Raw genomic sequence first — 41,713 nt, forward strand, 5'->3', positions numbered from 1 at the left:
CGCCCTGTCCGTCGACGAGGGCGTCGCGCGCGGCCTTGTCGCCCAGGGCTGCCGCTTCGTGGCCGTTGGCGCGGATGTGCAGCTCCTCGCCCGGGGCGCGGACCGCCTCGTCCGGGCGTTCCGGCAGGGGGGCGGTGGCCAGCCTTAAGCCGTCAAAGGCGTTCTAAAACATACGCATAAGTATGGTCTGAAAACGCAGACTTACGACAGCCAACGGCGAGATTGCAAAATACGACGGCGTATGTTGTATTCCGCCTCAACCACGCAGAGCCGGCATAAGCCGCAAGACAACCTCCAGGGGGGACTCATGAGATTCCGACGGCAAGCCCATCTTTCGAGCGCGGCGCTCTGCGCCACCCTGATGGCGAGCTTGGGGACTGGGGCGACGGCGCAGACGGTCGCCGCGGCCGGCGCCGGCGGCGACAGCGTGGCGCTCGAGGAACTGGTGGTCACCGCCCGCAAGCGGGTGGAGACCCTGCAGGACGTGCCCGTGTCGGTGGCGGCCGTGAGCGGCGAGGCCCTGCGCGACGAAAAGATCGTCAACCAGGTGGACCTGGCCATGCGCGTTCCTGCGTTCAAGCAGACGACGGCGGGCGTCAACACCTACACCTTCATCCGCGGCGTCGGCTCAGGCGGCAACCCGTCCTTCGAGCAGTCGGTGGCGAGCTTCGTGGACGGCGTCTACGCCGGCCGCGGCCAGCAATCGCGGATCCCGTACTACGACCTGGAGCGCGTTGAAGTCCTGCGCGGCCCGCAGGTGGCGCTCTACGGCAACAGCGCCATCGCCGGCGCCATCAGCGTGGTCAGCCGCAAGCCGGGCGACGTCTTCGAGGGCGACCTGACGGTCAGCTACGAGACCCAGCACCAGGAGACTGTGCTGCAGGGCGGGGTCACCATCCCGATCAGCGAACGCTTCCGGATCCGCGCCGCGGGCTACTACGCCGACCTCAACAAGGGCTGGCTGAAGACCATCCGGCCCACCGGCGTCACTCACGATCCGCGCCGGCGCGACCGGGCGGGCCGCATCATCGCGGAGTTCGACGCCACCGACGACCTGACCGTTGAGCTGAAGTACGACTCCTATTCGCTCCTCGGTCTCGGCGGCTCCAACCAGGCCACCGCCAACATCGGCAACGGCTCTGTGACCGAGTTCCGGTTCGACCGGGTCCGCTATTTCGGCAACGGTCCGCCGCAGAACGGCAAGACCGAGGACACCTCCCGGATGAACAACCAGGCCGTCCAGGCCACGGTGAACTACGAGATGGGCCTGGGCACCATCACCTCGGTCACCGCCTACACCTGGTACGGCTTCTCCCAGGACACCGAGGGCGACATGAGCCCTCTGCCGATCTTCGACTATGACCACCACGAGCACTACAATCAGTTCAGCCAGGAGATCCGGCTGACCTCGGCTGGCGACCAGCGCTTCAACTACATCGTCGGCGCATACTTCCAGCAGGACGACCTCAATCCGTCCGCCCTCAACAAGCTGAACTTGGCCGCTCAACCGGCCCCGTTCGGCGCGCCGCTGCCGCCCATCTCGCGGCTGAGCTACCTCGACCAGCGCACGAAGAACTACTCGGTGTTCTTCGACACCAACTACCGGATCACTGACGCCCTGAAGCTCAACGTGGCGGCGCGGTACATGCACGTGGAGAAGGACGCCGAACAGGGCTCCTACTCGGTCCGGATCAACACGACGATCCCGGATCCCAGCATCGAGCAGTCGCCGGCGCCGGGCGTGCCGTCCATCTACTCGCGGGTCTATGGCGTGCCGCACATCTTCCGCGACCTTGAGATGTCGGAGTCGCACTTCATGCCGGAAATCGGCCTGCAGTACGACGTCGGCAACGGCATGTTCTACGCCAAGGTCGTCCGCGGGGCGAAGGCCGGCGGCTTCGACTGGGTCTATGCCGGCGCCGACCGCAACGCGCTGAAGTTCCTGCCGGAGAAGGCGACGTCCTACGAAGCCGGCTACCGCGGCACGCTCTTCGACGGGCGGCTGTTCTTCGGAGCGACCATCTATCGGATGGACATCGAGGACCTGCAGGTCAGCGTCTTCGACGGCCGCACGGCCTATGTGGTGGGCAACGCCGCAGAGCAGCGCGCCCAGGGCTTCGAGACCGACTTCAGCTGGCGGCCGATCTCGTCGCTGCGGATCAACGGCGCCCTGGCCTACAGCGACTCCTATTGGGAGAAGTACGAGGACGCCGCCTGCTACGTGGAGCAGCGACTGGCCACGCCGGCCGGCACCGTGTGCCGGCAGGACCTGACGGGCAAGCCCGCGCCGGTGAACGCGAAGTGGTCAGCCGCGCTGGGCGTGACCCACACGGCCGACCTCGGCCCCTACGTGCTCACCAGCCAGGCCAACTACAACTACCGCACGAAGTCCAACCTCGGGCTCTCCAACGACCCGATGCAGGTCCAGAAGGCCTTCGGGATCCTCGACGCCCGGGTGGCGCTCTCGACCCCGGACAAGCGCTGGACCCTGGCGATCTTCGGCAAGAACCTGACCGACGAGCTCTACAGCGACTACGGCACCGACGCACCGAGCGTCACCGGCGTCCGCTTCCGCGCCACCCAGCGCACCCGACAAGTGGGCGTGGAGCTCTCGACGCGCTTCTAGCGTACCGACTTCGGCTCCACCTTCTCCCCGATAAGGAGCTGACCTGGCCCCGGGCTCACGCCCGGGGTCTTTCCGCGTCAGCGTCGCGGACGCCGCCGGCGTCGCGGGCGCACGAGGGTCCGGACTTATTCCGGGCGAAGGCGGACGGCCAACCCGCGCGGTCACCGCTGCGAGCTCCCGCCTCCAGCCCGTAACGTTCCCGCCCCCCAAGCTGCCGACATCGCGCCCCGCCAACACCGAGAGGGGGAGGCTTCTGTCGCAACTCCGGGACTTAGGGCGTCGCCGGAAGCTGCGGCGGGCGGGGCGACATCTCGGACTGGAAGCGCAGGAGGTGGTCTTTCAGCGTTCAGAGCAGGCGTCCGTCGCCGCGCCCCGCAGCGCCAGGGCGTAGCCGTAGCAAACCGCCACATCGAGGTCCTCGATGGCGAGCTCGCCCAGGAGCCAGTGCAGCATCCCCGACGGGAAGGTGAAATCCAGTTCCTGCAGCAGCAGTTCGAGATTCACCGCCCTTTGGCTACGCGGGGCGGCCGGGGCTGGGTCCGAGCCCCTTCGTCGTGGCAGGGCACTGCCGGCTTCGCCCTCCCCAGGGCTTCCATCCGGAAGCCCTGGATCGGCAAGCCCGCTGCACTGGGAGACCCGATCGGGGGCGAACGCCCAGATCGGGTGCGAACGCCTGGCCTACTCGGCGGCGATGGTGTGGGGCGAGGTGAGGTTCGCCAGCAGGTCGGCGCGCAGCCGTTCCGCTTCCGCCACCCGGGCGTCCTTGATGTAACCGAATCCGTAGATCTCAGCAGGCAGCTCGGCCAGCTTCACCACGATGGCGATGTTGCCGGCGTCCAGCACTTCCAGGGCCCGTTCCATGTCGGCGCGATAGGTGCGGATCAGCTGCCGCTCCATCCGGCGCTCGGCTGTGCGGCCGAACGGATCGAGCGGCGTGCCGCGCAGCCCTTTCAGGGCGGCCAGGACCTTGAAGCCGGTGAGCATCCACGGGCCGAAGGTCATCTTCCGGGGCCGACCGTTGTCCGGGTCCTTCGGCGCGATCATCGGCGGCGAGAGGTGGAAGGTGAGTTTCAGGTCACCCTCGAACTGCGCCTTCAGCTTCTCGGCGAACTCGCCGTTGGTGTAGAGCCGCGCGACCTCGTACTCGTCCTTGTAGGCCATCAGCTTGAAGAGGTTGCGCGCTACGGCGCCGGTGAGGGCCTCGCTGTCCGGGGAGACGGCCTGTTCGGCCTTGCGGACGGCCTCGACGAAGGTTCGGTAGCTCTCGGCGTAGGCCTGGTTCTGGTAGCCGACCAGGAATTCGACGCGCCGGGCGATCAACTGGTCCAGGCCGCCGGAGAGCGCCAGGGAGCCGCTGGCCGCAGCGCCCGGCGCAGGGGCGGCGAGCGCCGCCACCGCCTGCGGGTCGATCGCCGCCCAGCGACCCAGGGCGAACGCCAGCAGGTTCTGCTCCACCGACACCCCATTGAGCCGCACCGCCTCCTCGATCGAAGCGCGGCTCAAGGGCAGGAGGCCCAGTTGGCAGGCGGCGCCCACGATCATCATGTTGGCGGCGATGGAGTCGCCCATCAGCCGTTCGGCCAGCGCCGTGGCGGGGACGAAGGCGGTTCCTGCGGGATCGAGGACGTCCTGCAGCTTCCGCGCGGTCTGCGCCTCGTTGAAGTTGATCGTGCGCTGGACGGTGAAGGCTGCGGTCGGCGTGACGTTGCTGTTCACGATGCCTGCGGTCACGCCGGGACGCAGCATCTGCGCGGCTTCACCGCCGCCGGCTGTGATCATGTCACAGGCCAACAGCACGTCGGCGGAGGCGGTGTCGACCCGGGCGGCGTAGACCGTATCCACGCTCGGCGCGATCTTCAGATGGCTGAGCACGGCCCCGTTTTTCTGCGACAGCCCAGTCATGTCGACGATCGAACAGCCCTTGCCCTCCAGGTGGGCGGCCATGCCGAGCACGGCGCCCACGGTGATCACCCCGGTGCCGCCGATGCCGGTGATCAGGATCGACTTGGCGCCGGTCGCTTCGACGGGTTCGGGCAGGGCCGGCACGGCGACCCCGCCGGAGACCGGCGCGCGCGCCCGCGGCTTGCCGCCCTCGACGGTCACGAACGAGGGGCAGAACCCGTTCACGCAGCTGAAGTCCTTGTTGCAGGAGGACTGGTCGATGCGGCGCTTGCGGCCGAACTCGGTTTCCAGCGGCTGCACGCTGACGCAGTTCGATTTCACTCCGCAGTCGCCGCAGCCCTCGCACACCAGGTCGTTGATGAAGACCCGCTGCGGCGGATCCGGGAACTCGCCGCGCTTGCGTCGGCGGCGCTTCTCGGCGGCGCAGACCTGGTCGTAGATGATCACCGTCACGCCGGGGACCTCGCGCAGCTCCTTCTGGATGCCGTCGAGCCGCTCGCGGCCGTACAGGGCCACATCGCCCAGCTGCGCCTTGACCTCGTCATAGCGGCCGAGATCGTCGGCCACGATCAGCACCCTGGCCGCGCCTTCGGCCTTCAGCTCGTGGGCGATCTGCAGGGTGGTGAGCGTGCCTTCCACCGGCTGGCCGCCGGTCATCGCCACCGCGTCGTTGTAGAGCAGCTTGTAGGTGATGTTCACGCCGGCGGCGATCGCGGCGCGGATGGCCAGCACGCCCGAGTGGAAATAGGTCCCATCGCCCAGGTTCTGGAAGACGTGCGGGGTCTCCGTGAATGGGGCGGCCCCGATCCAGTTGGCGCCTTCGCCGCCCATCTGCACCGGCCAGGCATGCTTGCGGTGGGGCATCAGCGCCGCCATCACGTGGCAGCCGATCCCTGACAGGCCGACGCTGCCCTCCGGCACCACGGTCGAGGTGTTGTGGGGGCAGCCGGAACAGAAGAAGGGCGCCCGGGCGTGCTCGGTCAGCGGCGCGGCCACCACCCCGGCGCGGCGCGACCTCGCCTCGGCGATCTGGGCGCGGGCCGGGTCGTCGAGCAGGTCGTGGGCTTCCAGGCGATCGGCGATGGCGGCGAGGATCGATCCGGGGGAGAGCTCCCCGAAGCCCGGCAGGAGCGGGGCGCCCTCGGGCGTGGTCTTGCCCGAGACCGTCGGTCGGCGGTCTGCCCGGAGGTGGAAGAGCGCGTCCTTGACCTGCGTCTCGATGAACGCGCGCTTCTCCTCGACCACGAGGACCTCGCGGCAGCCGTCAGCGACGGCGCGAACCGTCTCGCCGTCCAGCGGCCAGGTGAGGCCCAGCTTGAGCAGGCGGATGCCCAGCTTCCGGGCCCGTGTCTCGTCGATCTGCGCTGCGGCCAGGGCCTCGCGGACGTCGAGATAGGCCTTGCCCGCCGTGATGATGGCCAGGCCACCGGCGGGGGCGTCGAAGATCACCCTGTTGAAGCCATTGGTTCGGGCGAAGGCCTGCGCCGCCGGCAGCCGGAAGTCGACGGTGCGGCGTTCCATGCCAAGCTGAGACTCGCCCACCAGGATGTTCAGGCCCTCGGGCGGGATGACCACGTCGTTGGGGATGCGGAAGTTGCGCGGCACCGTCTCCAGCCGGGCGCTCATGGTGGCGTCGGCGGTGTCGTTCACGCACTTGAAGCCGGCCCAAAGCCCGGTAAAGCGGGACAGCGCAAAGCCGAACGCGCCGAACGCCAGGAACTCCTCGACGTTGGCGGGATAGAGGACCGGGATCAGGGCGGCGGCCAGCGCCTGCTCGGACTGGTGGGCGGTAGTGGAGGACTTGGCGCCGTGATCGTCGCCCGCGAAAACCAGGACGCCGCCGTGGCGAGAGGCGCCGGCGAGGTTGCCATGCTTCAGCGCATCGCCCGCCCGATCGACCCCCGGGCCCTTGCCGTACCAGGCGCCAAAGACGCCGTCGTACTTGGGCCCCTGGAAGAACTCGAGCTGCTGGGAGCCGTACACCGCCGTGGCGGCGAGCTCCTCGTTCACCCCGGGCTGGAAGACGATGTCATGGGCCTTCAGCTGCTTGCGCGCGCGCCACAGGGCCATGTCGAACCCGCCGAGCGGCGACCCCCGGTACCCGGAGATGAACCCCGCCGTCTTCAGGCCGGCGGCCGCGTCCGCGCGCTTCTGGCTCAGCAACAGGCGGGTGAGGGCCTGGGTGCCGGACACGAAGACGCGGCCCTCGTCGAGTTCATACTTGTCTTCGAGGGTGACGTTCTGCAGCATCGACAAGCCTTTGCAATTCGCTCTTGGGAGCCACAACATTCGGACCCGTATGTTTCCGCGTCGGGCGCGGGCATTCGGTTGAGAATGGGGGGTTCCAGGTCCTCGGAGATTGAACTTGAGATTTTCGCTATTGAAGGAGCCGGCGCGCGGCACCGTTCAGCCTTCGGTTCAGCCTAGGCGCCGGGGCTGGTTCGGTCAATACGGTGCCGTATGAACATTGGACTTGAGTCGCGGAAGCGGCTGGATCGGGAGGATTGGATCCGGGCGGCCCTTGAGGTGCTGGTCGACCAGAGCGTGGAGTCGGTGGCGGTGGAGCCGCTCGCTCGGGCGCTGAAGGTCAGCAAGGGCAGCTTCTACTGGCACTTCAAGGATCGCGAGGATCTTCTGGAGGCCGTGATCGAGTACTGGCGCGACAACTCCACCCGCAACATCATCCGCTATGTGGAGACAAAGGGGGACAGTCCCGCCGAGAAGCTGCACCTCCTGTCGAAGATCGCCATCGACATGTCGCCGGGCAATCCTCTGGCGAGGATGGAGGTGGCGATCCGCGCCTGGGCCCGCCGCGACCCGCGGGTGCGCGCGGTGCTCACGGAATGCGACCGGGAGCGGATCTCGTACCTGGCGCAGCTCTTCCGGGAGTGCGGTCTCGAGGCGGACGAGGCCGAGGCCCGGGGCGCGCTGCTGTTCGGCTTCGCGGTCGGCGAGCGGAACATCTTCCGCGAGGAGGCCAGGCGCGCGCAGCGCGGCCGGCTCGACCGGCTGCTGGAGTTGCTGATCGACGAACCGGTGGGGCAAGCCGCGCCGAAGGCCGGCGCGCGCAAGCCGGCGCCGCCCGAGACGGCGAAGGCGCCCAAGGCCGCGAAGGCGGCCGAGACCGCGAAGGCGGCCAAGGCGCCGCCGCCGCGTGCGCGCGCCCCGCGGCGGGCCCCCTCCAGGAAGCTGCCTTCGGCCGAAGACTAGCGACGTCCGTCCCGCGGGACTGCGGTGGCCGGCCCGGGGCAGGCGCAGCCTTGGCTCAAACAATACGCCGGCGTATTGTCTGGGCCGGGGCGCTGAGCTAGCCTCGGCGCTGGTCGCACCTGACGCGGGAGCGCTCGGCCCGATGCCGAGGCGCCGAGGCGCCGGGCGACGGCGGAGGAGCGTACATGTCTCAGGTCATCGATCAGCCCAGCCCACCCGTGACGAGCCCGGCCGCGGACTACGCGGCCGAGCCCTGGCGGGTCCATTACGGCAAGGCGGCGATGCGCGCGGACAGGCTGCGCCCGTTCCCGCTGTTCGACATGCTGCTCTGGGCCGAGCGGCACTTTCCCGACCGGCCCTATGTGACCTTCCAGGATCACACCATCACCTATGCGGATGCGCTGGCGATGGTCGATCGTCTGGCCGCGGGGCTCGCCGACCTCGGGGTGGGGAGGGGCGATCGCGTGGGCTACTGCATGGCCAACCATTCCGCCTTCGCGGTGCTCCACTTCGCGCTCTGGAAGATCGGCGCCGTCGTCGTCAGCATGAACCCGCTGTACCCGGTGAGCCGGCTCGCGGACCAGGCGGCCGACGCCGGGGTCAAGGCGATCCTGACGACGGACGAACCCGAAGTCAGCGACCGCTTCCTGGCTCTGGCGAAGGTCGAGCCGCAGCGGCCCCGGATCATCCTGGCGCGGCATGACGCCGGCGACCTGGAGGCGGCCCCCCGGCTTTCGGAGCAGGCCCGCGCGACCGGCGCGGTGCGGCTCTCCGACCTGCTCACCGTGGGGAGCGACGTTCCGACGGCTCGGGTCGATACCGACGACCTCGCAGCCCTGGCCTACACCGGCGGCACGACCGGTGCGCCCAAGGGGGTGATGCTGACCCACGCCAACCTCTCGATGAACTGTCAGCAGATGAGGAGTTGGTACCCGCAGCTGAGCGCGGGCGTGGAGGCGACCTGCGTCGGCGCGCCCATGACCCACATCGCCGGGATCAGTCCGATCCTCAACTTCATGACCCTGCTGGGCGGCGAGATCATCATCCAGCCGCGCTTCGATCCGGCGGGCCTGCTGCAGGCGGTGGACGAGGGGCGGGTCACCCTGCTGCTGCTCACCCCCACCATGCTGGTGGGAATGCGAGATCTGATGGAGAGCCGCCCGATCGACTGGTCGCGGGTGAAGCTGATCCAGTGCGGCGCCGCGCCCCTGACGCCGGAGCTGACGCGGGTCTTCCGGGCCATCACCGGGCAGCCCATCGTCAACCTATTCGGCATGACCGAGACCTCGCCCGCAGTGGTCTACGGAATGCCCGCCGCGCCGGGAGGCGAGCTGGCCACGGGATGCCCGCTGCCGCTCACCCGGGTGCAGGTGCGGGCCAAGGACGACCCCAGCCGCTGCGTGCCGCTGGGCGAGGCGGGCGAGCTGTGCTTCGCCGGCCCGCAGGTGACCCGGGGCTACTGGAACCGGGAGGACGAGAACGCCACCTTCTTCGTCGACGGCTTCTTCCGCACCGGCGATGTGGGCTACGTCACCGCCGATGGCTTCGTGCACGTCGTCGACCGCCTGAAGGACGTGATCATCGCCGGCGGCAACAACGTCTATCCCACCCAGGTCGAGAGCGTGCTCGCCGAGCACCCCGCGATCGCCGAGGCGGCGGTGATCGGCACGCCGCATCCCTACCGCGGGGAGACAGTGAAGGCCGTCGTGCGTCTCCGCCCAGGGGCCGAGCTCACCCTCGACGAGCTGCAGCAGGATCTGGCCGGCAGGCTGTCTCCCGTGGAGATGCCGAAGGTGCTCGAGATCCTCGAGGACCTTCCGCGGACGCCGAACATGAAGGTCTCCCGCCAGGCGCTGCGCGAGCGCGAGCGCCAGCTGACGGGCGTCGACGGGCCGGGCGCAGCCGGCTGACCGGCCGACCCGCGACTGCCGCGAGATCTGGCTTGACATCTGTCAAGGCGCGGCTGCAATCAAACCATACGGTTGCGAATGTTTTCATTCGCCAGTTCGAAGCGAGGGAACGAGGATGGCCAGCCCGCAGGGATCGTTCGTCACGGTCGGCGATGTCCGGACGCATTATCACGACGTGGGCGCAGGCCCCCCGGTGGTCCTGCTGCACGGCTCCGGCCCCGGCGTCAGCGCCTGGGAGAACTGGGGCAGGGTGATCCCGCGCCTGGCCGACACGCACCGAGTGATCGCGCCCGACATGGCCGGGTTCGGCCTCACCGAAGGGCCGGCCGGCCAGCCGCTCGATATCAAGCTCTGGGTGGCCCAGCTCACCGAGCTCCTGGACGCGCTCGATGTCGGCCCGGCGGTGCTCGTCGGCAACTCGTTCGGCGGCGGGCTGTCGCTTGCCACCACCTTCAGGGATCCGTCGCGAGTCCGCGGTCTTGTGCTGATGGGGACGCCGTTCGGCCGTTTCGAGCAGACCGCGGCCCTGCACCAGGGGACCGAATACACGCCCTCGCTCGAGAACATGCGCGCGATCCTAGGCCGCTTCCCGCACGACCCCGCGATCGTCACCGACGAGATGGTGCGCACGCGCTACGAGATGAGCCTGCGCCACCCCGACAACGCCGCGCTGCGGGCGCTGATGCCCGAAAAGCCGACCGACGGGCAGCCGGTGATCGTGCGCGGCGCGCCGTTCGAGCGGCTGGCGACGCTCACCCAGCCGACCCTGGTGCTGCACGGGCGTGAGGACATCGTCATCCCGATGGAGGTGGCGGTGGACGCAGCCCGCCACATCCCCGACAGCGAGCTGCACCTGTTCGGCCGCTGCGGACACTGGGTGCAGTTGGAGCGGCCCGAGGCTTTCGTTCTCCTGGTGCGCGACTTCCTCGCCCGTCGGTTCCCCGCAGATGCGCCGGCCTGAGCAAGCCTTGCGCACCCTCTCAACTCGCCAAATCGGTGAAGGACATCCCCATGGCTGACATCCTCCAAGCGAGGGCCCCCTCCGCGGCGGACCTGGACTTTCATCGCCTCGTCGATGCGGAGAACGGCTGGATCGACCGCCGCATCTTCTGGGACGAAGGCATCTACCAGCTGGAGCTTGAGCGCATCTTCGCCCGCTGCTGGGTGTTCGTGGGCCACGAGTCGCAGTTCGCCGAGCCGGGCGACTTCGTCACCACCTACATCGGTCAGGACGCGGTGATCGCCGCCAAGGACCGGAAGGGAGGCGTCAACGTCTTCCTGAACTCCTGCTCCCACCGGGGGAACCGGGTGTGCTTCGCCGAGGCCGGCAACGCGCGCCGGTTCACTTGCAACTTCCACGGCTGGGCCTTCGGCCTCGATGGCGCGCTGCTGGGCGCCCACGAGGAGGAGCACTACGAGCGGTGCAGCACCTTCGACAAGTCCAAGCTGGGCCTACACCGCGCCCGGGTTGGCATCTACAAGGGCCTGGTCTTCGCCACCTTCGATCCCGAGGCGCCCTCGCTCGACGACTACCTGGGCGACTACCGCTACTACCTCGACGTCCTCCTGGACAATGACCCCGGCGGCACGGAATTTATCGAAGGCAACGTCAAGTCGCGGCTGGGCTGCAACTGGAAGTTCGCGGCCGAGAACTTCGTGGGCGACGCCTATCACGCCGGCTGGACCCACGCCTCTGCGGCCCGGGCGATCTTCGGCAAGGACGTGAAGGTCAATGTCGAGCGCTCCTACCAGGCCAACATCAACGGCCACGGCACGGAGTTCGGCCTCGACCTGATCGGCAACGCCATGGGCCTGGCGGAGCCCGAGGTGGTCGAATACCTGAAGGAGAACGAGGCGCGCTTCGCGGAGCGTCTGGGCAAGCTGCGTTCGCGGATGGTCGGCGCGATGAGCTCGTCCAACGTGTTCCCGAACCTCGCCTATCTCACCGGCTTCAACACCTGGCGCACCTGGACGCCGAAGGGGCCGCACGAGATCGAGCTGCACACGTGGGTGCTGGTGAACAAGGACATGCCCCAGCGCCTGAAGGACGCCTACCGGCGCGGCGTGTCGCGCACCTTCTCGCCGACGGGCATGTTCGAGTCCGACGACGGGGAGAACTGGGAGCACTGCACGCGCTCCAACGCCGGCGTGGTGACCCGCCGGCAGAAGCTGCACTACGGCCTGGGCATGGACTCGCGCATGGAGCACGAGGAGTTCCCCGGCGCCGTCTACAAGGTGCAGCTCAACGATGCCAACCAGCGCGCCTTCTACCTGCGCTGGGCCGACCTGATGTCCGCGGCCAGCTGGGCCGAAGTTCCGCAGCGCTGAGGAGCCGTCCATGAGCGTCAACACCCTGGAGCCGGCCGCCGCCGGCGGCCGTCAGGCTTCGCTGGAGCTGTTCCACGATATCGAGCAGCTCCTCTACAAGGACGCCCGTCTGCTCGACGAGCAGCGCTACGACGACTGGTTCGAGCTGATGACCGAGGACTTCACCTACTGGGTCCCGGTTCCGCAGTCCCGCTACCGCCGGGACAGGAAGGGGCTCTACGAGCCGGGGCGCATGGCCCACTTCGACGACAGCCTGGCGGAGCTGAAGCTGCGCGCCTCGCGCTGGAAGGAGACCACCGCCTGGAGCGAGGACCCTCCGACCCGCCACGTCCACTATGTGACCAACATCGAGGTGGAGCCAGCCGAGGCCAGCAGCGAGTGGCTGGTCCGCTCGGTGGTGATCAGCCTGCGCAATCGCAACGAGGACGAGGAGAACTGGCTGGGAGGGCGCCGGGAAGACCTGGTCCGCGAGACCCCGGCCGGGCTGAAGCTGGCCCGACGCAAGGTGTTCATCGCCCAGTCGGTGCTGCTGGCCAAAAACTTCAACACCTTCCTTTGATGACTATTCCTGAAGAGATGCAGGCCTGGGTTCTCTCGGGCTTCGGCGACCGCGCCAATCTCGCCTTCACCACCTGCCCGACGCCGATGCCGGCGCCGGGCGAGGTGCTGGTGGAGGTGTGCGCCGCCGGCATGAACTTCGCGGACGGTCTGATGATCGCCGGCCGCTACCAACTGCGGCCGACGCCGCCGTTCGTGCTTGGTGCCGAGCTCACCGGGCGAGTGGTGGCGGCAGGGCCGGACTCGGCCTTTCGGCCCGGTGACCGAGTGGCCGCCCAGGTATGGAGCGGCGCATACGGCCAATACTGCGCGGTGGAGGAGGGGCGGCTGATCCGGCTGCCGGACGCCATCAGCTTCGCGGAAGGCGCAGCGCTGCCCGTCTCCTACACGACCGCGCACATCGCCCTGTTCCACGAAGGCGGGTTGACGGCGGGCAAGACCGTCCTGATCCACGCCGCGGCCGGGGGGATCGGCGTGGCCGCCACCCAGCTGGCCAAGGCCGCCGGGGCGCGGGTGCTGGCCACCGCCAGCTCGGATGACAAGCTGAAGATCGCCGAAGCCAACGGCGCTGACGTGCTGATCAACTATCGCCGCGAAGGCTGGATGGACGAAATCCGCCGCGTCTGCCCTGACGGCGTCGATCTCGTCGTCGACCCGGTGGGCGGACAGACCACCCTGGACAGCCTGCGCTGCCTGGCCTGGCGCGGCCGCATCCTGCTGATCGGCTTCGCCTCGGGCGGTCCCGCCCAGATCCCGGCCAACCGGCTGCTGGTGAACGCCGCCGCGGCCGTGGGCATCTACTGGAACTACGAGAAGGATGGCCCGCTGGTGACCGCCGTGCAGGCCGAACTGGCCGCGCGCTTGGCCGCCGGCGAGCTCCGCCCGCGGATCGGCGCGCGCTACCCCGTCGCCGACTTCCTCACGGCGCTCGACGCGCTCGAGGGTGGTCGGACGACGGGGAAGGTGGTCCTCGACTTCTAAGCCGCCCCCGCTTAGGCGGGGGCAGGGGCGGCCGTGCTGAACATCGCCCGGATCGCCTGCCGCGACAGCTTGGCGTTCTCCGTCTTGGGGATGGCGTCAAGGATTTCCAGCCGCTTCGGCATCTCGATGGGCGACAGCTTCTCGCGCAGGAAGTCCTGCAGTTCCGGCAGCGAGAGACTGGCGCCGGGACGCAGGGTGACCACGCTGAGAACGGTCTCCCCCCGGTAGTCGTCGGGCGCGCCCACCGCGACGGTCTCGGCCACGGCGGGGTGCTCCAGCACCGCATCTTCGATCGTCCGAGGGTAGACGTTGTAGCCGCTGCAGATGATCACATCCTTCAGCCGGTCCACCACGTAGAGCGCGCCATCCTCGCTGAGGTAGCCCACGTCGCCGCTGCGGAAGAGGCCGTCCGGGGTCAGTTCGTTGTCCGTCAGGGGCCGGTTCCAGTAGCTCGCGATGACGTTCGGCCCACCAAAGCAGACCTCCCCCGGCTCGCCCGGCCCCATCCGGCGGCCCGGATCGTCCACCGACCGGATCTCGATCGGCACGTCGTGCATGGGGAGGCCGGTGGCGCACTCGTGGCCCGGGACGGCGGAGCTGGGCATGGCGACACCGCTGCCCGACGTCTCGGTCATCGCGTAGCCCTGCTGCGGCCACAGGCCCGTCAGATCGTGGAAACGGCGCGCGAGTTCCAGCGGAACCGGAGCTCCCCCCACCAGGACGTGGATCACCCCGCTCCAATCCAGCTCGCCAGCGTCGGGTTCTGCGACGATGGCGCTCAGCATCGTGGGAATGGCGGTCAGGATCGTCAGCCGTCCCTGGCGCACCAGTTCGAGCAGCTCGCGGGGCGAGAAGCGCTCGGTGAGAATGGCTTCCCCGCCGACGATGGCGGGCTCGACGATGTAGTTCACCAAACCCGTGATGTGCGAGAACGGCGCGGCCGCATACCAGGCCTCGCGCCCGTCCCGGATCCGATGCAGCCAATTCCGGATCTGGTGGGCGGCGAACCAGATGTTCCTGTGGCTGAGCATGGCGCCCTTCGGGGCGCCCGTCGTGCCGCCGGTGTACTGGATCATGGCCAGCGCCTCGACCTCGGGTTCTCCCCACCCGCGCGCCGGTGCGGCCTCCAGCAGGTCGCTAAGCGCAACTTCCCCGTCACAGAGGTCCGGCGGCGGACCTCCGGCGAGGTCGGCGGCGTCCGCCCGGCAGACGATCAGTCGACAGCCTACCTGCGCGGCGAGCTCGCGCAGCTTGCCGATCGACGCGGGGTGGTCGGACGTCACCACCCACCGGACGCCGGAATCAACGGCGATCCCGCTCAGCTGGCGGAGCGAGTAGAGCGGGTTCATGCCGACGCCCGCGGCGCCCAGCCCCCAGAGCGCGAAACAGGCGAGGGGATAGTGCGGAAGATTGGCCAGGCAGACGCCGACCCGGTCGTCCGCGCCCACCCCATGCGCCTGAAGGCCTGCGGAGAGGCGACCGGCCAGGTCGTGGGTTTGCTCGAAGGTCCAGGTGCGGTTCAGGAAGGTCAGATGGGGTCGCCTGCCGAACCGCTCGGCGGCCCGCGCGAGAAGCCGGCCGAGGGGCTCGGGAGGGGGAGTCCGCCGCTGGAACTCAGCGAGATTGGCAAACTTGGACGTTTCGCTGTTCGTGGAGTCCATTCCGTCGACCCTCGTTGTCGTTGTCGGTCCGTGCGAGCACGGTAGTGTATGGATTATTTCAAGGGCGCGATGCCGGACTCGAACCCTAAGAAACCAGGGTAATAGATGATCGTCCTGCGGTCGCAAACAGACAGTAGCGTATGCATTTGGGCTCGGCTACAGGAGAGCCCGCGCCAAGTTCCGGCGCAGCAGGGACAAGCCATGCCGCTCGATACAGCCCCGCAAAAGACGTTCCGCTGGGACGACCCGCTGGACCTGTCCTCGCGCCTCTCCGAGGAGGAGCGCATGGTGTGGGAGGCGGCCCGCCAGTACGCCCGCGAGAAGCTGTTGCCGCGGGTGGTTTCGGCCTACGCCGAAGAGCGGTTCGACCGCGAGATCATGACCGAGATGGGCGAGCTGGGCTTCCTGGGCCCGACGCTGCCCGAGGAGTACGGCTGCGCGGGCGTGAACCACGTGGCCTACGGCCTGATCGCCCGCGAGATCGAGGCGATCGATTCCGGCTACCGCTCGGCCATGAGCGTGCAGAGCTCGCTGGTCATGTACCCGATCTACGCCTTCGGCTCGGAAGACCAGAAGCGCAGGTTCCTGCCCGGCATGGCGGCGGGGAAGATCGTCGGCTGCTTCGGCCTGACCGAACCCGACGGCGGCTCCGATCCCGCCTCGATGCGCACCACCGCCCGTAAGGTCGACGGTGGGTATGTGCTGAACGGCGCGAAGATGTGGATCACCAACTCCCCGATCAGCGACGTGGCGCTGGTCTGGGCCAAGCTGGACGGCAAGATCCGCGGCTTCCTGGTCGAGCGGGGGACCGAGGGCTTCGAGACGCCCCAGATCAAGAACAAGCTGTCCCTGCGCGCCTCGGTGACCGGCGAGATCGCCCTCTCCGACGCCTTCGTCCCCGAGGACATGATGCTGCCGGGCGTCGAGGGCCTGCGCGGGCCGTTCTCGTGCCTGAACAAGGCGCGCTACGGCATCGCCTGGGGGGCCATGGGGGCCGCCGAGTTCTGCCTGCACGCCAGCCGCGACTACGTCTCCAGCCGCAGCCTGTTCGGCCGCACCCTGGCCTCGCGCCAGCTGGTGCAGAAGAAGCTGGCCGACATGCAGACCGAGATCGCCCTGGGCTTCGAGGGCGCCCTGGCGCTGGGCCGGCTGATCGACGAAGGCGCCTGGGTGCCCGAGGCCATCTCGATGCTGAAGCGCAACAACTGCGGCAAGGCGCTCGACATCGCCCGCGTCGCCCGCGACATGCACGGCGGCAACGGCATCTCCGGCGAGTACCACGTGATGCGCCACGCCTCGAACCTCGAGACGGTGAACACCTACGAGGGCGCCCATGACGTGCACGCGCTGATCCTGGGTCGAGCCATCACCGGCGAGAGCGCGTTCTAGGCGCTGAACCACTGCAGAACGCAGGTTCTCAATCCGGCCTGTTGGCGCCCCAGCGTTACAAGCTTGACCGCACGAAGCTCCCGATCTGCGGTCGGCTAGGCCGGCTCGGCTACACCACGGCATCCCACGTACCGCCCTGCGGGACAGGCCACACTCCCCCAGCCCCGCGACCGCCACGGAATGGACGTGTGTCGGCGGAGTGAGCCGTTTGAGAGCCGGAGCTTGGTGTGAGCTGTGCGAAGGCAACGCAAGGTGCACTTCGCGTACGTCGGACTCCCGCTTGTTCGAGCGCACTACTATCACCGCGACATGAGGGGATCGTACTCCATCAAGGCGGTGCTCCCGGTGGTGGCGCCGCATCTCTCCTACTCGGACCTGGAGGGTGTGCGGGATGGGCAGGGCGCGCAGATCGCATATCTTGAAGCCACCGCGCCGGAAACGACGCTGCAACGCCGAGTCCAGCTGCATGGCCAGCTCAGCAGCTATTGTGGACTCGATACCCTGGCCATGGTCGAGCTGGTGCGGGCGCTTTCGGCATGAAACGCTTGGATGAGGTGGTGGTCCACCTCCTTCGGCCTCATCCGAGCAGAATATTGAAGAGGATTGGCCTGGCCGTCCAATCACCCTCAGCGAGGCGCGCGGCAGGGTTCTGGATTGCCTGCACCTGCGCGCGATCGGTCAAACAATTTGCCACAAGATAGAGCCAGAATTTATCGCCATGAGTTTGGGCCGCACGAAGTTCGCCGGCGGTGAAGTCGATGCTGGTGAAGGCTGCGGACACGGTTCCTTTCACCTCGACGCGCTGCAGTTCACCGGATGAGTCGACATAGTCGATGTCCCAGCCCGGCCTTTCGCCCTCGGCGGCTCGGTGCACCAAAGTTGCTGGGCCCAGAGTATGACGAATGAAGGCGAGGGCGGCGCGTTCAGCCCAATCGCCAACTTCCTTAGCGCGCTTGGATTTCCGGTAGCCACCATTGGCTCCGCCGCCCACAGTTTTGCCTCTGGGTACGATCAGGTTATCGGCGGCTTGCGGCGTGGCTGGCTGTGGAACGATGGTCGGGGCGCTTGTGCCCGTCGGGCGTCCGGCGGCCGCGACAATCCGTTCAAACACGTCCTGATCGAGGGTGCGGACGCCGTTGCGCCACATGTTTGGGGCGATCTGCTCGTAGAAGACGCCATCCGGCTTGGCGGGGACGGGCGGTGTAAACGGCACATAGTCTTCAATGGTGCAGAACCAGGACGGCCGCGAACTCCCCGTTGTTGCAGGATCTTGCCGGATTTCCCCGATCCGGCCGCGACCAAAGTATTCGGCCTGGCCGCGAGGACCATCCTTCCGGTGAACGCCGCGGTAGTAGACGAATGGTTCGCCCGTCCGGATCTTGTTCTTGTACTGATTGGGGTAGTGATACTGGACGCCCGTGATGTCGTTCCAGGCGTGGTCGGGATTGAGAACAACGTCGTTGGTGGTCAGGACAATCGGCATCAGGCGGTTCTGTATGAGAATGGCGGACGCCAAATGGGCAACCGTATTCATTACAGTGGCACGTCGATGTGAGGCGGCGCCAGCCTCTGAACTGGCCAGCACGGGTGGCTGACGGTTGCAGGCGTAGACGTCACACGCGCTGTTCGCTTGCCCGCCTGCCCACCGGCTGCCCGATGGGTTCGTTCATGCTATGTCCCGGAAGCGCAACTCGCGCCCTGCTTGATTCGGAATTGAGCGTCGGTGACGGATTTCAGCTTCTACGAGTTTTTCGCCGGCGGCGGCATGGCGAGAGCTGGCCTAGGGCCGGGCTGGACGTGCCTGTTCGCCAACGACTTCGATCCGATGAAGGTTCGCGCCTATGCTGACAATTGGGGCGACGAGCATCTTGTCTGCGAGGATGTGGCCAAGATCGCTGTGGCCAACCTTCCGGGTCTAGCCGACCTCGTCTGGGCCTCGTTTCCTTGCCAGGACCTTTCGCTAGCCGGGGACTACAAGGGACTTGGTCGTCACGATGCCAACGAAGTCACCCGTTCGGGAACCTTCTGGCCGTTCTGGCGACTGATGCAGGACCTGAAGAGGGAGGGGCGTGCTCCGCCCGTCATCGTACTCGAGAACGTGCTCGGCGTGCTGACCTCAAAGCGGGGCGCCGACTTCGCTGCGATCGCAGAGACCTTAGCAGCCAGTGGATATTGCTTTGGTGCGCTCGTGCTCGACGCCCGGTGGTTTGTCCCCCAGTCGCGGCCGCGGGTGAGCCCATGGGCTTCTTGAAACGTCCCTTCGGCTTGGATCGTCCGCAATCCCGCGACGCCTCCGAATCCTCCCAACGCTCAATGATCGTCCAAAGCTCCAGCGAACAGAGCGGCGACGTGATGGATCGCTACTATGACAGTATGGGGCGCATCCAGGCGGCTAGGCATGCCTCCACGACCATCCCAGCAGGGAAGCCTTGAGCCAGATCATTAGCGGGAGCGGGCCTGGCCCCTAAGTTTTTATGTATGAAGCGCATTCTCTTCCTTTGCGTCACCAACTGCGTCGCTTACCACACCAAGATGGCGCACCAGCACGGCGCCACCCGGGAAGAGGTCGCCGAGACGGCCGCGCTGGCCATCTACATGGGCGGCGGCCCGGCGGCGGTGTACGGGGCCGACGCGCTGCGCGCTTATGACCAATTCAGCGCCATCGGCGGTGGCTAGATGCGCCCGTGTGCGCGGCACGGCCAATGACCAGCAAATCGCGCCCACAGACGCTGCTGGAGGTGCTCGACCGGGGGCCTAGGCACCTGTTCTTCACCGGCAAGGGTGGCGTCGGCAAGACCTCGCTGGCCTGCGCCAGCGCGGTCCAACTGGCCGACGCCGGGCGTCGCGTGCTGTTGGTGAGCACCGATCCGGCCTCAAATCTCGACGCGGTTCTGCAGACGGAACTGGCAACCGCCCCGAGAGCGGTCGCCGGCGTCGAGAACCTTCAGGCGATGAACATCGACCCTGAGCAGGCGGCCCGAGACTATCGGGAGCGGACGACCGCACCCTATCGCGGCGTCCTGCCGGCCCACGACCTGGCGGCGCTTCAGGAACGGCTGTCCGGGGCCTGCACGACCGAGGTCGCCGCCTTCGACGAGTTCGCGCTGCTGGTCAGCGACCCCGAGAGAACAGCGGCGTTCGATCACATCATCTTTGACACTGCGCCCACGGGGCACACCCTACGGCTACTCGAACTGCCGGCGGCCTGGAGTGGGTTTCTGGAAACCGCGCCGGGGGACGTCTCCTGCCTGGGCCCCCTGTCGGGCCTGAAGACGCAGCACGACCGCTATGCGCAGACGCTCGCGGCCCTGGCTGATCCCGCCCTGACGGCGATGGTCCTGGTCGCGCGCCCCGATCGTATCGCCCTCCTCGAAGCCGCCCGGACCCGGACCGAACTGCACGGCCAGGGTATGGACAACCAGCTGCTGGTCATCAACGGCGTCTTTCACGCGACCGATCCCAGCGATCCGCTGGCCGTCGCCTTCGAACGCCGCGGCGCTTCCGCCCTGTCGCAGATGCCGCACGAGCTGATCGGGCTGCCGCGAACCGACATCGCGCTGCGTCCCACCAACATGGTGGGGCTCGACGCCCTGCGCTCGCTTCTGAAGCCGGCGGAACGGCTGACGCCGAGTCCACCCGCGCCCGTCACCGTGCCGTCCGGCGTGTCCAGCCTGTCCGCACTGGTCGACGAGATCGCCCGGTCCGGGCATGGCCTGGTGATGGTCATGGGCAAGGGGGGCGTCGGGAAGACCACCGTGGCCGCCGCGGTCGCCATCGGCCTGGCCAAGCGTGGACTGCCGGTGCATCTGACCACTACCGATCCGGCGCAGCACATTCGCGAGACCCTGCAGTCCGAACTCGTCGGGCTGCGCGTGAGCTACATCGACCCAAAGCAGGAAGTGCAGCTCTACCGGGCGCGCACGGTAGAGGCGGCGCGATCGACGCTGTCCGCCGAGAAACTCGCGCTCCTTGAAGAGGAGTTGAGATCACCCTGCTACGAGGAGGTCGCCGTGTTCCAGGCGTTCTCCCGCATCGTCATAGCCGGACGCAAAGAGTTCGTGGTCATGGACACGGCCCCGACCGGCCACACGCTTCTGCTTCTCGATACGGCGGGAGAATACCACCGACAACTGACCCAGCACCCGGTCAGAGGCGTCCGAATCCGAACGCCTCTGATGCTGCTGCAGGATCCGGACTTTACGAAGATTCTGATCGTCGCCCTGCCTGAAACGACCCCGGTGCTTGAGGCGAGCGCCCTCCAGGATGATCTCCGCCGAGCGCAGATCGAACCGTTCGCCTGGGTGATCAACGGGAGTCTCGCCGCCGCGCATCCGAGCGATCCGGTGCTGCGAGCTCGGGCCGCCGCCGAAATATCGCAAATCCGCAAGGTCAGGGGGCACCTCGCGCGACGGGTCGCCCTGATCCCGTTCCAGATTGAGGAGCCGGTCGGCATCGACCGCCTGGGCGCTCTCGCCATTGACGGAGGGTCATGACGCGCACACGGGAAGGGGGCCGGGCCGCGCATCCCCGGCGCTCAGGGTCTTCATGACGACCACGGGCGCAAAGCCCCCGCCCGGCGTGCGGAAATTGGTCGTCTGCCCCTGGTAGAGGCGCGCGGCCGCTAGGAGCGTCTCGCCGGCATAGGTGTAGAGCCGGACGTCCAGCTTCCGGGTCTGCGGGTCGCCCTCCACCTGGACCCGCCGCGCACTCGGCGCGGCGAAAGCCTGGGCGATGAAATCGCCCTCCAGGATGCCCGCCCAGGCCCCGCGCGTCAGCTTGTCGCCGCGATAGACCGCCTTGCCGGCATGGCCGCCGGCGGGCTTAAAGAACAGCGACTTCCGTTCCGCCCAGAGCTCCGCGGCGTTGCCCGCCGTCACCCGCTTCGCCTTCGGAAGCGCTGCAAGGATCCGACGCTGCTCGGCGTCGACACCTAAGGCTTCGAGTTGCTCGGGATCCGAGAGGAGGGTGAGGTTGCGCTTGTCGGCTAGCAGCGCGTGGTTGCGCGGGTTGGGCGTCACGACGACGGCGTCGGCGAGATAGGCCTGCTTCAGCGCGGCAGACTGCGGGCGGTCGAAGGTGAAGTCGACGAGGCGGTTGTAGACGAGGTCGATATTGAGCTCCCCCAGGACCAGACGTCCTCTGTCGAAGCGAAGATCACCCGGATCGGCGATCACCGCTTCGAGGCCCTGGCGCGCGAAGAACGCCTGGGCCAGCAGGAACTCGGGATAGAGGTATTGGTCTGCTGGAGCATCATCGACGATGGCGACGACCCTCGGGCGGCCGGTTCGACCTTGCAGTTCCCATTCGGCCGAGAACATCCCCCACACTGCAGCTTCGAAGTCCGCCAGGGGATCGGCAGCGGGGACCAGCGCGCGGACCTCGGGACAGCAGGCGACCTGGGCCTGCGCCAGAAGCGCATTCAGGAAGGCCCCGCCGGCGTTGGTATTGACCTCAATCAGCTTGGGGCCGGTTGGCGTCAGGTGGAAGTCGTAGCCCATGAACGCGCCGCGTGGGCCGGTGGCGACCTTGGCGATTTCCGGCGCCCAGGCGAGAACCGTCTCTTGATAGCTCGCGAGTTGGGCCGTTGCTTCGATGGCCTGGACGATCTTGCTCATCGCCGCCAGGTCGGCCTCGGACAGGAAGACCGGCGCGCTGGAGAAGAGATGGGCCCGGTGCTGCTTGAGCAAGTTGACGGGCACGACGTCGGCCGCCGCCTGCTCGACCGCGGCCCAAACCTGGGCTTGGTCGATGTCGATGCAGAAGCAATCCTGGTTGAGCCGCTCCTCCAGGGTGAGCGAGTTCATCAGCCGGCCTTGCGCTCATGGATCATCGCCATGGCTCCCAGTTCATCGCCAGCCGTGACGCGGCCGTCGGCCTTACGCTCACTGTAGCGGTCGACGAGGTAGTCCGCGCGGTCGCGCGTCAGCAGGGTGAATTTGTAGAGTTCCTCCATCACGTCCACGACGCGGTCGTAGTAGGCCGACGGCTTCATCCGGCCGTTCTCCTCGAACTCCAGATAGGCCTTGGCCACCGAGGACTGGTTCGGGATGGTGATCATCCGCATCCAGCGGCCGAGCAGCCGCAGAGTGTTCACGGCGTTGAACGACTGCGACCCGCCGCTGACCTGCATCACCGCCAGGGTCCGCCCCTGGGTCGGTCGCACGCTGCCGACCTCGAGCGGAATCCAGTCGATCTGGGCCTTCATCACGCCGCTGATTGCGCCGTGGCGTTCGGGGCTGCACCAGACCTGTCCCTCCGACCACTGTGACAGCGCCCGCAGTTCCTGCACCTTCGGATGGTCCGGCGTCTCGGCGTCCGGCAGCGGCAGGCCGCGCGGATCGAAAATCCGGGTCTCGGCGCCGAACCGCTGTAGGATGCGCGCGGCCTCTTCGGTTAGGAGGCGGCTGTAGGACCGTTCCCGCAAGGAGCCGTAGAGCAGCAGGATCCGGGGCGGATGGGTCGAGACCGCAGGCGGCTCCAGCTTCTGCAGCGTCGGCGTGTCGAGGAACTGCGGCTGCAGGGCGGGGAACTCGGACATCATGGCCTCAAAAGAAACGCGAGCGACTTCCAACTGTCGCAATATTCTTATATCGTGGAAATATGGAAACGAAACCTGCCGTCGCAATCCTCGCCGCCCTCGCGCACGAGGGCCGCTTGGCCACCTTCCGCCTGCTGGTGCAAGCCGGATCGCAAGGTTTGGCCGCCGGCGAAGTCGCGAGGCGGCTCGACGTGCTGCCGAACACACTTTCCGCCAGCCTCAGCGTGCTGAGCCACGCGGGCCTGATCACTTCGCGCCGGGAGGGCCGCTCGGTGATCTACTCCGCCAACTATGACGCCATGCGCGAGCTGCTCGCCTTCCTGATGGAGGACTGCTGCGCAGGCACCCCCGAAATCTGCGCGCCGCTTGCCGCCCTCGCCAGCCAGGGCTGCAAGGCCGAAGCCCTGCGCGCTTGAGGAACCGCCATGACCGACAAGATCTACAACGTCCTCTTCCTCTGCACCGGCAACTCGGCGCGCTCGGTGATTGCCGAGGCGCTGATGAACCGAGAGGGCCGCGGCCGCTTCAAGGCCTTCTCGGCCGGATCGATGCCGACCGGGCGCGTCAATCCTCATACGCGACCGATCGTCGAGAGCCTGGGTTTCGACTTCGGCGATTTCCGCTCGAAATCCTGGGAGGAGTTTGCCCAACCCGGCGCGCCTGTGCTCGATTTCATCTTCACCGTCTGTGACAACGCCGCCGGCGAGGTCTGCCCGGTCTGGCCGGGCCAGCCGATGACCGCCCACTGGGGCGTGCCGGACCCGGCGGCGGTCGAGGGTTCCGAGGCCGAGATCGGCGCGGCCTTTTCCGAGACCGCTCGGCTGCTGGGCAATCGGATCCGCCTGTTCCTGAACCTTCCGCTCGACAAGCTCGACCGGATGTCCCTGCAAGCTAGGCTTCGCCAGATCGGCGAAGCCGCCCATGAGACGAATCCCGCCCAATGACCATCGCAACGCCGGCCGTCGCCGAGGCCCCCAAGCCCATGTCCCGCTTCGAGCGCTTCCTCACCGTTTGGGTGGCGTTGTGCATTGTGGCCGGGGTCGGCCTCGGTCACCTCTTCCCAACCGCTTTCCAGTCGATCGGCTCGGCCGAGGTCGCCAAGGTCAACCTGCCGGTAGCGGTGCTGATCTGGCTGATGATCATCCCGATGCTGATGAAGGTCGACTTCGGCGCCATGCGCCAGGTCGGCCGGCACTGGCGGGGTATCGGGGTGACCCTGTTCGTCAACTGGGCGGTAAAGCCGTTCTCAATGGCGGCCCTGGGCGCCTTCTTCATCGGATACCTATTCCGGCCCTACCTGCCGGCCGGAGAGATCAACAGCTACATCGCCGGCCTGATCCTACTGGCGGCGGCGCCCTGCACCGCCATGGTGTTCGTCTGGAGCAATCTGACGCGCGGCGAGCCCAATTTCACGCTCAGCCAAGTGGCCGTGAACGACGCGATCATGATCGTGGCCTTTGCGCCCATCGTCGGCCTGCTGCTCGGCCTCTCGGCGATAACGGTGCCGTGGGAGACCCTGCTGATCTCGGTGGGCCTCTACATCATCGTGCCCGTCGTGATCGCCCAACTGCTGCGCACGGCGCTCATGCGGCGTGGCGGCGAGGCGCACCTCCTGCAAGTCCTGGGCAAGATCGGTCCGGTCTCGCTGACGGCACTACTTGCCACCCTGGTGCTGCTGTTCGGTTTCCAGGGCGAGCAGATCATTTCGCAGCCGGCGATCATCGCGATGCTCGCCGTGCCGATCCTCATCCAGGTCTACTTCAACTCGGCCCTGGCCTATTTCCTGAACCGGTTCACCGGCGAGGCGCACTGCGTGGCCGGCCCTTCGGCTCTGATCGGCGCCAGCAACTTCTTCGAGCTCGCCGTCGCCGCCGCCATCAGCCTGTTCGGCTTTACCTCCGGCGCGGCGCTCGCCACCGTGGTCGGCGTGCTGATCGAGGTGCCGGTGATGCTCACTGTCGTCGCCATCGTGAACCGGTCGAAGGGCTGGTACGAGCGCGGCGGCGCAGTTCAACGGGTGGCGGCGCAAAGCGCCCCGCCGATCATACGGTGACAGCCATGTCCGATTTCCCGATCACCATCTTCCACAATCCGGCTTGCGGCACCTCCCGCAACACGGTGGCCATGGTCCGGGCCGCCGGCTACGAGCCGGAAGTCGTCGAGTACCTGCAGGCCGGTTGGACGAAGCCCCAGCTTAAGGACCTGCTCGCCGCCATGGGCGCAGGTCCGCGCGACATCCTGCGGGAGAAGGGTACGCCCGCGGCCGAACTCGGACTCCTGGCCCCCGGCATGTCGGATGAGGCGATCCTGGATGCCATGGTCGAGCACCCCATCCTCGTGAACCGGCCGATCGTCGTCACGCCCAAGGGCGTGAAGCTTAGCCGCCCGTCGGAAGTGGTGCTCGACCTGCTGGAGCGGAAGCCTGAGAGCTTCATCAAAGAAGACGGCGAGGTCGTGCGACTGCGCGCATGACGCGCTTCGCCTCGACCGCAATGGCGTCGGCCGCTTGGGGCGTGGCGGGTGTCGCGGCGGCGCTGCTCCTGGTTCAGCTTCTCGCGCCCTTGGGGGCGACGGGGTCGTTACTGGCGTTGTCGGCGGCGGCCGGTTACGCAAGCCTGACGGAGTTCGGCGCGCGGCGGGGGCGGGATCCGGCGCTCGGCTCGCTGGCCGAGGCCGCAGCGGCCGGTCTGGTCCAGTTTCTGGGTGTCTGGACGCTTATAGCGCTTACCGGGCCCTGGGCGGCCCAGGCCGATGAGTTCCTCACGACCACGCGCTTTCGATTCTACGCCGCCGTGGCGCTGGGCGGCGCCTTCACCGTTTCGCTGCTGCTGCGGCTGGTCGCGCAGCGGCGCCCGGATCTTCCGGGACGACTTCTCGTCCAGGGCATGACCTTCTGGGTGAGCCCGTTCTTTGGCTTCTTCAGCCCGGTGGTGTTCGCGGCCATGTCGGTCTCTGGCTTCGGCGGAGCGCCGACTGGTTTGGCCGGGCTTGGTGTCGCGGCGGGTATGGTCGCGACGCATCTCGCCGGCCGCTTCCTGGCCGATTGGTTCACCGAAGCCCGCTGACCTTGAGGTGCCCTAAGCCGGCGCAAGCGCCTCGGCGATCTGGCGCGCGGTGTCACGTGCGGATCGCATGACGCCCGTCAAGGTCGCGGACGCAAAGCCCGTCCACTCGCCATAGCCGACTAGCCACAGGCGCGGCTCCTTGACTGAGCGCGTGCCCTCGACCGCCACACGTCCGGACGGTTCAACTACGTTCAGGTCGGCCAGATGCTGCAGGGCCGGTCGGAAGCCGGTGCACCAGATCACTGCATCCACCTCGGTTTCCCGCCCGTCGGGCCACACGACACCGCGAGGGGTGAAGCGCCCGAAAGGACGGACCGCCTTCAGCACGCCGCGGTCGCGGGCCGCCCTCACGGGCGGCACCATGACGACATCGCCGAGCCCGCCCGGAGGCGGCGCGTCGGCGCCGATCCCTTGCTTTGCCTGCCAGCGAGCGGTGGCCCGCTCGAACAGCACGCGGCCGTCCACGTCATCCGGGAGGAAGGTCGGCGGTTCCGGTGTCACCCAGGTTGCGTCGGCGACCTGCGACACCTCGGCGAAAATCTGCGCCCCGCTGTTGCCGCCGCCGACCACCAGTACCCGTTGGCCCTTGAAGACCTCGGGGTTTCGATATTGCGCCGAGTGGATCTGCACGCCTTCGAAGCGCGGCTGGTCGGGATAAGGCGGCCAGTAGGGCGCGCGCCAAGTGCCGGTTGCGCTAACCACGGCTCGAGTTCGCCATGTGGCGGGGCAGGTCTCGACCACGAGCGCACCCGCCTCCGCGTGGACGAGGTCAACCTCGGCAGGCCGGATGACCGGCAGTTCGTAGCGCGCCTCATACGCGGTGAGATATGCGATCACCTCATCGCGGGTCGGATAGGCTTCGCCGCTTGACGGCATGGGCCAACCGGGAAGCGAGCTCCACTCAGCGGGCGAGAACAGCCGAAGCGAGTCCCAGCCGTGGCGCCAAGCCCCGCCGGGGTCGGGCTCGCCATCGACGATCGCAAAGCGCAGGCCAGTCCGGCGCAGGAAATATCCTATGGCGAGCCCAGCCTGGCCGCCGCCGATGACGATGACGTCGAAGCTCGTTGGAGAGGACTTCGTCATGCGTATTTGCCTCCTGTAGTCGGCAATACCTCAAGATGGAGCCTGGGGCGCTGCTCAGCATCCCCCGCCGGTCTCTCGATTTTCTGAGACTGGAAGTTGATAGTTGACCCCGAGCGCCGGCGGTAGCGGCCGGCTGGCCGAAGCCGGCGCGATGCTTCGCGACCCAAATACCTAGCCGACGAGCTCTGCCAGCGGCGCGGCCAGAGCCCCGGCGATCTTCTCCAGCACAGTGATCGTCGGATTGCGAACGCCCCGCTCGACGCCAGAGACGTAGGTGCGATGCACGCCTGCGCGGTCGGCGAGGTCCTCCTGCGAGATGCCCTGAGCCTCCCGCAGCCGCTTCACGTTGAGCCCCACTCGCCGACGCACGTCCATGGCCCGAAGGGGCCGGGACGCAGCCTTTTGATCTACAGCCTATGAGTCTCAATTGAGTTGACTGCTCGCCACTGCGTATGGCTGCTCAACCTCCAGTGAGACTCATAGGATACGGAGAAAGCAATGGGTGCGGGCGGCCAGAGCCAAGACGAACAGGCGAAGGGGATACTGGCGCCGGCCAGCCAGAAGGTGTGGGTGATCACCATCGGGGTCGCCTGCCTGATCGCGGGCGTCATTATCACCAACACGCGGAATGGCGGAGACGAGCATAAGAGCGTCGTCGGGAGCGCAGACACCTCGGCGGCCTCCGCCACCCTGACAGAGGAAGCGACCGCCATCTGGACGCAGTTCGAGACTTCGGCTCAGGCTTGCGATCAGGCGAGCGACCGGGTGAAGGCCGAACTGCAATCGCCGGACGGGACGCCCTATTCGACCTATCCCCTGGCGAAGGACGCCGTCTATGCCTGCGACGCCGCCACGAGCGCCATCTTCGCGCTTGAGCCGCCGAAGGGCGCGCCGGACGCCCTGAAGGCGGAGTTTCAGACTGCGCTCAGCGCCTGCTACCGGGCCTACCGGGGCAAGCAAAACGTCTTCCAGCGCCTCACCAAAGTCTTGGACGGCGACGCGCGGCCATCGACCATGCAGGCGGTTCAGAACGAGATGCAGACGGCCGAGGGCCACATGGTAACCTGCGTGCCCGGCCTGATGGCCGCCGTCGAACAGGCGACCGGCAAGTTCCCCGAACCCGCACAGCGGTGATCACCGCCGCACCACCTCTCGGCGCTCGACCACCTGTCTTCGCTCAGGCGTTCGGCGCACCAGCGGCCCGCTACGGGCGTTGCGGCCGGTAAGATAGTCGAGCGCCTGGCTGGTCGCATCGACCTGGTCGTCGTGCTTGCCAGCAGGGAAGGCGAGCAGCTCCCTCACATACTCCCCCAGCCAGGGCGCTTCCTGGGGCAGGTGTACCTGTCCCGCTTCGAAGCGCGCGGACTGCGCCTCCAGTCGCACGCGCTTCTCATGATAGGGCCGGATCAGGATCGGGCGCAGAAGGCCGGCCCGCCGCAAGTCCTGCCCCAGCGCCCGCCCAAGCTCGGTGTCTTCGATGATGGTCGTGTCGGCCTCCCAGCGCATGGCGACATCAACGATGGTGCGACGCAGATCCGGCGCCTCCAGCCGGTCGCGCACGACATCGAGCAGATAGTAGTCGAGCCCCTTGGCGCCCCACACCTGACCGACCGACCAGTCCGAGGTCTCGTTCAAGGTCGAGGCCGTATCCCAGGAGACGATGACCCGGTCGAAGGTCTCGGGCAGGGCGTCGCAGTACCTCAGCCACTCGCGCCGAATGACGTTGCCGCCAGCCGGCGCCGGCTGCTGCTGGTACTGGGCCTGGAAGAGCAGACTGCCCTGGGCGCGGCGAAGCTCGTTCAGCACCTCGATCGGTTCGCGCTCGGGCATGAGGAGATCGCCAGCGCGCCGACAATGCATGTCGCCGCGACGACCACTTAACGGGTGGACCGTGTCCTCGGTGGCGATGGCGGGGAAGGAGACCACCTCCCAGTCACCGCGCTCCAGCACGTGGCCGACGAGATCGTCTTCGTGCAGCCTCTGCATGATGATCACTACCGCCCCGCGGGTCTTGTCATTGAGACGGGTGATCAGGGTGTTGTCGAAGAAGTCATTGACCCGCCGGCGCGACGCCTCCGAGAGGGCGTCCAAGCCCTTCAGAGGGTCATCGACAATGATGACGTCCGCTCCGCGGCCGAGGATTGCGCCGCCCACGCCCGAGGCGAAGCAGGAGCCGAAGCGCGAGGTTCGAAGCTCCAGATCCCGGAGCCGGGCCATCTGGGTGTCGGGGAACAGCGACTGATACCAGTCGCTCTCGGCGATTGCCCGACGCTTGATGCTGAAATCCCGCGCCAGGTCCTCGGTGTGCGAGACGCAGATCATCTTCAGGGTCGGATCATGCCCCCAGAGGAACATCGGCCAGGCGATGGTCGCCAGGACCGATTTTCCCGACCTAGGCGGGACATTAATGATCAGCCGGCGGCATTCGCCGCGCATGACGCGGGCGAGCTGCCAGGCGATCGCCTCGTAATGCCAGCCCATGACGAACTGGGTTCCGGGATCGATGTCCCGGAACACGCGCTGTACGAAGGCCAGCAGATCCTGACGTAGAACGGCTTCGAGAAGCCTTGTCCGATCAGACACAGGCGCCTCCGCGGCCGAGCCGTCGCAGCGCTTCGGCGAGGAGTGCGGCGTCCTCGTCGGTCATGCCCTCGCCGTCGGCGTCGGTCTTCGGCTCCAGGGCCGAGAGCATGTCGACGATCATCGGAAAGGTCCTGATCGCGATCTTTGGATCGTTGACGGCGGCCCCCATCATGCGGCGAAGGACCGCTTCCATGACCGTGAGTTCCCGGTCGCCCGCTGAGATTGAGCTTTTCAGGACCTCGACGAGGATCTGGTGGAGCTCGTCCTTTAGCGACGGCGGCTTCTTCGCCCGCCGTCCCGCGGGGTTAGGGGATGGGCCGCCCTTCTTCCACTGGTGCTCCTTGCCGATGTTCTTGTAGCCGGGCTTGCCGTCACCGGGCTGACGGCCGGCAGGCTGATTGCGGTGCTTTCCCATGACGGCGACCTCACGCGGCGGCCGCGGACGAGGCCGCGCGCTGGTCGAGGAGGGCCTCCAGGGTGAGGCCGGTCTCCTCATGGATCATGGGGCGATCCACGACCGCCTGCAGCCGGCGAACCGCCACCTCGAAGTAGATCGGGTCGATCTCGACGCCGACGCCCACCCGGTTCACCCGGTTGGCGGCGACGACCGTGGAGCCGGTGCCCATGCAGGGATCGAGGATCACGTCGCCAACGTTCGTCACGTCCAGGATCGCCTCGGAGAGGAGCTGGACCGGCTTGACGGTGGGGTGGGCATCCAGCGCGGCCTTTCGGTCGACGCCGAACTGAGCCATGCCACTGCTGGACCACAGGGTCGTCCGATTGCGGCCGTGCTTGCCGAGCTGGACGTTGTTGACGGCGATGCGCTCGCCCTTGGCCAGCACCAATACGAACTCCACCTGGTGGCGATAAAGGCCGCCCATGCCGCCGGCGGTCTTATCCCACGCCACCGTGCAGATGTGGCTCAAGCCCAGCGATCGCGTGGCCTGGGTAAGGCCGTACATTCCGCGGTGGTCGATGAAGAGGAAGACCGCCCCGTTCCGGACGACATGCGGCGCCGACGCTCCCAGCAACTCGGTGAAAAAGCCGATCGCCTCCGGCTCGCTCATGGAGGCGCCTTCGACGAAGTCCTTATGCTTGGCGCTGACGACGCCCTCGATCGGCACCAGGCCGTAGGGCACGTCGGAAAACAGCATCTGCACCGCCTTGCCGCCCACGGCCTGGGCGATGACGGTCGGGTCCTTCGCGTCGCCGCAGACCAGCCGGTGCATCGGTGCGCCATCGGCGGGCCCGAAGATGAAGGCGTCGCCGTGTTGTAGGAGGGAGGTCTTCTCCGCCGTGGGGATGTCTGCGTCGGCCGGCTGGTCGAAGCCGGAGAGAAGCAGGCCGTCGATCTTGCCCATGGGAAGCAGGGTGTGGGCGACCAGATCTGGGTCGATCTGGATCAGTCCTTCGACGCTGAGCTTGAGCTGCTCGACGTCCCATTGCCCCATCTCGAGGAGGGCGTGATGGGCGATGCGGAACGTCTCGACCTCAGCCTCGCTCAGGTGGTCGGCGCGCTGGACGTAGACGGTGGTGTGGCCGAGCGTCTTCAGCGCCTCCCAGAGGAGGTGGCCGTCGATGATGCGATTGTCCTTATCGACCAATATCGGGGCGACTACGCTGAATCGGCGGATGGTCGAGACGAGTTTGTCGAGCTTGCCGCGCGGATGCTTCCGCACCCGGCGCTCGGCGGGTTTCAGCTGATCGATGGGGATCTGTGTGAAGGTGGAAGGACGCTCAGTTTGCAGAGCTGTCGAGGTCTGGGGGCGCTGACGAACGCGCACGGCGTTCGAGTTTGGCTGGGGCATTTGGGCCTCCGAGAAGACGTGAACCCGGCCATCGACGTCGTTCACCTCCTTTCAGAGGCGCCTGTTCGTCGATTGGCCAGCTTCGCCGCTGCTCGGAACCATTCGGTCCCAAAATGCCGCTCGCTGTCCGTTGGGTGTTCAGACCCACGCATACTGGCGACGATTCGGCGAATTGAGAAGATAGGGGCAGTTCATGCGTCAACTCGGCCCCTGCGCCACCCGAGGTGCCGTCGATGTGGGCGCAGTGGGCTCATCGATGAACTCGGCAACGTCCGCTGTGGGGGAAGGGGCTATCCACGCGACGTCAGCTTCACGGTCTCAGCACCTTGAACTATGAGCGGGTTCCTACTGGACGGACTTCCGAACCTCATAACCGACCCGGCCAGCCGCGAAGCCCCGCCGGCGATCATGATCGGCCTGTTCGGAGAAGTTCCCTGCGAGTAAGGACCGGTGGCACAGTGACCCGGGGCGTAATTGTTAGAACTTGCGAACACCACGTCGGGATGCAGCTTTGACGCTCCGAACACCGGCTTGTCTTTCGTTCGCGTCCGCGATCTCTTTTCGCGCTGATCGGACGGGCGGGGCATGGTGCAGTTCAACGATTGGTGTGTCTCGGTCGACCAGCCGGTCGGAAACCATTTCCGCCGAGTGATGACCGGCCAGGCCGCAAGGCTGCCGACCGGCATTCAGGCGACGGCGGCGATCGTCCGCGGCCACTATGCCTCGGAGGAGCAAGTCGCTCGTGCGCTGGCCCGTCTTGGCAAGCCTGCGGCTGCCGCGCTGATCGAAGGCAAGCTCCCGACGACCAAGGCCATACGATCCGGTGACCTTGGCGAGATCTACGCCACGGAATGGATCGACGCCCACAGTGGCGGCTATTGCGCACCGATCAAGCGGCTGCGCTGGAAGGACCACCGCAACATGGCGATGCGCGGTGACGACGTGATCGGCATTCTGCAGGATCCGCAGAGCCAGCGTCTCAGTTTCCTGAAGACCGAAGCGAAGAGCCGGGCCGCGCTTACGACGCAGGTGCTCACCGACGCCCGCGTCGGCCTCGACAAGGATGGCGGCCTGCCATCCGCCCACGCGCTATCCTTCATCTCGGCGCGACTGCTCGAGCTGGGCAATCTGCCCCTGGCCGATGCGATCGACGATGCGCTGCTGAAGCATGGCATCCCGACTCAGAGTGTCCGGCACCTGTTGTTCACCTTCTCGGGCAACGCCCCGGAAGCTCTGCTGACCGCCTCGCTCCAAGCCTATCCTGGCCCCTTCAACCAATGGGGCATCGGCCTGCACGTGGAGGGACACGCCGCCTTCATCGGCGCCGTATATGACCGAGTGATCGCCGATGCCAACAACGCCTGAGGCAATCGCCGCCGAGATAGCCGAAGCCGCGACCGCCGGTTTCCGCGGCCGCCTGATCGCCCGTGGCCAGGCGCGCGCCATGATCTGGCGCGACGGTGCTCTGCCGGCGGATGCGCCAGCCTTCGCGCCGCAGCTCAGCTACGATCTGCATTCCTATGGCTATGCGCTTCTCGGGCTCGGTCTGCGGCTTCGAGAATTAGGTGGCGATCCGGCGCGCGCCCGCACCGCCTTCGAGCAGGCGGCCACCGCGCTCGAGGCCGTTATGGCCAAGGGTGATCGCCTGGAGGTGGACCGCGACTTCCACTTCGTCATGGCGGCGGCCAGCTATCATCTCGCGCATCTGTCCGCTCGCGCCTACTCGCTGCTTGCGATCGTCCAGGCGGACGAGAACTTCGCGCCGGCGGAACGGATGCTCGCCCTCCTGATGCGGAGAGACTTCCGCGCCCTCCAGGCCAGCGTGCTGGATTATCGCGCTACAGGCCGCGGCAGTGATCAGCGGATCTCGGCTGACCTCCAGGCGCAGCTCGATCAGGCGGCGGACGCGGCCGATGGCGGCAATGATTTTCTCTTCGAAGGTCTCGACACCGCGCTGACCGACGGCTTCATGGCCGCGATGTCTCTGTTCCTCCTCGCGCTCGAACGTGGAGAACGGCCATTGGTCGATCTGGCGCTGGAGCGTCTGCGGACAGGGCTCGCGGTTTGCAGCGAATTGAACATGCTGCCGCAATGGTGGAGCCACCGCGTCGCGATCCACCTGCTGTCGGATCTCTGGTCCAGCACGTTCCATGAGAAGGTCCCGCTCCAGCCCGCCGGCGGCGGCGCGGCTGATTGGCCCAAGCTGCGCGAGTTGTTCATCGCGCTGCTGCAACGGCGATCGAAGGCCGAGGTCGACCTGTGGCCATCGCAGATCGAAGCCGCGATCCGCGCCGTCGATCAATCCGACGACCTCGTGGTTTCGCTCCCGACCAGCGCCGGCAAGACGCGCATCGCCGAACTGTGCATTCTGCGCTGTCTCGCGTGCGGTAGGCGGGTCGTCTTCGTCACTCCGCTTCGCGCGCTCTCGGCTCAAACCGAGACGACCTTGCAGCGGACCTTCGGTCCCCTCGGAAAGACGATCTCGGCGCTCTACGGCAGCATCGGGGCCAGCGGCTTCGACGAGGATGCGCTCCGCGAGCGCGATATCGTCGTCGCCACGCCGGAGAAGCTCGACTTCGCGCTGCGCAACGATCCCTCCCTCCTCGACGATGTCGGCCTGCTCGTGTTCGACGAAGGCCACATGATTGGCGTCAACGAACGCGAAGTTCGATACGAAGTGCAGATTCAACGGCTGCTTCGCCGTGCGGACGCGCAGCAGCGGCGGATCGTATGCCTATCCGCGATCCTGCCTGACGGCGACCAGCTCGAAGACTTCGCCGGTTGGCTGCGGCGCGATCATCCCGGCGGACTTATCAAGCTCGACTGGCGCCCAACCCGATTGCGCTTTGGCGAGGTCGTCTGGTCATCCTCCAGCGCCCGTCTCAACTTGCGCGTCGGAGAAGAGCGCCCTTGGGTCCAGCGTTTCCTGACAGGCGCCGCGCCTCCACATTGGATCCCGCCCAAGCGTCGCCGCACCCGCCTGTTTCCCGACGACCAGCGTGAGCTGTGCCTTGCGACCGCCTGGCGCCTGGTCGACGACGGCCAGACGGTTCTGATCTTTTGCCCGGAACGACGAAGCGTCGAACCGTTCGCGGACGTGATCGTCGACCTTCACGAACGTGGCGCGCTGCGCTCGCTGCTCGAGGCCGACCCCGTTGTCCTCGACACCGCGATCGCGCTCGGTACGGAATGGCTTGGTGCCGATAACGCGATCCTCAAATGCCTGCGTCTTGGCGTCGCCCTGCATCACGGCGCGCTTCCGACCGCGTATCGCAAGGAGGTCGAGCGCCTGCTGCGCGACAATGTGCTGAAGGTGACGATCTCCTCGCCGACGCTCGCCCAGGGCCTCAACCTGTCGGCTACGGCCGTCATCATGCACTCGCTTCACCGCTTCGGGGAGCGGATCGACGTCTCCGAATTCAAGAACGTTATCGGCCGCGCCGGGCGGGCCTATGTCGATGTGGAGGGCTTGGTGCTTTTCCCCATGTTCGACGACATCGCCAAGAAGCGCCGCAATTGGGAAGCGCTCATCGACGATCTCGGCGCGCGCAACATGGAAAGCGGGCTCGTGCAACTCGTCGGCGCGCTCCTGTCGCGCATGTACGCTCGGATCGGCGGCGACGTGGCCCAGCTCGTCGAATATGTAGTCAACAACGCCGCTGCGTGGACCTTCCCCGAAGTCGCCTACGAGAGGCCTGAGGACCGCGAGCGCGCGCTCGCGGATTGGCAGCGGCATGTCGCCACGCTCGACACGGCAATCCTCAGCCTCATTGGCGAGAGTGACATACCGGACGAGGGAATCGAGGCAGCGCTCGATGACATCCTTCAATCCTCGCTCTGGCACCGACGGTTGCTTCGCCAGAATGAGCCGGTCCAGCAGGCTCTCAAGGCCGGTCTCTTGTCGCGCAGCCGGCTCATCTGGAACCAGTCGACCGCGGCTCGCCGCCGCGGCTATTTCCTTGCCGGCGTTGGACTGACCACCGGCCAGGCGCTCGACGCGATCGCGGCGGAAACCAACCTCCTGCTCATCCAGGCCAACGGCGGCATCCTCGCAAATGATGCCGAGGCCGCGATCACCGCGATCACCGGCATCGCCGAACGCGTGTTCGCCTTCTACCCTTTCACGCCCGACCCCATGCCTGCCAACTGGCGCGACATCCTCCGCGCCTGGTTGCTCGGCCAGCCGCTTTCCGAGATGGCCGTCGGCCAGGAGTCTGAAACCCTGCAATTCGTCGAGGGCGGTCTCGTCTATCGTTTGCCGTGGGCCATGGAAGCGATCCGCGTCAGGGCCGCCGCCAACGGCGACACGGTCGGCATGTTCGACCTGCCGCTTGAAGATCATGAACTTGGCGTTGCTGTGCCGGCAGTCGAAACCGGCACGCTGAACCGCTCCGCCGCGATCCTCATCCAGGCAGGTTTCAATTCAAGGCTCGCCGCCATCAAGGTCGTCACCGACACCGGCGCGACGTTCGCGACGGGACAGGAACTTCGGCAGTGGCTCGGCTCGGACGCCGTCGCGGCCTGGAGTGCGCTGCCCGATTGGCCGACGGCCGAAACGCGGGCGATGTGGACCGAGTTCGCGCAGAGCTTCACCCCGCGTGCCAGTCGGACCTGGGCCGACCGCCGCTATTGGGCGAATGTCACCTGGCTCGGTGCTCCTCCGCCCCCTGGCACGCCGGTCAACGTGCATGATTGGGATGGCCAGCCGCGTGTCCTCGCCGCCGACGGAGGGCCGCTCGGCACAGTCCAGGCCGCGCTGAACCCCAACCGCGCCGGCCAGCTTCGCGCGCAAGTCGCCGCGGACGTCGCCCGAATCGACATCACTTACCTCGGACCGGATGATCTCACTGGCGCCTAAGCCCGTTGACGCCCTTCCTGATCTGCGGAAGTGAAAGGCGACCATGACCGACCACTACGCGCAGCTCGATCTCGAAGGTTCGCGGGTCGGAACCTGGGAGTTCACCGACACCGAGTGTTATCGACTCGACAGCGAGCCGCGGCGCGGCGGCCTCCATCACTACACCGCCGCCGACCAGGACGCCCTGTGGACGCTGCTAGGCGAGAAGAACGGCTGGTACAAGGAGGGGCCGACCGCCACGTTCCACCGCCTGGACCTTTTCGCCGGCAAATTTCACCGGCGCATGGCCCGTCCCGAACAGCCTGGCCGCGGCCGAGACAACATTTGGTATCCCGGTGAGGCGGAGGAACGCACAACCATCGCCAAGGCGCGCGGTCAGTTGGCTGTGCTGACGCGGAAGCTTGAGGAGCTCTGCCAGACCGTCCATCCAGAGGGCACCAACCTCGACGTCTACGGCCACGACATCCGCAACCTGTTGATCCTGGCCAGCACCGAGGTGGAGGCGCATTGGCGCGGGGTGCTGACCGCCAATGGCCAGGTGCTGGAGCGTCCGAACACGGCGGACTACGTGAAGCTCGCCGCCCCCATGCGCCTCCGCGAGTATTCGATTTCGATCGGCGCCTTTCCTTGGCTCGGGCCCATCGCCCCGTTCGGGAACTGGGGCACGACGGGTAAGCCGACTCAGGAGTTGGCTTGGTATGCGGCCTACAATGAGACCAAACACGACCGTGACGGTCAGTTTCCGCGCGCGACGTTGCGACATGCCATGGAGGCCGTCTGCGCCAGCGTGGTCATGACCGTGGCGCAGTACGGCCTCGAGCGCGCCCTAGGCGATGGGTCGCTGCTGATTGCGAATTACGCGCTCGTGGACACGCCCGATTGGAAACCGGCCGATCTCTATACGCCACCCTACGATGCTGCGGGGTGGACGGGCGTGCCGTTCGCCTTCTGACCGCCGGTCGTTACGCGGCCTTCTCCTGCCGGCTCCGGATGTCTGCGATCCACTTTTCCAGCGCTCCGATTTCGGCTGTGATCACCGATGGCGCGGGCAGCCGCGGATTGATTTCGCCGGGCTGACTGTGAAGGAGCGCCGAGCACCGCCCGAACGCGTCGCGCATGGCGGTACAATCGGTATCGGTGAGAACGGTGAGCTTGATGAGTCCCGTCGTATCCACCTTTCGGGACAGGCGGCGGATCACCGGCATGATCACTTCCTCGACGGCGCGTTCCCAGGTCGTGCGGAGCTGGTCCTGGAAGGATGTCACCTCGCGCAGCCATTTGGCCTGATCGCCGCGTTCGTGATGGATTTTCACGTTGGCGAGGTGGGCCTTCATTCCGTCGATCACCTTGTCGAGCGGCATGACATTTGCGGGCGGATCCTGATGGCAGTAGCCGGCGTTCTCGGCGCCCCGGCTGATCAGGCGGTACGCCACCGGTGTCGCGTCCCGGTCCTTGGTCGCCCGACACGCCTCATCAAGGAGAAGCAGGAACGCCATGTCGTGGGTGAACACGATCACCTGGCGGGTCTGGCCGGCCTCGGCCAATCGAGCGGCGACCTTATCGCGATGCAGATGGTCCAGCGACGAGACGGGGTCGTCGAACACGATCGCCGACTGCGCATCGATCGTCGACAGCTCCGCGAGAAAGGCCGCCAGCGCGACGCAGCGATGTTCTCCCTCGCTCAGGACTTTGCCGACCGGCTCGGTCGGCTTGTTGATCAGCTGGACCTGGAAAAACGGGACGCCGGCGGAGGTCTTGGCCTGCTGCAGTTCGATGGCGAGACCGGCGACTCCGAGCTTGTCCACCTCGATCGCGAACCTTCCCCGCAGGCGATTGGTGACGAGGGCCTGCGCGATGCGGGCGCTTTGGGTCGTGATCTTGTTGGTGGCGGTGTCCTTGCTGGCTTTCTCCGTCGTCTCGATGGTCCTGAGGCGATCGATCTGGGCGAGCACGTCGGCCTTCACCACGCCGAGCCATTTGCGGTCAGTAAGGCCGTCACGCTCGGCGATGAGCGCCGCGCGCTGAGGGGAGTTGGCCTCTGCCTGCAGGCCATCGATACGCGTGGCGATCCCGCGGAGGGCCGTGCGTAGGGGATCGAGGGAGACGGTGACTGAAGCCGGAAGAGCTGGCTGGGCCGCGAGGCAGTGGGTTCGCAGGATGGCGCGCAGTCGCCAAGCCAGCTGCAGGGTGTCGCGGCGAAGGGTCCTAGCGGCTTCCTCCTGACCGACATCATCGCGCATCGTCGCGACGATCGCGATAAGCGCCTTCATCGAGACGGCCTTTGACGAGACCTCCTCCAGCTTGTGGTCATACGCGTTCGCGGCTTCCTGCTCGCGCCGCTTGCTTTGGTCCTGCACGAACGCTTCGAAGCTGCTCAGCCTCTTTGCGGTCTCCTCACTGAGCGGCTGCTGACACAGAACGCAATGATCTCCTGTCGTGGCCGCGGGGAATGGCCGGTCAGGATAGGCGGACGCGCGAGAATAATCGCGGGCCGCTTCCCACAGAGCCTTCCAGACGTCGGAGCCGACGTCGGGGAGCGGCTCGTCGGCGAACAGGTTGGCGGAGGCGGCCGCGGCGGCGGAACGCGCGGTCGCGAGGTGCGTATGGGCCTCGCGCAGCGCTGCCTGATTTTCGTCCGTGGCGGCGGCCATGAGCTGGTCGAGCTTTTCGATCGCCGACCTGATACGGGCTTCCTGGCTCTGGAGCTGGCGAACCGTGCGCGCAGGGTCGCTGGCCAGGTCGGTGTTGAGCGTTTGCAGCCGAGCTTCTTCGTCGGCCGTCAGGCCCGCGAGCTTTTCGACGGCGTCCTGTTTCGTCTTTCCGGACAGGCCGGCGACCAGCTTGCCGACGGGCGTGTCTGGCTTGCATTCGGGCTTCGACAGGACCGCGGGGGTCTGCTCCTGCAGCGCCTTGATCTCGGCAGCCAGTTTAGCCCTCACATCCTGGCATGTCTGCGCGAGGCCTGCGAGGATCCGGAGCGGCAGTGGCGTGTAGGCGAGATCGTTAGTGTTCTCGACGTGGACATTGGCGGTGCGGGAATCGAAGACGCTGACAGCCGAGAGCATTGGGTCGGGCGCTTCCCCCTGCGTCCAGGATGCGCTTCGCTTCTGTCCGCCGATGAAGAAGTCGATGCTGGCGCTGGGGGTGCCGGAGCTAGCCGCGTAGATGTTCGGGAGGATCGCGTCGCCCTTCGGCGAGCGAGCCCGACAGAGTTGCTTCAGAACACGAGCATAGCCGGATTTGCCGGCGCCGTTGTCGCCGTAAATGACGGTCAGGCCCGCTTTGCCGAATGAGAGGCGCTCGCCCGGCGCCAGCGCGTTGACATGGGACAGGCCGTGAAGGGCACCGAGGCTGACGACAGCGTGGCTGGCTGAAGGGTCCCTGATGTGACTCGCGTCGAGCGGGACGGCGGCCGCATCGCCCTTGCAGATCGCGACGAGGGCCGTGATGTCGGCTGTCTCCAGCTTGGGCTGGCTGCATAGCCGCCGCAGCGCATCGCGTTGCCATGCCGGCAGGTCCGTCGACCATTTAAGGACGTCGGCGAGCGCCGCTGCCTCATTCGAGAGATCGTTCTCCTGCGCATCCATCGCTCTGCCCCCTTTGCGCCGCGTCTGGTGAGGCCGGCCGCTTCCCCGTATTGCTCAAAGCTCGATGGCTGGCGTCGCTCCGGACCGAGTGGGACAATCCAGCCGCCGGCGGTCAGTGCCAGCAAATTCATCCGAGCGCGCAGTCTGGGTCAGACGAGTTCGCACGGGCTGAGGCTCAGGAACATTGGATCACTATAACAAGCGTGCGACCGCGAACTACCCATGGCGATCTTCGCCAGGTCCGCTCCGAGAACCCCGCAGCTGAGCCGTGCGAACGTCCCGAAATTGGAGCAGTCTCAACGTCTGTAGATGGTGCGCGCCGACCATTGGGCGGCAAGAAAATCCAGCTCGACGTTCCAGGCAGCGTGGTCCTGAACACCGCTGGACTTCGGCCCGGAAGGGAGCGGTAGTGCACACACGCCCGGGGAGCCGGGCTCGTCTCAGTACGGGGACCGCGATGGGCGGCCTCGATGAACGGAGGCGAGTATGACCAAGCCAAAGACCAAGACCCAGTCCGCCGAGACCGCGCGCGCAGCCGGTGACGTCGCAGGCCCGAAGGGCAAGCTCGGCGCCCTGGTGGCGCTGCTGCTGCGCCCAGAGGGCGCGACGCTCGAAGCCATGCAGGCGGCGACCGGCTGGCAGGCGCATTCTGTGCGTGGCGCCATCGCGGGCTCGATCAAGAAAAAGCTCGGCTTCGACGTCACGTCGGAGAAGGCCGACGGCGGTCGAGTCTACCGTATCGCGAAGGGAGCCGGCGCGTGAGCGCCGGCGACCACCTGGCCGGGCTGGATGCTATGTCGCTTGCCGACTTGCGTGCCGCCTGGACCGAACGACTCGGCGGCGAACTGCCGAAGCTGCGCACACGGGAGCTGATGGCGCTGGCTCTGGCGCATCGACTGCAGATCCGGGCCGACGGCGATTTGTCCGGATCGTCAAAGCGCCGAATGGCCGAGCTGGCGCGAAGGTTCCGCGAAGACCGTGGCTACATGCCCACGCCCGGCCCGAACCTGAGACCTGGCACGACCCTGATCAAGGAATGGCGCGGCGTGCGTCATGAGGTCTGGGTTCTGGAGGAGGGTTTCAGCTACCTGGGACAGCGGTTCGGCTCTTTGAGCGAGGTCGCCCAGCACATCACAGGCACAAAGTGGAACGGCAGGGTGTTCTTCGGCCTGAAGGAGCGGCGCCGATGAGCGTCGTGCGCCTGCGCTGCGCCATCTACACCCGCAAGTCCTCGGAGGAGGGGCTGGAGCAGAACTTCAACAGCCTGCATGCCCAGCGGGAGGCCTGCGAAGCCTATGTGCTATCCCAGGCCGGTGAGGGCTGGAACGCCGTCAAAACGGCTTACGACGACGGTGGCTACTCGGGTGGCTCTATGGATCGGCCTGGGCTGCAGCAGCTCATGGCCGACATCCAGCGCGGCCTGGTCGACGTCGTGGTGGTCTATAAGGTCGACCGTCTGACCCGCTCGCTGGCCGACTTCGCCAAGATCGTCGAGCTGTTCGACACCAAGGGTGTCTCCTTCGTTTCGGTCACCCAGGCCTTCAACACGACCTCCAGCATGGGGCGCCTCACGCTCAATGTGCTGCTCTCCTTCGCCCAGTTCGAGCGGGAGGTGACCGGCGAGCG

General features: G+C 67.0%; 37 protein-coding genes (1 of these 37 only partly in view). 25 read left to right on the forward strand and 12 right to left on the reverse strand.

Annotated elements, in window-relative coordinates; all coding sequences use genetic code 11:
* Positions 1–148: the 3' end of an aldolase/citrate lyase family protein gene (locus ABS78_RS12445; protein WP_293379366.1), read on the forward strand. It extends 641 nt beyond the left edge of the window; the window shows 148 of its 789 coding nt (coding positions 642–789); the start codon falls outside the window, past its left edge; it ends in the stop codon at positions 146–148.
* A 159-nt stretch (positions 149–307) separates the two neighbouring features.
* The gene (locus ABS78_RS12450; RefSeq protein WP_293379369.1) at positions 308–2,626 is read left to right on the forward strand and encodes a TonB-dependent receptor; all 2,319 of its coding nucleotides are present in this window, start codon (positions 308–310) and stop codon (positions 2,624–2,626) included.
* 339 nt (positions 2,627–2,965) lie between these two features.
* Here the strand turns inward: ABS78_RS12450 and ABS78_RS12455 are convergent, their stop codons facing one another.
* Both ABS78_RS12455 and ABS78_RS12460 read right to left on the reverse strand, forming a co-directional pair.
* Positions 2,966–3,130 (reverse strand): hypothetical protein, encoded by a 165-nt coding sequence (locus ABS78_RS12455; protein WP_293379408.1) that lies wholly within the window; start codon positions 3,128–3,130, stop codon positions 2,966–2,968.
* 174 nt (positions 3,131–3,304) lie between these two features.
* The gene (locus ABS78_RS12460; protein ID WP_293379411.1) at positions 3,305–6,817 is read right to left on the reverse strand and encodes an indolepyruvate ferredoxin oxidoreductase family protein; all 3,513 of its coding nucleotides are present in this window, start codon (positions 6,815–6,817) and stop codon (positions 3,305–3,307) included.
* A 171-nt stretch (positions 6,818–6,988) separates the two neighbouring features.
* Here ABS78_RS12460 and ABS78_RS12465 point away from each other — a divergent pair, with 171 nt between their 5' ends.
* From ABS78_RS12465 to ABS78_RS12490, 6 genes are all read left to right on the forward strand, one after another.
* On the forward strand, positions 6,989–7,738 hold the full coding sequence (locus ABS78_RS12465; protein WP_293379414.1) for a TetR/AcrR family transcriptional regulator: 750 nt from the start codon (positions 6,989–6,991) through the stop codon (positions 7,736–7,738).
* A gap of 185 nt (positions 7,739–7,923) precedes the next feature.
* The gene (locus ABS78_RS12470) at positions 7,924–9,648 is read left to right on the forward strand and encodes an AMP-binding protein (RefSeq protein WP_293379417.1); all 1,725 of its coding nucleotides are present in this window, start codon (positions 7,924–7,926) and stop codon (positions 9,646–9,648) included.
* Positions 9,649–9,763: 115 nt separating this feature from the next.
* Positions 9,764–10,609, forward strand: coding sequence for an alpha/beta hydrolase (locus ABS78_RS12475; RefSeq protein WP_293379420.1), 846 nt, complete (start codon positions 9,764–9,766; stop codon positions 10,607–10,609).
* Positions 10,610–10,659: 50 nt separating this feature from the next.
* Complete coding sequence (locus tag ABS78_RS12480; RefSeq protein ID WP_293379423.1) at positions 10,660–11,976, forward strand: SRPBCC family protein; 1,317 nt, start codon at positions 10,660–10,662, stop codon at positions 11,974–11,976.
* A gap of 10 nt (positions 11,977–11,986) precedes the next feature.
* On the forward strand, positions 11,987–12,535 hold the full coding sequence (locus tag ABS78_RS12485) for a 3-phenylpropionate/cinnamic acid dioxygenase subunit beta (RefSeq protein WP_293379426.1): 549 nt from the start codon (positions 11,987–11,989) through the stop codon (positions 12,533–12,535).
* Positions 12,536–12,552: 17 nt separating this feature from the next.
* Positions 12,553–13,515, forward strand: a complete 963-nt coding sequence (locus ABS78_RS12490; protein WP_293379429.1) for an NADPH:quinone oxidoreductase family protein — start codon at positions 12,553–12,555, stop codon at positions 13,513–13,515.
* Positions 13,516–13,526: 11 nt separating this feature from the next.
* Here ABS78_RS12490 and ABS78_RS12495 read toward each other — a convergent pair whose 3' ends face one another.
* Positions 13,527–15,176: an AMP-binding protein gene (locus ABS78_RS12495; protein WP_293379433.1), complete on the reverse strand. Its 1,650-nt coding sequence runs from the start codon at positions 15,174–15,176 to the stop codon at positions 13,527–13,529.
* Between the two features lie 201 nt (positions 15,177–15,377).
* Between ABS78_RS12495 and ABS78_RS12500 the strand changes: the two genes are divergently transcribed.
* Positions 15,378–16,565, forward strand: coding sequence for an acyl-CoA dehydrogenase (locus ABS78_RS12500; protein ID WP_183280660.1), 1,188 nt, complete (start codon positions 15,378–15,380; stop codon positions 16,563–16,565).
* 252 nt (positions 16,566–16,817) lie between these two features.
* Positions 16,818–17,105: a hypothetical protein gene (locus tag ABS78_RS12505; protein WP_293379435.1), complete on the forward strand. Its 288-nt coding sequence runs from the start codon at positions 16,818–16,820 to the stop codon at positions 17,103–17,105.
* 37 nt (positions 17,106–17,142) lie between these two features.
* Here ABS78_RS12505 and ABS78_RS12510 read toward each other — a convergent pair whose 3' ends face one another.
* On the reverse strand, positions 17,143–18,048 hold the full coding sequence (locus ABS78_RS12510; protein ID WP_293379437.1) for a DUF3883 domain-containing protein: 906 nt from the start codon (positions 18,046–18,048) through the stop codon (positions 17,143–17,145).
* 240 nt (positions 18,049–18,288) lie between these two features.
* Between ABS78_RS12510 and ABS78_RS12515 the strand changes: the two genes are divergently transcribed.
* The 3 genes from ABS78_RS12515 to arsA all read left to right on the forward strand — a co-directional run bounded on the left by ABS78_RS12515 (position 18,289) and on the right by arsA (position 21,058).
* The gene (locus ABS78_RS12515; protein WP_363083172.1) at positions 18,289–18,816 is read left to right on the forward strand and encodes a DNA cytosine methyltransferase; all 528 of its coding nucleotides are present in this window, start codon (positions 18,289–18,291) and stop codon (positions 18,814–18,816) included.
* A gap of 227 nt (positions 18,817–19,043) precedes the next feature.
* Entirely contained in the window at positions 19,044–19,241 is a 198-nt protein-coding gene (locus ABS78_RS12520) for a carboxymuconolactone decarboxylase family protein (protein ID WP_293379440.1), read from the forward strand.
* A gap of 26 nt (positions 19,242–19,267) precedes the next feature.
* A complete protein-coding gene (arsA, locus tag ABS78_RS12525; protein ID WP_293379443.1) occupies positions 19,268–21,058 on the forward strand; it encodes an arsenical pump-driving ATPase in 1,791 nt (596 codons plus the stop codon).
* Here the strand turns inward: arsA and ABS78_RS12530 are convergent.
* Together ABS78_RS12530 and arsH are read right to left on the reverse strand one after the other, a co-directional pair.
* Entirely contained in the window at positions 21,053–22,369 is a 1,317-nt protein-coding gene (locus ABS78_RS12530; protein ID WP_293379446.1) for a hypothetical protein, read from the reverse strand. The genes arsA and ABS78_RS12530 overlap by 6 nt on opposite strands.
* Complete coding sequence (gene arsH / locus ABS78_RS12535; protein WP_269628573.1) at positions 22,369–23,103, reverse strand: arsenical resistance protein ArsH; 735 nt, start codon at positions 23,101–23,103, stop codon at positions 22,369–22,371. Before arsH ends, ABS78_RS12530 begins: the two co-directional genes overlap by 1 nt.
* A 62-nt stretch (positions 23,104–23,165) precedes the next feature.
* Between arsH and ABS78_RS12540 the strand changes: the two genes are divergently transcribed.
* From ABS78_RS12540 to ABS78_RS12560, 5 genes are read left to right on the forward strand one after another with little or no spacing between them, the layout of a single operon-like run.
* Complete coding sequence (locus ABS78_RS12540; protein WP_269628574.1) at positions 23,166–23,519, forward strand: metalloregulator ArsR/SmtB family transcription factor; 354 nt, start codon at positions 23,166–23,168, stop codon at positions 23,517–23,519.
* A gap of 9 nt (positions 23,520–23,528) precedes the next feature.
* On the forward strand, positions 23,529–24,047 hold the full coding sequence (locus tag ABS78_RS12545; protein WP_269628575.1) for an arsenate reductase ArsC: 519 nt from the start codon (positions 23,529–23,531) through the stop codon (positions 24,045–24,047).
* Positions 24,048–24,085: 38 nt separating this feature from the next.
* Entirely contained in the window at positions 24,086–25,156 is a 1,071-nt protein-coding gene (arsB, locus tag ABS78_RS12550; RefSeq protein ID WP_269629338.1) for an ACR3 family arsenite efflux transporter, read from the forward strand.
* A 5-nt stretch (positions 25,157–25,161) separates the two neighbouring features.
* On the forward strand, positions 25,162–25,575 hold the full coding sequence (arsC, locus tag ABS78_RS12555; RefSeq protein ID WP_269628576.1) for an arsenate reductase (glutaredoxin): 414 nt from the start codon (positions 25,162–25,164) through the stop codon (positions 25,573–25,575).
* A complete protein-coding gene (locus ABS78_RS12560; protein ID WP_269628578.1) occupies positions 25,572–26,168 on the forward strand; it encodes a hypothetical protein in 597 nt (198 codons plus the stop codon). Before arsC ends, ABS78_RS12560 begins: the two co-directional genes overlap by 4 nt.
* 12 nt (positions 26,169–26,180) lie before the next feature.
* Here ABS78_RS12560 and ABS78_RS12565 read toward each other — a convergent pair whose 3' ends face one another.
* On the reverse strand, positions 26,181–27,251 hold the full coding sequence (locus tag ABS78_RS12565; protein WP_293379449.1) for an ArsO family NAD(P)H-dependent flavin-containing monooxygenase: 1,071 nt from the start codon (positions 27,249–27,251) through the stop codon (positions 26,181–26,183).
* A 171-nt stretch (positions 27,252–27,422) separates the two neighbouring features.
* Complete coding sequence (locus ABS78_RS12570) at positions 27,423–27,626, reverse strand: helix-turn-helix transcriptional regulator (protein WP_269628580.1); 204 nt, start codon at positions 27,624–27,626, stop codon at positions 27,423–27,425.
* Positions 27,627–27,749: 123 nt separating this feature from the next.
* Here ABS78_RS12570 and ABS78_RS12575 point away from each other — a divergent pair, with 123 nt between their 5' ends.
* Positions 27,750–28,385, forward strand: coding sequence for a hypothetical protein (locus tag ABS78_RS12575; RefSeq protein ID WP_269628581.1), 636 nt, complete (start codon positions 27,750–27,752; stop codon positions 28,383–28,385).
* Here ABS78_RS12575 and terL read toward each other — a convergent pair whose 3' ends face one another.
* Genes terL through ABS78_RS12590 form a run of 3 tightly spaced genes read right to left on the reverse strand, consistent with a single transcriptional unit; the run spans position 28,386 to position 31,642 of the window.
* Complete coding sequence (gene terL / locus ABS78_RS12580; protein WP_269628582.1) at positions 28,386–29,834, reverse strand: phage terminase large subunit; 1,449 nt, start codon at positions 29,832–29,834, stop codon at positions 28,386–28,388. It abuts the gene before it with no gap.
* On the reverse strand, positions 29,827–30,249 hold the full coding sequence (locus ABS78_RS12585; protein ID WP_293379452.1) for a DUF5681 domain-containing protein: 423 nt from the start codon (positions 30,247–30,249) through the stop codon (positions 29,827–29,829). Before ABS78_RS12585 ends, terL begins: the two co-directional genes overlap by 8 nt.
* A gap of 10 nt (positions 30,250–30,259) precedes the next feature.
* A complete protein-coding gene (locus ABS78_RS12590) occupies positions 30,260–31,642 on the reverse strand; it encodes a DNA methyltransferase (protein WP_293379455.1) in 1,383 nt (460 codons plus the stop codon).
* Positions 31,643–32,227: 585 nt separating this feature from the next.
* Between ABS78_RS12590 and ABS78_RS12595 the strand changes: the two genes are divergently transcribed.
* Genes ABS78_RS12595 through ABS78_RS12605 form a run of 3 tightly spaced genes read left to right on the forward strand, consistent with a single transcriptional unit; the run spans position 32,228 to position 37,452 of the window.
* Complete coding sequence (locus ABS78_RS12595; protein ID WP_293379458.1) at positions 32,228–33,007, forward strand: Hachiman antiphage defense system protein HamA; 780 nt, start codon at positions 32,228–32,230, stop codon at positions 33,005–33,007.
* Positions 32,991–36,500, forward strand: coding sequence for a DEAD/DEAH box helicase (locus tag ABS78_RS12600; protein ID WP_293379461.1), 3,510 nt, complete (start codon positions 32,991–32,993; stop codon positions 36,498–36,500). Before ABS78_RS12595 ends, ABS78_RS12600 begins: the two co-directional genes overlap by 17 nt.
* A 43-nt stretch (positions 36,501–36,543) precedes the next feature.
* Positions 36,544–37,452: a hypothetical protein gene (locus ABS78_RS12605; protein ID WP_293379464.1), complete on the forward strand. Its 909-nt coding sequence runs from the start codon at positions 36,544–36,546 to the stop codon at positions 37,450–37,452.
* Between the two features lie 10 nt (positions 37,453–37,462).
* Here ABS78_RS12605 and ABS78_RS12610 read toward each other — a convergent pair whose 3' ends face one another.
* A complete protein-coding gene (locus tag ABS78_RS12610; RefSeq protein WP_293379467.1) occupies positions 37,463–40,087 on the reverse strand; it encodes an AAA family ATPase in 2,625 nt (874 codons plus the stop codon).
* 486 nt (positions 40,088–40,573) lie between these two features.
* Here ABS78_RS12610 and ABS78_RS12615 point away from each other — a divergent pair, with 486 nt between their 5' ends.
* From ABS78_RS12615 to ABS78_RS12625, 3 genes are all read left to right on the forward strand, one after another.
* Positions 40,574–40,849 (forward strand): DUF3489 domain-containing protein, encoded by a 276-nt coding sequence (locus ABS78_RS12615; protein WP_293379470.1) that lies wholly within the window; start codon positions 40,574–40,576, stop codon positions 40,847–40,849.
* Positions 40,846–41,277 (forward strand): DUF2924 domain-containing protein, encoded by a 432-nt coding sequence (locus ABS78_RS12620; protein WP_293379473.1) that lies wholly within the window; start codon positions 40,846–40,848, stop codon positions 41,275–41,277. The genes ABS78_RS12615 and ABS78_RS12620 overlap by 4 nt, the downstream gene beginning before the upstream one ends.
* Positions 41,274–41,713, forward strand: a 440-nt coding sequence (locus ABS78_RS12625; protein WP_293379476.1) for a recombinase family protein, incomplete at its 3' end; no start/stop codon positions are given. The genes ABS78_RS12620 and ABS78_RS12625, both read left to right, overlap by 4 nt.

Origin of the sequence: Phenylobacterium sp. SCN 70-31 (genome assembly GCF_001724605.1) — a bacterium.
GTDB lineage: Bacteria > Pseudomonadota > Alphaproteobacteria > Caulobacterales > Caulobacteraceae > Phenylobacterium.

What these genes read in the sequence shown, in the direction of transcription:
- ABS78_RS12565 (WP_293379449.1), bottom strand. Translation starts at nt 27,251, where the DNA reads ATGACGAAGTCCTCTCCAACGAGCTTCGACGTCATCGTCATCGGCGGC.
- ABS78_RS12450 (WP_293379369.1), top strand. Translation starts at nt 308, where the DNA reads ATGAGATTCCGACGGCAAGCCCATCTTTCGAGCGCGGCGCTCTGCGCC.
- ABS78_RS12520 (WP_293379440.1), top strand. Translation starts at nt 19,044, where the DNA reads ATGAAGCGCATTCTCTTCCTTTGCGTCACCAACTGCGTCGCTTACCAC.
- ABS78_RS12460 (WP_293379411.1), bottom strand. Translation starts at nt 6,817, where the DNA reads ATGTTGTGGCTCCCAAGAGCGAATTGCAAAGGCTTGTCGATGCTGCAG.
- ABS78_RS12605 (WP_293379464.1), top strand. Translation starts at nt 36,544, where the DNA reads ATGACCGACCACTACGCGCAGCTCGATCTCGAAGGTTCGCGGGTCGGA.
- arsH (WP_269628573.1), bottom strand. Translation starts at nt 23,103, where the DNA reads ATGTCCGAGTTCCCCGCCCTGCAGCCGCAGTTCCTCGACACGCCGACG.
- ABS78_RS12540 (WP_269628574.1), top strand. Translation starts at nt 23,166, where the DNA reads ATGGAAACGAAACCTGCCGTCGCAATCCTCGCCGCCCTCGCGCACGAG.
- ABS78_RS12575 (WP_269628581.1), top strand. Translation starts at nt 27,750, where the DNA reads ATGGGTGCGGGCGGCCAGAGCCAAGACGAACAGGCGAAGGGGATACTG.
- ABS78_RS12585 (WP_293379452.1), bottom strand. Translation starts at nt 30,249, where the DNA reads ATGGGAAAGCACCGCAATCAGCCTGCCGGCCGTCAGCCCGGTGACGGC.
- ABS78_RS12480 (WP_293379423.1), top strand. Translation starts at nt 10,660, where the DNA reads ATGGCTGACATCCTCCAAGCGAGGGCCCCCTCCGCGGCGGACCTGGAC.
- ABS78_RS12615 (WP_293379470.1), top strand. Translation starts at nt 40,574, where the DNA reads ATGACCAAGCCAAAGACCAAGACCCAGTCCGCCGAGACCGCGCGCGCA.
- ABS78_RS12530 (WP_293379446.1), bottom strand. Translation starts at nt 22,369, where the DNA reads ATGAACTCGCTCACCCTGGAGGAGCGGCTCAACCAGGATTGCTTCTGC.
- arsB (WP_269629338.1), top strand. Translation starts at nt 24,086, where the DNA reads ATGTCCCGCTTCGAGCGCTTCCTCACCGTTTGGGTGGCGTTGTGCATT.
- ABS78_RS12495 (WP_293379433.1), bottom strand. Translation starts at nt 15,176, where the DNA reads ATGGACTCCACGAACAGCGAAACGTCCAAGTTTGCCAATCTCGCTGAG.
- ABS78_RS12470 (WP_293379417.1), top strand. Translation starts at nt 7,924, where the DNA reads ATGTCTCAGGTCATCGATCAGCCCAGCCCACCCGTGACGAGCCCGGCC.
- ABS78_RS12500 (WP_183280660.1), top strand. Translation starts at nt 15,378, where the DNA reads ATGCCGCTCGATACAGCCCCGCAAAAGACGTTCCGCTGGGACGACCCG.
- ABS78_RS12510 (WP_293379437.1), bottom strand. Translation starts at nt 18,048, where the DNA reads ATGCCGATTGTCCTGACCACCAACGACGTTGTTCTCAATCCCGACCAC.
- ABS78_RS12595 (WP_293379458.1), top strand. Translation starts at nt 32,228, where the DNA reads ATGGTGCAGTTCAACGATTGGTGTGTCTCGGTCGACCAGCCGGTCGGA.
- ABS78_RS12560 (WP_269628578.1), top strand. Translation starts at nt 25,572, where the DNA reads ATGACGCGCTTCGCCTCGACCGCAATGGCGTCGGCCGCTTGGGGCGTG.
- ABS78_RS12570 (WP_269628580.1), bottom strand. Translation starts at nt 27,626, where the DNA reads ATGGACGTGCGTCGGCGAGTGGGGCTCAACGTGAAGCGGCTGCGGGAG.
- ABS78_RS12610 (WP_293379467.1), bottom strand. Translation starts at nt 40,087, where the DNA reads ATGGATGCGCAGGAGAACGATCTCTCGAATGAGGCAGCGGCGCTCGCC.
- ABS78_RS12545 (WP_269628575.1), top strand. Translation starts at nt 23,529, where the DNA reads ATGACCGACAAGATCTACAACGTCCTCTTCCTCTGCACCGGCAACTCG.
- ABS78_RS12590 (WP_293379455.1), bottom strand. Translation starts at nt 31,642, where the DNA reads ATGCCCCAGCCAAACTCGAACGCCGTGCGCGTTCGTCAGCGCCCCCAG.
- arsA (WP_293379443.1), top strand. Translation starts at nt 19,268, where the DNA reads ATGACCAGCAAATCGCGCCCACAGACGCTGCTGGAGGTGCTCGACCGG.
- ABS78_RS12465 (WP_293379414.1), top strand. Translation starts at nt 6,989, where the DNA reads ATGAACATTGGACTTGAGTCGCGGAAGCGGCTGGATCGGGAGGATTGG.
- arsC (WP_269628576.1), top strand. Translation starts at nt 25,162, where the DNA reads ATGTCCGATTTCCCGATCACCATCTTCCACAATCCGGCTTGCGGCACC.
- ABS78_RS12490 (WP_293379429.1), top strand. Translation starts at nt 12,553, where the DNA reads ATGCAGGCCTGGGTTCTCTCGGGCTTCGGCGACCGCGCCAATCTCGCC.
- ABS78_RS12475 (WP_293379420.1), top strand. Translation starts at nt 9,764, where the DNA reads ATGGCCAGCCCGCAGGGATCGTTCGTCACGGTCGGCGATGTCCGGACG.
- ABS78_RS12600 (WP_293379461.1), top strand. Translation starts at nt 32,991, where the DNA reads ATGCCAACAACGCCTGAGGCAATCGCCGCCGAGATAGCCGAAGCCGCG.
- ABS78_RS12485 (WP_293379426.1), top strand. Translation starts at nt 11,987, where the DNA reads ATGAGCGTCAACACCCTGGAGCCGGCCGCCGCCGGCGGCCGTCAGGCT.